This is a genomic window from Pseudonocardia sp. CA-142604 (genome assembly GCF_050948475.1).
GTDB lineage: Bacteria > Actinomycetota > Actinomycetes > Mycobacteriales > Pseudonocardiaceae > Pseudonocardia > Pseudonocardia alaniniphila.
In genome coordinates this window covers 4,427,298-4,484,569 of the sequence record NZ_CP192045.1, presented here as the reverse complement: position 1 = coordinate 4,484,569, position 57,272 = coordinate 4,427,298, and the positions used below count along the sequence as shown (strand labels likewise).

The 57,272-nt window shown below is 70.0% G+C and carries 49 protein-coding genes (2 of these 49 cut by a window edge); 29 read left to right on the top strand and 20 right to left on the bottom strand.

Features of this window, described 5'->3' with window-relative positions; all coding sequences use genetic code 11:
- Positions 1-247: the 5' end (the start) of a winged helix-turn-helix transcriptional regulator gene (locus ACQPZQ_RS20265; protein ID WP_433298146.1), read on the bottom strand. The gene continues 284 nt to the left of window position 1, outside the view; only the first 247 of its 531 coding nucleotides appear in the window; it begins with the start codon at positions 245-247; the stop codon falls past the left edge of the window.
- 202 nt (positions 248-449) lie between these two features.
- On the opposite strand from ACQPZQ_RS20265, the gene ACQPZQ_RS20260 reads away from it, so the two are divergent.
- A complete protein-coding gene (locus tag ACQPZQ_RS20260; protein ID WP_433298144.1) occupies positions 450-1,097 on the top strand; it encodes a Crp/Fnr family transcriptional regulator in 648 nt (215 codons plus the stop codon).
- A 53-nt stretch (positions 1,098-1,150) separates the two neighbouring features.
- On the opposite strand, the gene ACQPZQ_RS20255 is transcribed toward ACQPZQ_RS20260, so the two are convergent.
- Complete coding sequence (locus tag ACQPZQ_RS20255) at positions 1,151-2,176, bottom strand: zinc-binding dehydrogenase (RefSeq protein ID WP_433298142.1); 1,026 nt, start codon at positions 2,174-2,176, stop codon at positions 1,151-1,153.
- 291 nt (positions 2,177-2,467) lie between these two features.
- On the opposite strand from ACQPZQ_RS20255, the gene ACQPZQ_RS20250 reads away from it, so the two are divergent.
- The 8 genes from ACQPZQ_RS20250 (at position 2,468) to ACQPZQ_RS20215 (ending at position 10,517) form a co-directional block, all read left to right on the top strand.
- Complete coding sequence (locus ACQPZQ_RS20250) at positions 2,468-2,608, top strand: hypothetical protein (RefSeq protein ID WP_433298140.1); 141 nt, start codon at positions 2,468-2,470, stop codon at positions 2,606-2,608.
- Positions 2,605-3,369: a hypothetical protein gene (locus ACQPZQ_RS20245; protein ID WP_433298138.1), complete on the top strand. Its 765-nt coding sequence runs from the start codon at positions 2,605-2,607 to the stop codon at positions 3,367-3,369. Before ACQPZQ_RS20250 ends, ACQPZQ_RS20245 begins: the two co-directional genes overlap by 4 nt.
- Positions 3,366-4,265: a haloalkane dehalogenase gene (locus ACQPZQ_RS20240; protein ID WP_433298136.1), complete on the top strand. Its 900-nt coding sequence runs from the start codon at positions 3,366-3,368 to the stop codon at positions 4,263-4,265. Before ACQPZQ_RS20245 ends, ACQPZQ_RS20240 begins: the two co-directional genes overlap by 4 nt.
- Positions 4,266-4,381: 116 nt before the next feature.
- Positions 4,382-5,290 (top strand): NmrA family NAD(P)-binding protein, encoded by a 909-nt coding sequence (locus ACQPZQ_RS20235; RefSeq protein WP_433298134.1) that lies wholly within the window; start codon positions 4,382-4,384, stop codon positions 5,288-5,290.
- A gap of 140 nt (positions 5,291-5,430) precedes the next feature.
- Positions 5,431-7,218 carry an asparagine synthase (glutamine-hydrolyzing) gene (gene asnB / locus ACQPZQ_RS20230; protein WP_433298132.1) on the top strand — a complete coding sequence of 596 codons (1,788 nt, stop codon included), beginning with the start codon at positions 5,431-5,433 and terminating at the stop codon, positions 7,216-7,218.
- 403 nt (positions 7,219-7,621) lie between these two features.
- Positions 7,622-8,608, top strand: a complete 987-nt coding sequence (gene sbnA / locus ACQPZQ_RS20225; RefSeq protein ID WP_433298130.1) for a 2,3-diaminopropionate biosynthesis protein SbnA — start codon at positions 7,622-7,624, stop codon at positions 8,606-8,608.
- Positions 8,609-9,075: 467 nt separating this feature from the next.
- Positions 9,076-9,564, top strand: coding sequence for a universal stress protein (locus tag ACQPZQ_RS20220; RefSeq protein WP_433298128.1), 489 nt, complete (start codon positions 9,076-9,078; stop codon positions 9,562-9,564).
- 110 nt (positions 9,565-9,674) lie between these two features.
- A complete protein-coding gene (locus ACQPZQ_RS20215) occupies positions 9,675-10,517 on the top strand; it encodes an SDR family NAD(P)-dependent oxidoreductase (protein WP_433298126.1) in 843 nt (280 codons plus the stop codon).
- Between the two features lie 20 nt (positions 10,518-10,537).
- Here the strand turns inward: ACQPZQ_RS20215 and ACQPZQ_RS20210 are convergent, their stop codons facing one another.
- Positions 10,538-10,969 carry an Ohr family peroxiredoxin gene (locus ACQPZQ_RS20210; protein WP_433298124.1) on the bottom strand — a complete coding sequence of 144 codons (432 nt, stop codon included), beginning with the start codon at positions 10,967-10,969 and terminating at the stop codon, positions 10,538-10,540.
- A gap of 243 nt (positions 10,970-11,212) precedes the next feature.
- On the opposite strand from ACQPZQ_RS20210, the gene ACQPZQ_RS20205 reads away from it, so the two are divergent.
- Positions 11,213-12,697, top strand: a complete 1,485-nt coding sequence (locus tag ACQPZQ_RS20205; protein WP_433298122.1) for a GMC family oxidoreductase — start codon at positions 11,213-11,215, stop codon at positions 12,695-12,697.
- 14 nt (positions 12,698-12,711) lie between these two features.
- On the opposite strand, the gene ACQPZQ_RS20200 is transcribed toward ACQPZQ_RS20205, so the two are convergent.
- The 3 genes from ACQPZQ_RS20200 to ACQPZQ_RS20190 form a co-directional block, all read right to left on the bottom strand.
- On the bottom strand, positions 12,712-13,665 hold the full coding sequence (locus ACQPZQ_RS20200; RefSeq protein WP_433299297.1) for an alpha/beta fold hydrolase: 954 nt from the start codon (positions 13,663-13,665) through the stop codon (positions 12,712-12,714).
- A gap of 199 nt (positions 13,666-13,864) precedes the next feature.
- On the bottom strand, positions 13,865-16,621 hold the full coding sequence (locus ACQPZQ_RS20195) for an ATP-binding protein (RefSeq protein ID WP_433298120.1): 2,757 nt from the start codon (positions 16,619-16,621) through the stop codon (positions 13,865-13,867).
- A gap of 172 nt (positions 16,622-16,793) precedes the next feature.
- Complete coding sequence (locus tag ACQPZQ_RS20190; protein WP_433298118.1) at positions 16,794-19,757, bottom strand: ATP-binding protein; 2,964 nt, start codon at positions 19,755-19,757, stop codon at positions 16,794-16,796.
- Between the two features lie 297 nt (positions 19,758-20,054).
- Here ACQPZQ_RS20190 and ACQPZQ_RS20185 point away from each other — a divergent pair, with 297 nt between their 5' ends.
- Positions 20,055-22,769, top strand: a complete 2,715-nt coding sequence (locus ACQPZQ_RS20185) for an AAA family ATPase (protein ID WP_433298116.1) — start codon at positions 20,055-20,057, stop codon at positions 22,767-22,769.
- Between the two features lie 59 nt (positions 22,770-22,828).
- On the opposite strand, the gene ACQPZQ_RS20180 is transcribed toward ACQPZQ_RS20185, so the two are convergent.
- The gene (locus ACQPZQ_RS20180; RefSeq protein ID WP_433298114.1) at positions 22,829-23,428 is read right to left on the bottom strand and encodes a TetR/AcrR family transcriptional regulator; all 600 of its coding nucleotides are present in this window, start codon (positions 23,426-23,428) and stop codon (positions 22,829-22,831) included.
- Positions 23,429-23,452: 24 nt separating this feature from the next.
- Between ACQPZQ_RS20180 and ACQPZQ_RS20175 the strand changes: the two genes are divergently transcribed.
- Both ACQPZQ_RS20175 and ACQPZQ_RS20170 read left to right on the top strand, forming a co-directional pair.
- A complete protein-coding gene (locus tag ACQPZQ_RS20175) occupies positions 23,453-24,427 on the top strand; it encodes a nuclear transport factor 2 family protein (protein ID WP_433298112.1) in 975 nt (324 codons plus the stop codon).
- On the top strand, positions 24,424-25,029 hold the full coding sequence (locus tag ACQPZQ_RS20170; RefSeq protein ID WP_433298110.1) for an N-acetyltransferase family protein: 606 nt from the start codon (positions 24,424-24,426) through the stop codon (positions 25,027-25,029). The genes ACQPZQ_RS20175 and ACQPZQ_RS20170 overlap by 4 nt, the downstream gene beginning before the upstream one ends.
- On the opposite strand, the gene ACQPZQ_RS20165 is transcribed toward ACQPZQ_RS20170, so the two are convergent.
- The gene (locus tag ACQPZQ_RS20165) at positions 25,004-25,882 is read right to left on the bottom strand and encodes an alpha/beta fold hydrolase (protein ID WP_433298108.1); all 879 of its coding nucleotides are present in this window, start codon (positions 25,880-25,882) and stop codon (positions 25,004-25,006) included. The two genes, ACQPZQ_RS20170 and ACQPZQ_RS20165, sit on opposite strands and share 26 nt — an antisense overlap.
- On the bottom strand, positions 25,879-26,319 hold the full coding sequence (locus ACQPZQ_RS20160; protein WP_433298106.1) for a helix-turn-helix domain-containing protein: 441 nt from the start codon (positions 26,317-26,319) through the stop codon (positions 25,879-25,881). Before ACQPZQ_RS20160 ends, ACQPZQ_RS20165 begins: the two co-directional genes overlap by 4 nt.
- Before the next feature lie 100 nt (positions 26,320-26,419).
- Between ACQPZQ_RS20160 and ACQPZQ_RS20155 the strand changes: the two genes are divergently transcribed.
- Complete coding sequence (locus ACQPZQ_RS20155) at positions 26,420-27,076, top strand: alpha/beta fold hydrolase (protein WP_433298104.1); 657 nt, start codon at positions 26,420-26,422, stop codon at positions 27,074-27,076.
- A gap of 93 nt (positions 27,077-27,169) precedes the next feature.
- On the opposite strand, the gene fmdA is transcribed toward ACQPZQ_RS20155, so the two are convergent.
- Positions 27,170-28,423, bottom strand: a complete 1,254-nt coding sequence (gene fmdA / locus ACQPZQ_RS20150) for a formamidase (RefSeq protein ID WP_433298102.1) — start codon at positions 28,421-28,423, stop codon at positions 27,170-27,172.
- 481 nt (positions 28,424-28,904) lie between these two features.
- On the opposite strand from fmdA, the gene ACQPZQ_RS20145 reads away from it, so the two are divergent.
- From ACQPZQ_RS20145 to ACQPZQ_RS20135, 3 genes are read left to right on the top strand one after another with little or no spacing between them, the layout of a single operon-like run.
- Complete coding sequence (locus tag ACQPZQ_RS20145; protein WP_433298100.1) at positions 28,905-30,332, top strand: GntP family permease; 1,428 nt, start codon at positions 28,905-28,907, stop codon at positions 30,330-30,332.
- 8 nt (positions 30,333-30,340) lie between these two features.
- Complete coding sequence (locus ACQPZQ_RS20140; RefSeq protein WP_433298098.1) at positions 30,341-31,588, top strand: CaiB/BaiF CoA transferase family protein; 1,248 nt, start codon at positions 30,341-30,343, stop codon at positions 31,586-31,588.
- Positions 31,585-32,523, top strand: coding sequence for a hydroxymethylglutaryl-CoA lyase (locus ACQPZQ_RS20135; RefSeq protein WP_433298096.1), 939 nt, complete (start codon positions 31,585-31,587; stop codon positions 32,521-32,523). Before ACQPZQ_RS20140 ends, ACQPZQ_RS20135 begins: the two co-directional genes overlap by 4 nt.
- Here the strand turns inward: ACQPZQ_RS20135 and ACQPZQ_RS20130 are convergent.
- On the bottom strand, positions 32,520-33,305 hold the full coding sequence (locus ACQPZQ_RS20130; protein ID WP_433298094.1) for an IclR family transcriptional regulator: 786 nt from the start codon (positions 33,303-33,305) through the stop codon (positions 32,520-32,522). The two genes, ACQPZQ_RS20135 and ACQPZQ_RS20130, sit on opposite strands and share 4 nt — an antisense overlap.
- 251 nt (positions 33,306-33,556) lie before the next feature.
- Here ACQPZQ_RS20130 and ACQPZQ_RS20125 point away from each other — a divergent pair, with 251 nt between their 5' ends.
- Positions 33,557-34,165 carry a hypothetical protein gene (locus ACQPZQ_RS20125; RefSeq protein ID WP_433298092.1) on the top strand — a complete coding sequence of 203 codons (609 nt, stop codon included), beginning with the start codon at positions 33,557-33,559 and terminating at the stop codon, positions 34,163-34,165.
- Between the two features lie 27 nt (positions 34,166-34,192).
- Here ACQPZQ_RS20125 and ACQPZQ_RS20120 read toward each other — a convergent pair whose 3' ends face one another.
- Positions 34,193-35,440, bottom strand: coding sequence for an MFS transporter (locus ACQPZQ_RS20120; RefSeq protein ID WP_433298090.1), 1,248 nt, complete (start codon positions 35,438-35,440; stop codon positions 34,193-34,195).
- A 46-nt stretch (positions 35,441-35,486) separates the two neighbouring features.
- Positions 35,487-36,032 (bottom strand): Chromate resistance protein ChrB, encoded by a 546-nt coding sequence (locus ACQPZQ_RS20115; RefSeq protein WP_433298088.1) that lies wholly within the window; start codon positions 36,030-36,032, stop codon positions 35,487-35,489.
- Positions 36,033-36,226: 194 nt separating this feature from the next.
- Between ACQPZQ_RS20115 and ACQPZQ_RS20110 the strand changes: the two genes are divergently transcribed.
- Both ACQPZQ_RS20110 and ACQPZQ_RS20105 read left to right on the top strand, forming a co-directional pair.
- Positions 36,227-37,915, top strand: a complete 1,689-nt coding sequence (locus tag ACQPZQ_RS20110; protein WP_433298086.1) for a carboxylesterase/lipase family protein — start codon at positions 36,227-36,229, stop codon at positions 37,913-37,915.
- Between the two features lie 306 nt (positions 37,916-38,221).
- On the top strand, positions 38,222-39,592 hold the full coding sequence (locus tag ACQPZQ_RS20105; protein WP_433298084.1) for an MFS transporter: 1,371 nt from the start codon (positions 38,222-38,224) through the stop codon (positions 39,590-39,592).
- 8 nt (positions 39,593-39,600) lie between these two features.
- Here ACQPZQ_RS20105 and ACQPZQ_RS20100 read toward each other — a convergent pair whose 3' ends face one another.
- Entirely contained in the window at positions 39,601-40,530 is a 930-nt protein-coding gene (locus ACQPZQ_RS20100; RefSeq protein ID WP_433298082.1) for a helix-turn-helix domain-containing protein, read from the bottom strand.
- 281 nt (positions 40,531-40,811) lie between these two features.
- On the opposite strand from ACQPZQ_RS20100, the gene ACQPZQ_RS20095 reads away from it, so the two are divergent.
- Positions 40,812-41,975, top strand: a complete 1,164-nt coding sequence (locus tag ACQPZQ_RS20095; protein ID WP_433298080.1) for an FAD-dependent oxidoreductase — start codon at positions 40,812-40,814, stop codon at positions 41,973-41,975.
- A gap of 100 nt (positions 41,976-42,075) precedes the next feature.
- On the opposite strand, the gene ACQPZQ_RS20090 is transcribed toward ACQPZQ_RS20095, so the two are convergent.
- The 6 genes from ACQPZQ_RS20090 to ACQPZQ_RS20065 form a co-directional block, all read right to left on the bottom strand.
- Positions 42,076-43,632, bottom strand: a complete 1,557-nt coding sequence (locus ACQPZQ_RS20090) for an AMP-binding protein (RefSeq protein ID WP_433298078.1) — start codon at positions 43,630-43,632, stop codon at positions 42,076-42,078.
- Complete coding sequence (locus tag ACQPZQ_RS20085) at positions 43,632-44,288, bottom strand: nitroreductase family protein (protein ID WP_433298076.1); 657 nt, start codon at positions 44,286-44,288, stop codon at positions 43,632-43,634. Before ACQPZQ_RS20085 ends, ACQPZQ_RS20090 begins: the two co-directional genes overlap by 1 nt.
- 73 nt (positions 44,289-44,361) lie before the next feature.
- The gene (locus tag ACQPZQ_RS20080; RefSeq protein ID WP_433298074.1) at positions 44,362-45,480 is read right to left on the bottom strand and encodes a 3,4-dihydroxy-2-butanone-4-phosphate synthase; all 1,119 of its coding nucleotides are present in this window, start codon (positions 45,478-45,480) and stop codon (positions 44,362-44,364) included.
- Positions 45,477-46,088 carry an NADPH-dependent FMN reductase gene (locus ACQPZQ_RS20075; protein WP_433298072.1) on the bottom strand — a complete coding sequence of 204 codons (612 nt, stop codon included), beginning with the start codon at positions 46,086-46,088 and terminating at the stop codon, positions 45,477-45,479. The genes ACQPZQ_RS20080 and ACQPZQ_RS20075 overlap by 4 nt, the downstream gene beginning before the upstream one ends.
- The gene (locus tag ACQPZQ_RS20070) at positions 46,085-46,888 is read right to left on the bottom strand and encodes an alpha/beta fold hydrolase (RefSeq protein ID WP_433298069.1); all 804 of its coding nucleotides are present in this window, start codon (positions 46,886-46,888) and stop codon (positions 46,085-46,087) included. The genes ACQPZQ_RS20075 and ACQPZQ_RS20070 overlap by 4 nt, the downstream gene beginning before the upstream one ends.
- Before the next feature lie 5 nt (positions 46,889-46,893).
- The gene (locus ACQPZQ_RS20065; protein ID WP_433298067.1) at positions 46,894-48,147 is read right to left on the bottom strand and encodes an LLM class flavin-dependent oxidoreductase; all 1,254 of its coding nucleotides are present in this window, start codon (positions 48,145-48,147) and stop codon (positions 46,894-46,896) included.
- A 342-nt stretch (positions 48,148-48,489) separates the two neighbouring features.
- Between ACQPZQ_RS20065 and ACQPZQ_RS20060 the strand changes: the two genes are divergently transcribed.
- The 8 genes from ACQPZQ_RS20060 to ACQPZQ_RS20025 all read left to right on the top strand — a co-directional run.
- A complete protein-coding gene (locus tag ACQPZQ_RS20060) occupies positions 48,490-49,434 on the top strand; it encodes an ABC transporter permease (protein WP_433298064.1) in 945 nt (314 codons plus the stop codon).
- A complete protein-coding gene (locus ACQPZQ_RS20055; protein WP_433298062.1) occupies positions 49,431-50,396 on the top strand; it encodes an ABC transporter permease in 966 nt (321 codons plus the stop codon). The genes ACQPZQ_RS20060 and ACQPZQ_RS20055 overlap by 4 nt, the downstream gene beginning before the upstream one ends.
- Positions 50,393-51,436, top strand: coding sequence for an ABC transporter ATP-binding protein (locus ACQPZQ_RS20050; RefSeq protein ID WP_433298060.1), 1,044 nt, complete (start codon positions 50,393-50,395; stop codon positions 51,434-51,436). The genes ACQPZQ_RS20055 and ACQPZQ_RS20050 overlap by 4 nt, the downstream gene beginning before the upstream one ends.
- Positions 51,433-52,482: an ABC transporter ATP-binding protein gene (locus ACQPZQ_RS20045; RefSeq protein ID WP_433298058.1), complete on the top strand. Its 1,050-nt coding sequence runs from the start codon at positions 51,433-51,435 to the stop codon at positions 52,480-52,482. The genes ACQPZQ_RS20050 and ACQPZQ_RS20045 overlap by 4 nt, the downstream gene beginning before the upstream one ends.
- Entirely contained in the window at positions 52,479-53,522 is a 1,044-nt protein-coding gene (locus tag ACQPZQ_RS20040; RefSeq protein ID WP_433298055.1) for a zinc-dependent alcohol dehydrogenase, read from the top strand. The genes ACQPZQ_RS20045 and ACQPZQ_RS20040 overlap by 4 nt, the downstream gene beginning before the upstream one ends.
- Positions 53,523-53,565: 43 nt before the next feature.
- On the top strand, positions 53,566-54,363 hold the full coding sequence (locus ACQPZQ_RS20035) for an SDR family NAD(P)-dependent oxidoreductase (RefSeq protein WP_433298052.1): 798 nt from the start codon (positions 53,566-53,568) through the stop codon (positions 54,361-54,363).
- Between the two features lie 256 nt (positions 54,364-54,619).
- Positions 54,620-55,972, top strand: a complete 1,353-nt coding sequence (locus tag ACQPZQ_RS20030; protein ID WP_433298050.1) for an MFS transporter — start codon at positions 54,620-54,622, stop codon at positions 55,970-55,972.
- Between the two features lie 60 nt (positions 55,973-56,032).
- Positions 56,033-57,272, top strand: partial view of an ABC transporter substrate-binding protein gene (locus ACQPZQ_RS20025; protein ID WP_433298048.1) — the 5' portion only. The gene runs 332 nt beyond the window's last position; only the first 1,240 of its 1,572 coding nucleotides appear in the window; it begins with the start codon at positions 56,033-56,035; its stop codon lies off the right edge, out of view.

Sequence of the window (57,272 nt, the reverse complement as noted above, 5' to 3'; positions counted from 1 at the left end):
CGGTCAGCCGGTACTCGACACCACCGGCCCCGGCGTCATCGCGACTGAACACGCCCTCCTGCACCAAGGCCTTGAGTCGGCTGGTCAGGACTGCGCGGGGGATCCCGAGCTGGGTGGCGAAGTCGCCGAACCGGCGCACCCCGTAGAACGCGTCACGAACGATGAGGAGCGTCCACCGCTCTCCCACGATCTCCAACGCTCGTGCCAGCGAACAGTTGCGGTCCGCATAGGTGCTGGGTAGTGCCATGTCCCAATCCTACCTCGCCAGTTCACTCACTGAACTATCACGTGCTACCGTCGGGTCCGGGGACCGATCGAGCCTGCTGGCGGCGCTCCGTGAGCGGCCGGGCTCGGTCATCGGCACCACGTTCCACGGGGGGTGCCGTGTACCAGTCCGCGTTCCTGACACGACGCGTTCGACGGCGAGGGGCCAGCCAGGAGGTACCGGGATGGTTGCGGTGCACAACCGCCGAATCCAGAGCGGGTCGCTGGAGGCATGGCGGCACAGCCATCTTGCCGAGCTGCCGGACGACGTCCGGTCGGCGATGCTCACGGAAGCCTCCGTTGTCACGATCCCGGCGGGGAGCCTCATCGGCGAGACCGAGCGCCCGACTCTCGGCTTGATCCACTCCCGTCTCACCCGCGTGGTGCTCAGTGGGCCGGACGGGCGGACGGCCACGGTGCGGTACGCGGGCGCCGGCCAGGTGCTCGGGCTGCCATCGGTGATCGCCAACGGATGCCCGTGGCTGGGCTATGCCATCACCGACTGTGAGATCACGTTCCTCAACCCGGAGACTCTCCGTCGCTTCGGACGGACCGACGCGAGAGTCGCATGGTCGCTGGCCAGACAGATGGCCAGGGTGTGTTACGAGGCCATCGACACGTTGGGCGCCAACGTGTTCGGCACGATCGACCAACGCGTGAGCCGACACCTGCCGGAGTTGGCCGTCCGGCAGCCGGAGGGGCTGGTCGTGCTGGCCGACCAGCATGAGCTCGCGCAGTCCGTCGGATCGGTGCGAGAGGTGGTCGCACGGTCTCTCCGCATGCTGCGCGAGCGCGGCGCGCTCTGCGCCGGTTGCCGAAGGGCGGCCTGCTGATCGTCAGGCCCGATGTGCTCGAAGCCATCGCCGGCGGCCCGGATCAGCGGTGATCAGTCACTGCCCAGCTTGATCAGCACCTTTCCGTTGTTGCTGCCGTTCAGCAGCACCTGGATCCCCTCCGGCGCGGCCTTCAGCCCGTCGAGGATGTGTTCCTGGCAGCGCAGTTCACCCCGCCGAACCTTGGACAGGAGGTCGGCCTCGATCTCGTCGAACCGGTCCTTGTGGTCCAGGTAGATGAAGCCCTCCATCCGCACCCTGTTGGGCAGCAGGTGGAACCAGTTGTGCAGCGGGACCGGGCCGCGGCCCTTGTCGTACCGGGACACCGCACCGCACAGGACGACCCGGGCGTTCACCGCCAGCATGGGGAGCAACGCATCCAGGATCGACCCGCCGACGTTGTCGAACACGACGTCGACGCCATCAGAAGCCAGCTCCGCGATGGCCGCAGCGACGTCCTGCTCCCTGTAGTTCACACACTCGACCGCACCCAGCTCACGCACGAACGCACACTTCTGCGGCGTGCCGGCGACGCCGACCACGCGGGCACCGGCGGCCGCCGCGAGCTGTACCGCGACGGAGCCGACCGCGCCGGCCGCAGCGGTGACGACCACCGTCTCGTCCGGCGTGGGCTGTCCGATGTCGTGCAGGCCGAGCCATGCGGTCTGACCGGAGATGCCCAGGACGTGCAGTGCGGCTTGCAGCGGCACGCCGTCCGGCACCTTGCTCAGGGTGGAGCCGTGGACCACCGCGTCCTCCTGCCAGCCCACCAGCCCGGACACCCGGTCGCCATCGGCGAAGTCCTCGTGCCGCGACTCGGTGACGATGCCGGAGCCGAGTGCGCGCATCGCCTCACCCAGCGGCGACGGCGGCAGATAGTTGCGCACGTCGTTCATCCAGCCGCGGGTCGCGACGTCCAGCGACAGCCACTCGACCTTCACCTGCACCTGGCCGTCCTCGATCGGAGGCACCGGCGCGTCGTCCTCGTAGCGCAACACCCCGTCGTCGGCCGGCCCGGTCGTCGTGGCGGGCCGGGCGGCGAGGACGTAGCGCCGGGTGCGCGTCAGGTTCGTCGACATATGACTTTCCTCAGAGCTCCCCACATTCTTCGCGTGGCGCGGTTGTCCACGCCGGGCGCAGTGTCCACCCCTACGGGAGAGACGGCAGTGACTTTGGTAGCGCGGGTCCGCGTAGTTGCCTGGACGGGACATTCGCCCCATTCGGCTCGCCGGTTCGCTCACCGAACTAGGGCGTGCTAGGCTCGGTCTAGTTCACTGATTGAACCGACCTGGTGCGGCCCAGCGTCGCCGCAACCAGATCTTGTCTGCGAGGTACCACCGGCATCACATCAAACCTGAGGAGACTGTCCGATGTACCAGCTTCTCGTTGCCTTCATCATCAGACGCGTGGCCGAGAAGACCGCATTCTTCACTGAAGCAATCGCCTGTGCCGGACGCCCGACGTGGCTCATTCGGGGAAACGTCATCGGCGCGGAGGAGCCGGCTTCGTGAGCAACGCCCAGGGAACCGGACTGCTGGATCTGGTGCTTGAAGCGCACGGCGGACGCGAGCACTGGAGCAGGGCAACGACGGTCCGTGCACGGCTCCACATGGTAGGCCCGACCTGGAAGGCGCTCGGCCAGGAGAAGACATTCGCCGGAGTGGACGTCGCGGTCGAGATGCATGAGCAACGCACGGTGTTCACCGGTTTCACCGGCCCCGGAATGCGCGGGGTCTACACGCCCGACCGTGTGGCCATCGAGGACGAGGGCGGCGCCGTTCTGCAGGAGCGCCACGCGCCGCGGGAGTCCTTCCCCATCCGGGGTGACGACACCCGTTGGGATTCGCTGCACGCCTTGTACTTCGGCGGTTACGGCATGTGGAACTACCTCACCACGCCGTACCTCCTGACGGTGCCCGGTGTCCGGACCGAGGAACTGGAGCCGTGGCAGGCGGACGGTGAGCGGTGGCGGCGGCTCCGGGTGACCTTTCCCCCGCACATCCCCACCCACAGCACCGAGCAGGTCTTCTATTACGACGAATCGGGACTGCTGCGCAGGCTCGACTACGCGCCCTACGTGATGGGCAGCCGACAGGCCGTCCACCGCACCGAAGCGCACCGGACCGTGTCCGGCCTGGTGTTCCCGACACACCGTTACGTACTGCCCGTCCAGGACGGCCGCACCGGACCCGAGCCGGTCATCATCCTCGACTTCACCGACATCACCGTCGACTTCTCCCCCGGACCGCAGCCGCCTCGAGGAGAGCAATGATGAACACCCGTCCCTACGCCGAGAAGAAGTTCGCCGAGATCAACGGCGTGCGAATGGCCTACCTCGACGAGGGCGAGGGCGATCCGATCGTCTTTCAGCACGGCAATCCGACCTCGGCCTACCTGTGGCGGAACGTGATGCCGCACCTCAAGGGGCTGGGGCGGCTGATCGCCTGCGATCTCGTCGGGATGGGCGACTCAGGCAAGCTGGAGCCCTCCGGTTCGGATCGCTACTCCTATCAGGAGCAGCGGGAATACCTGTTCGCGCTGTGGGACCGTATCGGCGTCGGCGAGAATTCCGTGTTCGTCCTGCACGACTGGGGTTCGGCGCTCGGCTTCGACTGGGCGTTTCAGCATCAGGACCGGGTGGCCGGGATCGCCTATATGGAAGCCATCGTGGCCCCCATGAAATGGGATGAATGGCGGGACGGCCCGCGGCAGACTTTCCAGGGTTTCCGCTCCCCGGCCGGCGAATCGATGGTGCTCGCCGACAACCTGTTCGTCGAGGAAGTGTTGCCGACGGCGGTTCTCCGGGACCTGAGCGAGGAGGAGATGGCGGTCTACCGCGCGCCCTACCTCACCCCGGGCGAGAGCCGCCGGCCCACGCTGAGTTGGCCGCGCCAACTCCCGATCGAGGGCGAACCCGCAGAGGTCGTGCGCATCGTCGAGGACTACGGCCGGTGGCTGGCCACATCCACGATGCCCAAACTGTTCATCAACGCAGAACCTGGCGCGATCCTGATCCGCAGCCAGCGCGAATTCTGCCGAACCTGGGCCAACCAGACCGAAGTGACGGTTCCCGGCGTGCACTTCGTCCAGGAGGACAGTCCGGATCTGATCGGTACCGCGGTCGCGGACTTCGTCCGCGGCATCCGCGGCACCGGACCGGCCGACTGACCGGACGTTCAGGCGCGTCAGCCCGATGACGAGCACCGCGGGGGCCCGCCAGGCGACCCCGACGAGGCGCTGCTCGCCCGTCGATCTCTACCGGTAGCTCTATGAAAGGTGTTCAGATGACCGACGATGACAGGCTGTTCCTGGTCACCGGTGCGACCGGCAGGACCGGAGGCGGCGCGATCAAACTGCTGCTCCAGCGAGGTCACCGCGCCCGGGCGATGGTGCATCGGGAGGACGAACGCTCCCGCGCGCTGGCCGAGGCCGGCGCCGAGATCGTCGAGGCCGACCTGCACGACCTCGACGGCATGACCACTGCGCTGCAGGGGGTCACCGGCGCTTACTTCTGCCACCCGATCCTGCCGGGCCTGGTGGAGTCGACCGTCATCTTCGCCCAGGCGGCGACCGAGGCCGGGGTTCGGTCGGTGGTCAACATGTCGCAGATCTCCGCCCGCCGCGAGGCGGGCAGCAACGCCGCCCGGCAACACTGGCTGTGCGAGCGTCTGCTCGACCGGACCAACCTGCTCACCACACACATCCGGCCGACCTTCTTCGCCGAATGGTTGAAGTTGTGGTGGGAGAGGCGGGATGGCGAGGGTTATCTGCGGCTCCCGTTCGGCGAGGGCCGCCACGCCCCGATCGCCGCGGCCGACCAATCCCGCGTGATCGCCGCGCTGCTGCTCGACCCCGAACCGCACAACCACGCGGTCTACACCCTGCACGGCCCGGTCGAGCAGAACCACCACGACATCGCCAAGACCATGTCCGGTGTGCTCGGCTACCCGGTGCACTACGAGCCGATCAGCGTCGAGGAATTCGCCAGGGCGATGCTCGAACGGGGGCTGGACGAGCACCTCGTCCAGCACCTGAGCAACGTCGCCGTCGACTACCAGAACGGCGTGTTCGCAGGCACGAACGACGTCGTCGAGAAGATCGGCGGGTGTCCCCCGCTGTCGGTCGAGCAATTCGTCGCCGAGAATCGCTCCTTCTTCGAGACCAGCGGGCCCAACTTCGTTCCCGGCTCCTGACTCCGAACATCACTGGCCTCTACTGATCGGCGTCTGCTTATCACTACTATGTTTGGAGCGACTGCGTATGTGCGGCATATGTGGATGGGTCCTACGACCGTGATCTGGGCGAGCCGGACGCTCGTCGAGAGCTGGCCGGAATGACCGCGACCATGGCCTGCCGAGGCCCGGACGACGAGGGCATGTGGGTCGACGGGCCGGTCGGGTTGGGGCATCGCCGGCTGGCGGTCATCGACATCGAGGGCGGCCGACAGCCGATGACCCTGACCCAGGACAGCCACACCGCGCTGGCACTGGTCTACAGCGGAGAGACCTACAACTACCGCGAACTGCGCGAACGCCTCGCCGCCACCGGCCGGCACTTCGAAACCAGCAGCGACACCGAAGTACTGCTGCAAGCCCACCACACGTGGGGCCGACGCGACCCGCGCCATGCGGTACGGGAACTGAACGGGATGTTCGCCTACGCACTCTGGGACACCACGACGCGCGAGCTGACCCTGGTACGCGACCGGCTGGGCATCAAACCGCTCTACTACTACCCCACCGAACACGGCGTGCTGTTCGGCTCCGAACCCAAAGCGATCCTGACCAACACCACCACCGAACGCGTGATAGACCTCGACGGGCTCCGACGCACACTCGGGTTCGTCGCCGACCCACACAACGCCGTGTTCCGCGGAATGCGCGAAGTACCACCCGGCTATGTCGTACGCGTGAACCGCAACGGCATCCAGCAACTGCGCTACTGGCAACTCGCCGACACCGGACACACCGACGACGTGCCCACCACCGTGCAACACGTACGCGAACTGCTCGACGACACCATCCAGCGGCAACTGATCTCCGACGTGCCGCTGTGCACGTTGCTGTCGGGCGGGCTGGACTCTTCGGCCCTGACGGCGCTGGCCGCGCGCTTCAGTCCGGAGCGCATCCGCTCGTTCGCGGTGGATTTCGTGGGCTACACCGACAATTTCACGCCCGGCGCGACGCGTGGCACTCCGGATGCCCCGTACGTGCAGGAGGTGGCGAAGTTCGTCGGTACCGACCACACCGACATCACGCTGTCCACCAGCGAGCTCGCCGACCCGGACGTGCGGGCGGCGGTGCGCCACGCGCGTGATGTTCCGATCACCATGGGCGACATCGACAGCTCGCTGTATCTGCTGTCCCGGGCGATCCGAGAGCGTTCGACGGTGGCGCTGTCGGGGGAATCTGCCGATGAGGTCTTCGGCGGCTACCCGATGTTCCACGACCCCGCCTACGTCAAGGCCGACACCTTCCCCTGGCTCGGCGGCGTCGCAGTGCGCACGGAGACGACCCAGCGGCTGCTCGACCCGGGACTGGTCGGCAAGCTCGACCTCGCCGGCTATCTCGACGACCTGTACCGCACCGCACTGGCCGAGGTGCCCGAGCTGACCGGCCCGGCCGCGGACGACCCGCATGAGCGGCGCATGCGCGAGATCTGCCACCTGTTCCTGACCCGCTTCCTGCCCAACCTGCTCGACCGCAAGGACCGGATGAGCATGGCCGTCGGGCTCGAAGTACGGGTGCCCTTCTGCGACCACCGCCTCGTCGAGTACGTCTTCGGCACACCCTGGGCACACAAGACCTTCGACGGTCGCGAGAAGAGCCTGCTGCGGGCCGCCACCGCGGACGTGCTGCCCCCGTCGGTCGTACAACGGGTCAAGAGCCCCTACCCATCCACGCAGGACCCCGACTACGACCAGATGCTGCACGACGGGTTCGCCGCGCTGGTGAAGAACCGCGACTCGGCAGTGGCGCCGCTGCTGGACGCCCATGCAGCCGAGTCGGCGCTCGACGCGCCTCCGGCCGACGCGGTGTTCGGCGGCGTCAGGTTCGCGTTGGAGCAGATCTTGACGCTCGAGTCCTTCCTGACCGACTACGGCGTGACCGTCTCCATCTGAGGAGGCAACCGAAGGCCCATGGGAAGCCCGGTGTGAGGCTTCCCATGGGCCTGACTCGCAAAAGCCTGTCCCCGGTCGGGTAAACAGTTCGACGGGCGTTGTGGACCGAACCGATTCAACCATCGGGTCAGATCGGTACGTCGGCGATGATCGGCACCGGAAACCGACCCATTGATACAACCAGAACATCTGGCAAGTTCTCGTCTCACAGTCCCTCACCAGTCACAACGGGTGTGGTGGACACGGCGCAGTTCCCACTTTCACTGTCGTCTTCGCCACACATCCCGCGGCTTCGGCCACGAAAACCCGGAGGGAATCCCCGGCGGGTTGAACCGGTTGCGCGGGATAGTCGTTGAAACCTGCAGGCGCCGAGTGGCCGCCAGCATTGACGAGGGGGACCCAGATGCCAGTCATTTCCGCTCCTCACCAGTTCAACGAAGACGAGCTCTATGTCGACGTGAAGTCCATCTTCGGTCAGCAGCTCTTCCTGAAGTGTGAGGGATTTAACTTCGCCGGTTCGGTGAAGGTGAAGGCGGCCACCGAGATGGTCGAGGCGGCGGAGCGGGACGGGGTACTGCGCCCTGGGTCGATTCTGATCGAGTCCTCGTCGGGCAACCTCGGTGTGGCGTTGAGCATGCTCGCGGCCAGCAAGGGCTACCGGTTCATCTGCGTGACCGACTCCCGTTGCAACCTCGCCACCCGCCGTTTGATGGAGGCGCTGGGCAGCCAGGTGCACATCATCACCGAGCCCCACCCGACCACCGGCTACCTCGGGGCCCGGATCGACTACGTCCGTGCGCTGTGCGCCTCCGACGAGCGCTACGTGTGGTTCAACCAGTACACCAACCCGGCCAACTGGGGCGCGCACTACCGCCGGACGGCTCCGGCGATCGCCCGCCAGTTCCCGGAGCTGGACGTGTTGTTCGTCGGTGCGGGCACCACCGGCACCCTCATGGGCTGCGCTCGTTTCTTCAAGGAGTGGCACCGCCCGGTGCGGATCGTCGCGGTCGACAGTGTCGGGTCGGTGTCCTTCGGCGGCCCGAGCGGGCGCCGGATGATCCCGGGCCTGGGCATGGGCGTGCGGCCGCCGCTGCTGGACGAGTCCTACGTCGACGAGGTGGTCATGGTCGACGAAGCCGACACCGTCCGCACCTGCCACCGACTGGCCAAGCGCGGGTTCCTGTTCGGCGGCTCCACCGGCACCCAGGTCACCGGAGCGGTCCGCTGGCTCGAGCAGCACGGCACGCCCGACATGACCGCCGTGACACTCGCCCCCGACATGGGTGAGCGCTACCTCGACACCGTCTACCAAACCAACTGGGTCCACGAGCTCTACGGCAGCGACGCACTCGAGTCCGACGACCACGCCACGCTCTACTCGGCCGCCTGACCTGTCGCCGGCCGCCGGTGGCAGGTCACGCTCAGGCTCGGATCGCAGTGGATGAGGGACGCCTTCACCTCGAGAATCACGCAGGGGCGCCGGGGGTCGACAGCTCCCCGGCGCCCTCGCCATGTCCGGCACCGGCCGGCACGCCGTACCGTCATGATCGCCAAACCGGGACCCTCGACCACGTCATACACAGCTCCGGCGCCCGAACCGGTGATCAACGGGTCCGGCCGCCCACGCGCCGTGCTGCCTGCGCCGGTTCAGGCAGTTCGAACCCGGCTGATCCTTGCGTCCATGGGCTGGTACGTGGCGAGCCCGCGACCCCAGACCGTCAGGGTCCGGCAGCCGGCGAGCAACCCGTGCGCCGACCTGGTCGAGGTGGCCGATTCACCGTTGTCGATTCGGCGCCACGATCGTGGGCTGAACTGCCCGAACCCGGTTGCGGCGGCCACTGCGGGGAACTCCGCTCCATGCCTTCTCGTCCGGTCGTGATCGCCTTCGACGGCTCCCCTGCCGCCCTGCGTGCCCTGCAGGAGGCTGCGGAGCTCCTGGCACCGCGGCCCGGTCTCGTCGTGGTGGTGTGGGAGGCGGGTGTCGCCTACGACTACGCCACGATCCCGAGCACCGGGCTCGACCTTCCGCCCGCACAGTTCGACCTGCGGTCGGCCGCGAAACTGGACGAGGCCGTCTACAGCAACGCCCTCGAGCTTGCCCGGAAGGGCGCGGGGATCGCCACCTCGCTCGGGATGCCGGCCGAGGCCATGGCCGTCGCCGACGAACTGACCGTGGGCGAGACGCTCGTCCAGGTGGCGCGGGATGTCGACGCCGCCACGCTCGTGGTCGGCCGCCACGGGCACAGCGCGCTACGAGAAGCCCTGCTGGGGAGCACGATGAAGCACCTGCTCCACAACACCCCGTGCCCACTGCTCGTCGGGCGGCACGCCGAGAACAACACCTGACCTGCGCCCGCCTCGTTCGCGTCAGCCGGAGCTGACCGGAAGGGGGTGACGGGGGCACCGCCGTCCTGATCCGATGTCGTCGCGAAGGACCGCGGTGAAGGAGATGCGTTGTGACAGAGCTGTCCGACTCGATCGTGCTCGTCACCGGGGCTGCCCGGGGCATCGGGCGAGCCCTGACGAACGGGTTCCTGCACGAGGGCGCCGCCGTCATCGCCGTGGATCGTGACCCGGGAGGCGTGGAGCCGTTCGACGAGCCCGACCCTCGCCGGCTCCTGACCGTCGCCGCCGACGTCACCGACAGCACCAGCATTGCGGCGGCCCGGGACGCCGCGCTCGACCGGTTCGGCCGCGTCGACGTGGTCGTCAGCAATGCCGCGCTGCGTCAGCGGAGCCTGTTCGAGCCCACCGGGCTGTCCACGGTGCTCGACGCGAGCGACGCCGACTGGCGGGCGATGTTCGAGGTCAACGTCCTCGGAACCCTCACCGTCATCCGCCGGTTCGTTCCGCTGCTGATCGGGGCGGGCGGCGGGAGCATCATCGCCATCGGCACGATCGGCGCGATGACACAGTCGGTGACGCCCGGTGTGTGGCAGGCCTCCCGTTCGGCGGGGCTGAACCAGCCCTACGAGGCGTCCAAGTCCGCGCTCGCCAGCATGATCCTCTCCCTCGCCGAGGAGTTGCGCGGCCATGACATTGCAGCGAACGTCCTGATCCCCGGTCCGACGATGACGACGGGTTCGGCCGAGATGGCCGCCGCGCGCGCCGCCACCGGGTTCGTGAACCCGCCCTACCTGCGCCCCGAGCACATCGTCCCGGCCGCGTTGCACCTCGCAGCACAGCGCGGCGGGACAGGGCAGACGGCCTCGGCGATCGACGCCGTCGCCTGGAACGACGAGCACGGACTCGGCGGCCCGGACCTCTGGCACGCGGACACGACACCGGATCACGGCTGAGGTCCGGCAGGGCAAGCGGCTCAGACGACGGTCGCGTCGATGGTGACCGGAACGTTGTCACGGGTGGCCTTCGAGTAGGGGCAGATCTGGTGGGCGCCCGCGCCGAGCTCATCCGCGGTCTGCTGGTCGACGCCGCTGAGCTCGATGTGCAGCGCCGCGCTGAGCAGGAACTCGTCCAGTTGCCTGTCGTGGTGCAGGGTGACATCCGCGATCACCGCCAGGTTCTTCACCGGCACCTTCTTCTGTGCGGCGACGCGTTTGACCGCCCCGAGGAAACACGACGCCCAACCCGCGGCGAGAAGCTGCTCCGGATTGGTGGCTCCGCCGACTCCGCCCATCGCCTTCGGAATGGCGAGAGTGACGTCGAGGAGACCGTCATCGGACAGCGCGCGGCCTCCGTTGCGGCCCTCTCCGGCGGCGGTGACGACAGCGGTGTACGTGGTCTCGGTCACGGCGAATTCCCTCTTTGTCGGGTTGGTCCGGGGAACAGACCTTTCCGACCGTAGGCAGCATTGCCCGGTGCTGCGCCCGTCGAATGACGCTGTCGGCGTAAGGGCACCCCACGAAGTGACGTACACCGACAGCGGAACCCGGCAGTTGCGGGCGCGAGCCCATCTGCATCTACGGTGCACCGGTGCCCGCGCAGCCGACGACGCGAGGCATCAGATGCGAGCTGTGGGGGCGGGTGCGCATTCATGTTTAGTTATGACTACGTCGTTGTGGGAGGCGGCACAGCTGGATGTGTGGTTGCCACGCGCCTCTCGTCGAACCCGGATTCGCGCGTGCTCCTCGTGGAAGCCGGCGCCCGTCACCCGTTGCCCGAGATGGCCACGCCGCCTGCGTGGATCACGCTGCTGGGGGGCTCGGCCGACTGGAAGAGCGTCACCGTCGAGCAACCGGGCACCGGCACGGTCGTTCAGGTCCCGCGTGGGCGGGCGGTGGGTGGTTCGTCGACCATCAACGGGATGGTTTTCGCACGGGGGCACCGTTCGAGCTATGACGCCTGGACGGCCGCTGGGGCGCCGGGGTGGGGATTCGACGACCTGCTGCCGTTCTTCCGTCGCAGCGAGAGCGCCACAGGTCGTGCGGCGGACGTTCGGGGGGTGGACGGACCGCTGGTCGTCGCGCCGGCGGCACAGCCCCACCCGCTCGCCGCTGCCGGGCTGGAGGCCGCCCTGGAGGCCGGACACCTGAAGGCCACCGACATCAGTGGCGGACTGGAACAAGGATTCGGCTGGACCGACCTGAACATCGTCGGGGGTGCCCGGCAGAGCGTGGCGGATGCCTATCTCCGGCCGGTCGCCGAGCGGCCCAATCTCGACGTCGTCACCGACGCACTGGTGCATCGGATCCGCGTCGAGAACGGGACGTGCGTGGGAGTCGACTACACCGCAGGCGGCGGGCTGATCTCGGCCGACTGCTCGGGCGAGGTGGTGCTCACCGCAGGAACCATCGGGACGGCCCATCTGCTGCTCCTGTCCGGCATCGGGCCGCAGGCACACCTGCAACAGGTCGGGGTCGACGTCGTCGTGGATCTCCCGGGCGTCGGCGAGAACCTGCACGACCACCCGGTTTCCGGGGTGATCTACAGCGCCGCCCGGTCAGTCCCGACGGGAGTCAACAACCACATCGAAGTGCTCGGGCTGATGCGCAGCGCCGCCGACGTGGACGCTCCTGACCTGCAGGCCTTCTTCGTGACACCGCAGCCCGGTGTCGACGACCAGTACATGATCGCGTTCTCCGCGATGGCACCCCGCAGCCGCGGGTCGGTGCGGCTGGCACGTGCACGGCCCGACGCGGCGCCGCTGCTGGATCCGAACTACCTCGGCGACAGTCATGACCTCGAGATGATGGTCACCGGACTCCGGCTCGCCAGGGAGATCGGAAACCAGAGCTCGCTGTGCAGCTGGCGCGACGCCGAGGTGGCGCCGGGCCCGGGCGTCGATGGATCCACCTCGCGCGAGTACCTGCGGGCCGCTACACAGTCCTACTACCACCCCGTGGGCACCTGCCGTATCGGCAGCGACGAGATGTCCGTCGTCGACACCGACCTGCGCGTTCGGGGAATCAGCGGCCTGCGTGTCGCGGATGCCTCTGTGATGCCCTCGATCCCCTCCGCCAACACCCTCGCCACCGTCGTGGCCATAGCCGAGCGAGCGGCGAGCCTGATCCAGGAATGACCCTGCGCCCCCGATCAGGAACGATCGACGTCGATGACGGCCTGGGCGAACTCCTGCGGCGCCTCCTGAGGCACGTTGTGCCCGATGCCCTTCAGCACCCGGTGCGAGTACTTGCCGGAGAACTGTTTGCGGTACGCGGCCCCGTCGGCGGCGGCTCCGTCGAAATCACTCGCGATCGTGATCGTCGGCACCGCGATGACCGGAGCTCCGGCGAGTTTCTGCTCGAGCGCGTCGAATTGCGGGTCGCCCTTGGCCAGGCTCAGCCGCCAGCGGTAGTTGTGGATGACGATGCCGACGTGATCCGGATTGCTGAAGGATGCCGCGGTGCGCTCGAACGTGGCGTCATCGAAGTTCCACGTGGGCGAAGCGGTCTTCCAGATCAGCTTGTTGAAGTCGTGCCTGTTCCTGCTGTAGCCACGCACGCCGCGATCCGTGGCGAAGTAGTACTGGTACCACCATCCCAGCTCCGCTGCCGGCGGCAGCGGCTCCAGGTTCGCCTTGAGACTGGTGATCAGATAGCCGCTCACGGACACGAGTGCCCTGCAGCGCTCGGGCCACAGCGCCGCCATCACACAGGCTGTCCGGGATCCCCAGTCGAAACCGCCGAGGATCGCCTTGTCGATATCGAGGGCGTCCATGAGCGCGATGATGTCGGTGGCCACGGCCGTCTGCTGCCCGTTGCGGAACGTCACCGGCGACAGGAAGGACGTCGATCCGTAGCCGCGCAGGTAGGGGACGATCACACGGTAGCCTGCCGACGCCAGTACCGGGGCGACGTCCACGTAGCTGTAGATGTCGTAGGGCCAGCCGTGCAGGAGAATGACCGCAGGACCGTCGGCAGGCCCGGCTTCTGCGTATCCGATGTTCAGGACTCCGGCTTCCACCTGCTTCACCGAACTGAACGACGTATGCGTCGGCGGATTCGGCGGCGTCGGTTGAGCCTCCGCACAACCGGTGACCGACGCAATCGACGCGGACGTCACAGCTGCGGCCACAGCCCGCGAAAACGCTCTCCTGCTCAGCACCCCGAACCCCGATCCGCAACTACCGCTCCCGCCCCGGACGTCATCGCCACGGAAACAGTCTGAATTCGGTGTGTGACACACAAGTGACCATAGGTACAGGTCAGCCGAATTCGCTACCGTCGGATGACGCTGTCGGTGTACGTCAACTCGCCGCCGTCGACGTGCCGGGCGCTTCGGCGGACGGCCGGAGCGCAGCCCCGAGCTCGGCACGAGAACTGACACCGAGCTTGGGGAAGATTCGGTGCAAATGCGTGCTCACCGTCCGGTGAGACAGATAGAGCCGCTGGCCGATCTCCCGGTTGGTCAGCCCGTCGGCGGCCAGCTGGGCGATGCTCAGCTCGTGCGCGGTGAGCTGGTCGTGGGCGTTCGGACTGCGGTTCGGGCTCGCCTCGCCCGAAGCGCGGAGCTCCGCGCGTGCCCGCTCGCTCCACGGGATCACCCCGACGGCGTCGAACGTCTCGCGGGCTGCCCGCAGGTGCACACGGGACTCGGCCGCGCGCCGCTGACGCCGCAGCCACTCTCCGAAGGCGAGCAGGACGCGCCCGCGCTCGAGCGGCCATCCGGTGAGGTCGGCTCCGAGCGCAGCCTTGAACAGATCCTCGGCCTCGTCACCCTGCGCAAGAACGGCCCGCACGTAGCGCAGGCCGATGTGCAGCGCCGGTGACGACGTCGTCGGCGCGAACGTCTCCAGCTCACGCAGGATCTCGCGCATCGCGTCGGCCTCGCCCGTGCGGATGGCCGCCTCCGCCAGTTCCGCGATGGCGTAGCAGTGCAGGGCGAGCTGGTAGGCCGGGTCGGCGGGGTCGTGCATCCGCCGCAGGTCCGCGAAGGCGTCGGCGTAGCGGCCTTCGCCGAATGCGGTCAGGCCGCGCGCCACCTGCACCGTGGCCAGCACCGGACGGGCCCCTGCGGCCAGGCCCACCCGCTCGGCCTCCGCGGCCAGCACCGTGGCCGAATCGTAGGTGCCACGCAGCGCCGCGATCTCGGCTTCGACGGCCCTGGCCAGCCCGTACATGAACGGCTGATCGGTCTCCTGGGCGAGCCTGCCGGCCTCCTCCGCCGCCGGCAACGCCACCGCGAGGTCGCCCAGGCGCACCGAACTCCACGCCTGAACGGCCAGCGCCCTGGTCAGCAACCCGAGCCTGCCCTGCGCACGCAAGCCGGACAGCGCGCCGGCGGAGAACCGTGCCGACAGGTCGAACGCCCCGACCTGCAACGCGGCGCTGCCGAGAAAGCGCTGCACCTGAGGATCCCCGCCGGAGCGGCCCGCCAGTTCGCGCAGGGCTGTCACGACCGTTCCGCCACGCTCGATCGGGGCGACGTAGGCCGAGATCGCCACCATGCGGGGATCGGCGTCGTCGATGGGCAGCCGGTCCGCCACCGCCACGATGTGCTCACGCGCCGCCGATCCCGGCTCCGTCCAGAAACACTGCATCCCTGCGCCCCAGAGAATGCGGGTGGCCAGATCGACATCCCCGTCGGTGGCGACCGCCTCGGCGAGGCTCGCGAGTTCCAGCGGCCTGGCGAAGCCATCGCGCATCCCGTCGTCGAAACCGCTGCGCAGCCAGGTGGCCCGGGCGCGTTGCTGCGCTGTGAGTTCCAACGTGGAGACCTGAGCCAACAGGTGCTCGACGACGTCCTTGCGGCCGGACTCGACCGCGAGGTCGGCTGCTCGCAGGAGCCGTTCGGCACGGCGGGTGGGTGCGTCACTCAGCCCCGCCGAGCGCTCCAGGGCCGCGATGGCGGCGGCCACCCCACCCCGGCGTTGTGCCCGGTCAGCGGCCTGCTCCAGCTCGAAGGCGACACCCTCGTCCGTACCCGCGGTGGCGGCCGCCCGGTGCCAGGCCCGCCGGTCCGGTTGCCCGCACAAGGTCTCGGCCAACGCCCGATGGGCCGCATGCCGCTCGCCCGCGTCGGCGGCCTGCGGGATCGCGGAGCGCATCAGCGGGTGCCGGAAGGTCAGCGTGCTCGGACCGAGCTCGATCAACCGGGCTTCGACAGCGGGGGTCAGCACCGCAACGCCGACGGCGGTTCCGAGTGTCGACGCCGTGGCATCCAGCGTCTCGGCGAGGGATCCGCTGTCGTTGAGCGCGGCGATCAGCAAGCTCGCGCGGGTGTCGCCGGGTAGTCCCGCCACCCGGGCGGTGAATGCCCGTTCGAGGCGTGCGGTCAGCGGCAGGACGGCCGGCAGCATCGCATCGGCACCACCCAGGCACTGCACGGTGGCGGGCAGCTCGGTCAGCGCCAGCGGATTGCCGGCCGCCTCCTTCAGCAACCGCGACCGTACCGCCGGCGCAAGGCCGGGCGCGGCCGCGTCGAGAAGCGCGGCCGCGGTGTCCTCCGGTAGCCGCTCGACCCGCATCGACGGCAGGCCTGCGTCATCCAGGCGCGACGCGGCGCCGTCACGCATGGTCGCGATCAATACGATGGGCTCGGCTTCGAGACGGCGCGCCACGAAGGCGAGTACGTCGGCGCTGGAGCGGTCCAGCCAGTGGGCGTCCTCGGCGATGAGCACGAGCGGGGTGTCGGCAGCCGCGTCGGCCAGCAGGTTCAGTACGGCGAGCCCGACGAGGTAGACGTCCGGCACTGCCTCATCCGCGAGCCCCAGCGCGGCACGGAGTGCATCGCTCTGCGGGCCGGGGAGGGTGTTGATACCGGCTCGGATCGGGCGCAGGAGTTGGTGCAACCCGCCGTAGGGCAGATGCTGTTCGCACTCCACCCCTGTGGTGGAGAGCATGCGTATGCCCGAACCGGCGACGCGCCGGGCCGCCTCGCTGAGCAGAGCCGACTTCCCGATGCCGGCTTCCCCCCGCACGATCAGAGCGCCGCCTCGCGTCCCCACTCCGTCGATCAGCTCGGCCAGGCAGCTCGTCTCCACGTCCCGCCCGAAAAGCGGCATTCGCCCGCACTCCTACCTGTCCGTTCATCCACTGACCGCCGCACGATGCGGTACGCGTTTTCGTCAACCGTACCGCCGCCTTGGAACAAGGCGACGACCGACGATGAACGTCGACAGGAACCTGAATCAATCCGTTCGTTCTCACGCGAGTTTCATTTCGACGAATCCGTTGCTATGCGGACTCCTCCGCGCCCGCACATCCGGCGCGGTCGAGGGCATTGCGCAGTTGCGCTCGGTTCGCGATGCCGAGACGTGGATAAATGCGATACAGGTGGGACCCCACCGTTCGGTGCGACAGATAGAGGCGCTCGGCGATCTGCCGGTTCGTGAGGCCGTCCGCGGCGAGCGTGGCGATCTGAAGTTCCTGGGCGGAGAGCTGCCCACCGATCTCCACTGTTCGCCGGGAGGTGGCCTCCCCCGTCGCTCGCAGCTCCGCGCGAGCCTCGTCGGCCCACGGCCTGAGCCCGAGCTCGTCGAAGACGTTGCGTGCCCGCCGCAACGGCTCCTTGGCGTCCAACGGTCGCCGACGGCGCCGCAGGCGCTTGCCGTGGTGCAGGTGCAGGCGGGCGCGGTACAGGGACCAGCCACCGACTTCCCCGTCGAGAGCCTCCTGGTACCGGTCGTCCTCCTCCGATTCCGCGGCCAGGACGGCCGCGGTGTAGCTCGTCGCGAGGAGCAGCATCGGCGTGGGCAGCCGGTGGGCCAGCGCCGGCAGGTCCGCGAGTAGCTCCCGGGCGCGCGCTGTGTTGCCGGAGGCGACGGCGGCATCGGCCAGATCCGGCGCGAGCCACCAGCGGATGACCGGGTGGTAGCAATTCTGGTCGACGTCGAACGTGGCTGCCAGGTGTTCGAACGCCTCGGTGGGACGCCCGTCGAGCAGTGCGAGCAGGCCACGGGCGTGCCGGGCTCCGGCGAGGATGTAGCGCATCCCCGGCACCAGCCGGCTGGATGCGATGTTGTCGAGCTGTCGCTGTGCGGTGTGCTGGTCTCCTCGCAGCGCACTGACCAGCGCGATGTTGGTACGGGTGGCGGCTGCGGTGAAGTGCTCGCCGTTCTTCCGGGCGATGCCGTGGGCCTCCTCGGACTCGGCGTGGGCGCGGTCCAGGTCTCCGAGCCATATCCGCACGTATGCGTTCGCACCGAGCATCCTGGCGAGCATTCCGGTCCGCTCCTGGATCCGGCACACGTCGGCTGCCCGCGTGAGCTGGTCGACGCATCGGGGGAAGTCACCGAGGACGAGGTGCGCGCTGCCCAGGAACCGCAGGTCGTCGACGTCGAGTTCCCGGCCGTTCAGCCTCTGGAGACGATCGAGGACGTCCCGTCCACAGCGCTCGGGCGAGGCGTAGGCGAGAACGGCGAACGCCAGGGGGTTCTGCTCGACGGAGTCGAGCGCCTCGGCCTGCGCGACGATCTCGGATCGCGCCGACGGCGACGCGCCCTGGAAGAAGCATCGCGTGGCAGCGCGCCACAACAGGCTGCCCGCCAGTTCGTGCTCACCCGCCCCGCTCGCCGTGCCCGCGGCCCGTGTCAGCTGTGCGATCCACCGGTCACCGTCGTGCGGATCGAACGCCACGACCTCGGCGACGTTCAGTAGTCGCGCGCGCCCGACCGTGCTCAGCTCACCCGGGTCTGCCTCGTCGAGCAGCGCCCGGGCCTCGCTGTGGGCACCGACCTCGGCGGCCAGTTCGGCGGCGCGCACGAGCAGGGCGCTTCGGCGTTCCGTATCCGACGCGAGTGCGGCCGCACGCTGCAGGGCGGTCAGCGCGACCGTCGCCGCCTGCCGCCCACTCGCCGCGCAGGCCAACTGCTCCAGCTCCTCCGCGAGCTGATCGTCCGGGCCGAGCGCGGCGGCGGCACGGTGCCAGATCGCCTGTCGGGGACGCCGGCGCATCGCCGTGGCGAGTGCCCGATGGGTGGCGAGCCGGTCGTGGAGGCCTGCGGTCGAGTAGATCGCCGACCGCATCAGCGGATGCGAGAAGCGAAGACCGGCATCGGCGTACTCGACGATGCCGGCGTCGACGGCCTGTTGGACGGCGTCGGCGGTCACCGGCTCCGGTGAGATCATCGACGCCGCGTCCATGACGACCCGGAGGCCGCACGCGGTGTCGGCTGCGAAGGCGAGCAGGAAGGCGCGCGCGTCCGCGGGAAGTTCTCGGAGGCGCCCCGCGAAGGTCCGTTCGAGGCTTTCGGTGAGCGGGACAACGCTCCAGTTGCCGGGCAGCAGCGTTCGTGCGCTCGGGTTCGTCCTGGGAAGCTCGACGAGCGCCAACGGGTGTCCTGCGGCTTGGGTGAGGATGTCCGTCCGCGCGCCGGCGTCGAGGTCGGGCGCCTGCGCGGTCAGGAGCCGCTCTGCCTCGTCCGGCGAGAGCCGGGACAGCGCGCGCTCGGGTAGGCCGCTACGCCCCAGCGGTTTCCCGTGGCCGGACCGGGCCGCGACCGCCGCGAAGATCCGGTGGCCGCCGAGCCTGCGCGCGACGAAGCCGAGGACCTCCGCACTCAACTCGTCCAGCCACTGAGCATCGTCGACGAGAAGCAGAACGGGTCGTGCGGCGGCCGCCTCCGCAAGCAGTTCGAACGTGGCGAGCGCAACCGTGAACTTGTCCTCCTGCATCTCCTCGGCCCGGAAGGCACCGAGCAGCGCGCGACGCTGGGCCGGGCTCAGCCGCTTCAGCAGCCCCGCGAGGGGATACAGAAGCTGGTGCAGCGCGGCGTACGGGAACCGGTCCTCCGCCTCCACGCCACTCGAGACCAGCGCCGACACGCCGCGGAGCTCCGCCTCGACCCGCAACGTCCGCAGGAGCTCGGACTTGCCGATTCCCGGCTCACCGCGGATGACCAGCGCCGAGCCCTCACCGGCCAGCGCAGAGTCGAGCATGCAGCGCAATGCGGCGAGCTCCGCGGCACGTCCGACGAACGCGGTGCTGTGCTCGCGCACCGTCGACGAGCCGGCGGCGCGCCCGTTCTCCGGCGCGACCGTCGGCCGGAGCGACCGGCCCTCGTCGACCGCCTCGGCAGCGGTGCGGGACCACCTGGCGTATGCCACCCGCCCGTCGGGTGCCGGCGCCGCACCGCCACTGGCATCGACGGCGGTGAGAAGCGCACGATGCCGGCCCGGCTCGCTGGACTTCGACGACATGGTGAGCTCCCGACTGTGGACGGCGACGATGCGTCCGGCGCCTGGGCCGCGGTCCCTCTGGCGGATTCGGCCCTTTGACGCACTGTCGCGCGTTCCGGCTCACCTCGACCCCGGGCGACTCCCGGGCAGACACCCGTGAATGGCGGCGCCCGGGATGCGCGAACTCACGCTCCGTCGGCGCGCTCTGCTGTGCGTGCCGGCACGCCGCCGAACTCGGGGGATGGCGTCCGGATCGTCGCTCACGGATACTCCCCCGATGGTGCGGCGAAGGCAGGCCCCGGTGACGGTGTAGCCCCGGTGTTGCGAGACCGGCGCAGCGAACGTGAGGCGCTCGATCAGCTCGTCGATGCTGTTCGGGCCGGCGAGGGCCGGGCACTCGTGCTGCGGGGTGAACCGGGTGTGGGCAAAACGGCGCTCCTGGAGTATCTGACCAGGCGGACATCTGACTGCCGAATGGCCCACGCCACGGGGATCCAGTCGGAGATGGAGCTGGCGTTCGCCGGCCTTCACCAGCTGTGCATCCCGATGCTCGACCGGCTCGACCGGCTCCCGTTGCCACAGCGTGATGCGCTGTCCACGGTTTTCGGGCTCAGCGGCGGAGATCCGCCGGATCGATTCCTGGTGGGTCTGGCCGTGCTGGGCCTGCTGGCCGAGGCTGCCGATGGACAGCCGCTGATCTGTGTGGTGGATGACGCCCAGTGGCTCGACCACGCCTCGGCGCAGGCGCTGGCGTTCGCCGCCCGCCGCCTGATGGCGGAGTCCGTGGGGGTTGTCTTCGCGGCGCGTGACGGCGAGGCGGCGGAGCTGGCAGGCCTGGCGCAGCTGGTGGTCGCGGGGTTGCCCGATGCCGATGCGCGGGAGCTGTTGTGCTCGACGTTGCGCGGGCCGCTGGACGAGCGTGTGCGTGACCGGATCGTGGCCGAGACCAGGGGTAATCCGCTGGCGTTGCTGGAGCTGCCGCGTGGGTTGACACCGGCAGAGCTGGCAGGCGGTGTCGTCGTGAGTGGCACCGGCACGCTCGCCGGGCAGATCGAGGAGAACTACCGGCGACGGCTCGCGGCTCTCCCGGCCGAGACGCAGCGGCTGGCGCTGGTCGCCGCGGCCGAACCGCTGGGCGACCCCGTGCTGCTGTGGCGCGCCGCAACACACCTGGGCATCGGCGCCGAGTCCGCAGCACCGGCGGCCTGGGCCGGGTTGCTCGAGATCGGACCCCGGGTGCGGTTTCGCCACCCCTTGGTCCGCTCGGCGATCTACCGAGCCGCGTCGCCCGAGGAACGGCGGATCGCACACCGTGCACTGGCAGACGTCACCGATCCGGAGGCCGATTTCGATCGTCGTGCCTGGCATGCCGCGCAGGCCACAGCGGGACCGGACGAGAAGGTAGCCGCCGACCTGGAGCACTCGGCCGGGCGCGCGCAGGCACGCGGTGGACTCGCCGCAGCCGCCGCGTACCTCGAACGGGCCGCCGAGCTGACCGCCGACCCGGACCGCCGGGTGCAACGTGCTCTCGCCGCAGCGCAGGCCACACACCTGGCAGGCGCCCCCGACGCGGCACTCAAACTGCTCTCCCTGGCCGAGGCATGCCCCCTGACCAAACTCCAGCGCGCCCGGGTGGACCTGCAACGCGCCCAGATCGCCTTCACCCTCAACCGCGGCAGAGAAGCCCCACCCCTGCTGCTGCAGGCCGCCAAGCAACTCGAGCAACTCGACGTCGAACTCGCCGGCGAGACGTACCTGGACGCCCTGCTCGCAGCAATGTTCGCCGGCGCGCTCGCCGGCGGCGTCAGCGTGCAGGAAGCCGCCCACGCCGCCCGTGCCGCCTCCACCACGTCACAAACCCCACGCCCACCCGACCTGCTCCTGCAAGGCCTCGCGCTGCGGTTCAACGACGGCTACGCCCCAGCCGCCCCGACGCTGAAGCGGGCGCTCCGCGCGTTCCGCGAGAACGATCTCTCCCCACAGGAGGGGCTGCGCTGGCTCTGGCACGCCTGCATCACCGCCGCCCACCTCTGGGACTACGACACCTGGGAACTGCTCGCCACCCGCTTCGTCCGCACCGCACGCCAAGCAGGCGCCCTGACCATGCTTCCCCTCGCCCTCAGCCAACGCATCGGCGTGCACGTCTTCCTCGGCCAGCTGAGCGAGGCCACCTCGTTGCGTGAGGAGCTGAGCTCGGTCACCGACGCGACCGGGCATCCCCCACCACCCATCGCCATCCTGCTGCTCGCCGCATGGCAGGGCCGCGAACCCGAAGCACGTGGACTGATCGAGGCCACCACCGCGGAGGTACTTCGCCGCGGCGAGGGCGACGGGCTGGTCAAAGCCCAATGGGCGGCAGCACTCCTCGACAACAGCCTCTGCCGGTACGAGGACGCACTGGCCGCGGCCCAGCAGGCCGCCGATCAGCCGCCGGTGCTGGGCGTCGCCCCGTGGGCCGCGTTGGCCGAACTCGTCGAAGCCGCCACCCGCTGCGGGATGCCGGAACGCGCCACCCACGCTTTCCGTCAGCTCGCCGACGTCACGCGCGCGAGCGGCACCGGCTGGGCGCTGGGCATCCAGGCCCGCTCCCGCGCGCTGCTGAGCCGCGGTGAGGACGCCGAGAGCGCCTACTGCGAGGCGATCGACCGGCTGGACCGCACCCGCGTCCGCGGCGAACTCGCCCGCGCCCACCTCCTCTACGGCGAATGGCTACGCCGGGAAGGCCGACGGCGGGGCGCACGCGAGCACCTACGCGCCGCCCACGAAACGTTCACCACGATCGGCGCCGCGGCCTTCGCCCAGCGCACCGCCGCCGAACTGCGGGCCACCGGTGAGTCACCGCGCAAGCGGACGGTCGAGACGAGCACAGCGCTCACGCCGCAGGAGGCCCAGATCGCGGGGCTGGTGCGTGAGGGACTCTCCAACCCCGAGATCGGTGCCCGGCTGTTCATCAGCCCGCGCACCGTCGAGTGGCACCTCGGGCGGATCTTCTCCAAGCTCGACATCACCTCACGTAAGCAGCTCGCCCGCTGAGCACGCGGCTGCACCCGGTCCCACCGCGGAGACAGCGCACCAAGGTCCAGGCCGACGGCTCAGTCGCCACGCAAGCCGGCGAGCATGGCGCCGATGGTTGCGAGTGCGTCGGCGCGGGCCTGGTCGGGGTCGTCGGCCTCGGCGACCTGGATTGCGGCCTCACCGGCCAGCGCGCAACAGAGCCGCGCGAGCAGGCTCACCGACGTAGGCGCGATCTCGCCCGCGTCGACGAGGCCGTCGAGCAGGCGTTCGAGCAACCGCGCGGTGTACTGGTGGTCGAGCTCGCGCCAGCGGCGCCACCCCAGCGCGACCGGCCCCTCCTCGAGGACGATCCGGCGGAACCGCGTCTCGGTGGCGAGTTCGAGGAACCGTTCCAGGGCGGCGCGGGCCGCGTCGCTCGGTGACGCGCAGGCCTCGGCCCTGGCCATCACCTGTTGGACGGCGTCGGTCTCGACGCGCTCGAAGACCGCACGGAACAGCGCCTCCTTGTCGGCGAAGTGCCGATAGACCGCGCCCTTGGTGAACCGTGCCGCTGCGCCCACGGCATCGATCGACGTCGCGCGGAACCCTTCGCTCACGAAGAGCGCTTCGGCCGCGGCCAGGATCGACTCCTTGGTCTGCTGGACGTACTCCAGGCGCTGGGACTTGACATCCGGCATGAAACCGACAGTACCTTAGATACTGTGAGTATCGCGGATACCAGTGCCACCGTCCCGTCAGCGGTTCATCAGCAGGTGGTCGGCCGATTCGCCGCAGGTTGGCGGCAACCGGACCCCCACGCGTGGGACGACCTCCTGGCCGACGACGTGGACCTGCACCAGCCGCTCATGGACGACGGCGTCGGCCGCACACACTGGCACCAGGAGTTCGCCCGGCTCCAGGCGTTCCTGCCCGACCTGCGCGGCGAGATCGTCGGGTGGGCCGCCGACGACGAGACGATCTACGTCGATATCCACTGCGTGGCGACCGCCGGTGGCCGACCCCTGGAGTTCCGAGCGATTGACCGACTCACCGTCACCCCCGACGGCACCGTCACCCGACGGGACTCCTTCTTCGACCCCACCCCACTCGTCACGGCACTGCTCACACGGCCGGCGGCCTGGGCCGCATGGTGGCGCTCGGGTGTGGCCCCGTTCGCCGCCCGCCGGGCGCTACTCGGCCGGCGGCACGCGATCAACGGCGTCGACGAGCCGGCCCGCTCGATCACGCCCTTCGGCTGGACAGAACTCCGGCGACCGCTGCCCGTGTGGCTCGGCGTCATTCGCGGTTGCGTCGGCGTGACCACCCTGGCTCGCCCTCGGCTTGTCTACCGCTGCCTCGGATCGCACGGCGAGCCGCCGGTCGCGGGGTTCCTCGCGCGCGCGTTCGGGGCCCGTGAGCTCGCCATCGCGCTGGCCACCCTGAGCTCGGACCCACGTACCGCCCGGGCCGGCCTCCGGCTCGGGATGATCGCCGACGCGGCCGACGTCGCCTCGATCCTGCTCGGACGACGGCGGCGCGGCATCGCGGCCGGGGCCGCGCTCATGATCGGTGGCGCCGCCGCACTCTTCGCCACAGCCGGCGCAGCCGTCCTCGCCGACGGTGACACCATCGAGCACCGCGGGCGGCGGCGCGAAGATCGACTCCAGCGACCTCGACAGGAGACCGAGCGGTCATGACCTTCTCCGAGCAAGCATCCAGCCCGAGGTTGCAGACGCCGACCGGCGAGGTGATCGACACCGCCCTGCGTCAGGTGCGTACCCACGACCATGCGGCCTTGGTTCGCGCGATCCAGACCTGGTGGGGCGACTCGCGCACTCCGCAGGAGGCAGAGCAGCTGTCCTTGCTGCTGCCCCGGCTGTTCGTGGAGTTCTTCCGCGACACCAGCTTCGTCGTGGAGCGAGGAGAGGCGCTCGCAGGCTTCCTCATCGGGCTGCACCCGGCCAGTGACCCGGAGGAGGCCTACATCCACTTCGTCGGCGTGAACCCGAACCTACGGCGCGCCGGTGTCGCCCACCGCCTTTACACCACGTTCTTCGAACGAGCACTCGCCGCGGGACGCCACCACATCCGGGCCGTCACCTCACCGGCCAACTCCGGCTCGATCTCGTTCCACCGCGCGATGGGGTTCGTACTCGAACCGAGCGGCTATGAGATCGACGGCGTGCCGGTGCACCGCGACTATGACGGTCCGGGTCAGGATCGGGTTTCCATGCGGCTCACGCTGAGGGCGCCTTCCTCCGGCCCGTCAGGACTCACGCGTGTTGCTCCCCCTGAATGACGCTCGCCAGGAACCCCAGTTCCACAGCCGGCTGCGCGGGAATGAAATGGCCGACGCCGGGGAGCAGCCGCACCGTCGCGTGCGGTACCGCCCCGTCAAGCCGCCGCTTGGTCTCCGCGGAATCCACCATGACGTCCAGTTCCCCGACCAGTACGTGCACGGGCATGGTCAGCCGTCGTAACGCGTCGTCGTCGAACACGGGAAGCTCGTCCATGCGGTAGCGGTAGTTCTCCGCAACGAGCATCACCTCCTCGACGATCATCGCGGCGACCTCGGGCTCCATGGTCGACAACCCTGCGCCGAGCATCCCTGTCACCGTCTTGCGCCGGCCCCACCGGCCGAGAGAGTTCAGCAGAAGGGCCTTGACCAAGAATCCCTTCTTCTGCCTGCCGATACCCGTCGGGCACGACAACGCCAGGCGTTCCACCCTGCCGGGCCGGCGCGTGGCGTAGTCCAGCGCGAGCCAGCCGCCGAGCGAGATCCCCATGATCCGGACCTGCTCCAGCCCGAGGAAGTCCAGTACCGCATCCAGCCACACCGCATACCTGTCGGACGCCATGGGCGGCCGGGACGCCGCGCTGAGGCCGTGCTCGCCGATCATGTCGACGGCGTACACCCGGAAATGCGTTGCGAGTTCCGGGATGCTGCCGATCCATTGCGCCGAGTTGCCTCCGGAGCCGTGCAGCAACACCAGCGCAGGTGCGGTGGCCGGGCCGGATGCGATGACGAAGGTCTCGCCCTCGCGCGTGGGCACGTGGAACCGTTCGTTCTCGACCGGCCAGCGCTCCAGCGCCTTCAGATAGCGCTCGCGCAGCAGGCGGGCCCCGGCTTCCGACCGGTAGATCTCGCTCATGTTTCCGGCTCCTCGATCACGGCGCTGATCAGCCCGAAGATGTCCGTGCTCGTGGACAAGCTGCCGAGCACGACGATCTTCAGGTGGGCGCGCTCTTCGTCGTAGACGATGTTCAGGCGCAACTGCCCGTCGCCCTCGCGGCGATGGGCTGTCGCAGTGGTCAGCACGGTGCTCAGGCGGCTGACCGTCTCGGGGCTGATCGCATCGATCTCCACGATGCTCGACACCCCGACATGGCGACGACGGACGACCGTGTCGCGGACGGCGGGCTCGGCAGGCCGCCCGGTGAACGCCTCGAGGTCTGCCCGCGCGATGCGGTACTGCTTGCCGATCCGCACGGCCGTGAGCCGCCCTTCGCGGATGTAGTTGCGCACCGTACGCACGTGCAGACCCAGCCGGTCGGCGACTTCGTCTGCCGTGAACAACTCCTCCGTCACGAAAACTACTGTATCATGCCTTAATCTTCCTGATTACATCGATCGATAGGGAAGGTTACGGTATTCCAGGGTCACACGCCGATCAGGTTGATCAGCCTCCGTGACAGCAGCAGTGGAACTCGTCGACCGGCGCGGCAGAGGACTCAGCGGCGATGCGCAGGACCACGACCTCTCGACCGAGGTGGCCGACCTCGACGCCGTGCCGTCCGTCGCCGGACCAGGGGCGAGGCTGTTCGGTCATTCCTACGGCGCGATCGTCGCCGCGGCGAGCGCGGCGGCCGGAGCGGACAGATCCGCGCTGACTCCGTACGAGCCTCCACTGCCGGTGAGCGGCGCAGACCCCGGTCAGATCGCCGCCACGTCGTCCGTCACCGCAGCGGTCGCGGCCGGCGACCACGACGGGGCCCTGTCGATGATGCTGACGCGCCGGGGGGCACGGCGGAGGCCGACGTCGCAGACCTGCGCCGGACGCCGAAGTGAGCCGGGATGGTCGAGACCGTCCCGCCGTTGCCACGCGAGCCGCACGTCAGCGACGGCGCGGTCGACGACCTCGATCGGTTCACCACGATCACGCAGCCCACCCCTGCTGCTGATCGGCACGGCAACCGCGTCCGAGATCGTGGACGCGACGCGCTTCCTGACCGAGAAACTGCCCACAACCACCGTGGTCGAGATCCCCGGTCAGGGGCATTTCGCACACGTCGCCGTTCCGGACACCGTCGCCGACGCCGTGCGCTCCTTCCTCGGCGAGGCCTGAGCGACCGGCGACGTGCAGCCCGGGCGGCATGACGAGCCTGTCCCGGCCCCGGCCGAAGCCGGAGCCGGGACAGAAGGTTGTCCGTGTGTCAGATCAGAAGCTGGCCTTGGGCACGCCCTGGCCGGGGTCGACCTGGTGCGGCCCGCCCTTGCCCGGGCTGACGTCGAAGTCGAAGATCGCGGTCGGGATGTAGACCGTCGAGCACGAGTTCGGGATGTCGACGACTCCGGAGAGCCGGCCCTCGATCGGCGACGCGCCCAGAATCATGTAAGCCTGCTCCGGCGTGTAGCCGAACTTGACCAGATAGTCGATCGCATGCAGACAGGCCCGCTGGTAGGACAGTTGCGCGTCCAGGTAGTGCTGCTTGCCCTCCAGCGTCACCGAGGTACCCGAGAAGGCCAGCCATTCGCTGAACTGCGGATCCGTGGTGCCGGGCATGAAGATCGCGTTCTCGGAGACACCGTAGGTCTGCATCCCACCCTTGATCACGTCGACCCCGAGATCCATGAAGCCACCCATCTCGATAGCTCCACAGAAAGTGATCTCACCGTCACCCTGGGAGAAATGCAGATCGCCCATCGACAACTTTGCACCGTTGACGAAGACCGGGTAGAAGACCCGGGTTCCCTTGGTGAAGTTCTTGATGTCCTGGTTGCCACCGTTCTCCCGCGGTGGCGCAGTGCGGGCGGCCTCGCGGGCGACCCGGTTGAACTCGTCACCCTCCAGCGTCCCGAGGATGGCCGAGTCGGGCAGGGGCGGCAGCGCGAGCGGTGGCACCCTGGTCGGGTTGGTGTCGATGAGCTCCTGCTCACGTGCGTTCCACTTGGCGAGCAGGTTCGCCGAGGGTGCGGTACCCATCAGCCCGGGGTGGACGATGCCGACGAACGAGACACCAGGGATGTGCCGGGAGGTCGCCACGCCACCGCGGAAGTCCCAGATCACCTTGTAGGCGTCAGGGAACTGCTCGGTCAGGAACCCGCCCCCGTTCTGCGTGGCGAAGATTCCGGTGTAGCCCCAGCCCTGCCCGGCGAGCGGCCCGGAGTCCTCCTGCGGCACCGGCCCGACGTCGAGGATGTCCACCACCAGCAGGTCTCCGGGCTCCGCACCCTCGACCTCGATCGGTCCGGACAGCACGTGCACGCCCGGCAACGGCGCGTTCAACACGTCGTCGGCGGAGTCGTCGTTGTGGATCGCGCCGTCGAACCACTCCCGGCAATCCACCCTGAACGTGTCCCCGGGCTTGACCCGTACATGCGCGGGGATGTCGGGGTGCCATCGGTTGTGACCGACGATCTGTTGATCGGTGAAGCTCTTGCTGTTGTCCAGCGGGAACACGACCTTGGGCATTGGATCTCTCCGTAATCTCCGATTCGCTGAAGAGAAATGAACGTGTCCGTTGACCCGTGGACGCCGAGATGGCAGGGACCGCGGAGTGGATCACGTCGGCCATCGCAACGCTCCGATGGTCACACGGCCGTTGCCCGTGACCGGCTCCGCACGGCTGGCCGCACACGGGCAGCGGCGGCCTTTCGTCCACACAGGCTTCTCCGCACGACACCGCCGGGCCTCACCCGATCCAGGTGAAATCAGCCGATCATCAGAGCAGCCCATCCAGCGGTGCCCGATTTACTCACTCACGAACGACCCGATCCCGACCGGATCGTCCGATACGCCGAGTCTGGCCGGCGCGGCACTCGCCACAGCGGTGCGTCGTTGATACGTACCCCGCGTGTTGCCCACATCGTGGATGTGTGTTCATATGGCGAACCTGACGACCGACTCCCCGCACTCGCTCGATGGCGAGCGACACCCGGATGGGATACCACCCTTGTCCGACACCGCGATCATCATCAACACGGCCGTCGCCGTACTAGCAGCTGTCCTGCTCATCGTCCGGTTCCGGCTCAACCCGGTGATCTCGTTGATCATCGGGGCCGCCTACCTCGGGCTGAGCACGGGAATGGGCGCCGAAGGCACCGTCAAGGCGATCACCACCGGGTTCGGCGAGATCATGGCCGAGGTCGGACTCCTGATCGCCTTCGGTGTGCTGACAGGCTCCATGCTGCAGGAGGCCGGAGCGATCCAGCGGCTGGTCAGCACGCTGCTGAAGACGTTCGGCCCCAAACGCATGCCGTATGCGCTGTCCCTCACCCTCGCCACGGCCCTGCAGTCGATCTTCCTCGACGTCCTGCTCGTGATCTCGGCGCCGCTGGCGCGCAACCTCGCGCCGCGGATCGGCAGCATGGGCACGGCACGGATGGCGACGGCACTCGCGATCGGCCTCGAGTGCGGGATCGTGCTGATGGTCCCCGGTGTCGGGACCGTCGCGCTGGCCGGGCTGCTCGGCGTGCCGCTGGGCAAGATGCTGATCTTCGGGCTGATCCTGATCATCCCCACCGTCGCTCTGTCCGTGGCCATCATGTCCTTCGTGTTCCGGCACGGCTGGTGGGACGCGGCGAAGGACGAGCAGCCGGGCATGTTCGTAGACGAGGCCACCGGCGCTCAGGCCGGGGAGCGGACCCAGGAGCCGGCGCAGCCGGCGGAAGCCGTGCAGCCGGCCGTCGGCGCCACGCAGACCGCGCTGGAACTGCCCGAGGTGCAGCAACGACGTCACATCTCGCTGATCGTGCTGTTCATGCCACTGATCGGGGCGCTCGTGCTGATCGGAGGCGGTGCCGTGCTCGACGTCGCAGGCATCGAGAACCCGGTCGTCACGTTCGTCGCCGACCCGGTCATCGCGCTCCTCGCCGGGCTGATCGGCACGAGCCTCGTCACCCGCTACACGGTGGGTCGTAACCGGGTGGAGCGGTCGATCGCCACGGGATTCCGCGAGAGCGGACAGATCCTGATCCTCACCGGCGTGGGCGGCTCCCTGGCCGCCACCATCTCGGCTGCCGGGCTGGGCGACATCCTCGGGAAGTACTTCACGGCGAGCACGGCGGCTCCGCTGCTAGTGGTGTGGGTGATCGCGGCCGCCCTCCACATCGCCGTCGGGTCGGTGAGCATCTCGGCCATCACGGCGGCCGGCATCCTCGCGCCGGTGGCGCCCGCCATCGGGCTCGACCCGGTGCTGATCGCACTCGCCGCCGGCGCGGGCTCGCTGTTCGCCGTGCATGTCACGAGCAACACGTTCTGGCTACTGCAGTCCCTCATGGGGCAATCGACGCGAGGAACATTGAAGACGTGCTCAGTCGGGGTGTCGGTCGCCTCCGTCGTCGCCATCCTGCTGATCCAACCGCTGGCACTCATCGTCTAGGAGTACTCGTGAACGACGGCCCGATCCGGCCCCTGGGCGGGGTCCGCGTGCTCGAACTGGGCAACTACATCGCGGCGCCGACCGCCGGCAGGCTGCTGGCCGACTTCGGTGCCGAGGTGATCAAGATCGAGCGGCCGGGCACAGGCGACGAAGTGCGCAATTGGCGCTTGTACGCGGGGTCGACGTCGATGCTGTACCGGACGCTCAACCGCAACAAGAAGTCGGTCGTGCTCGATCTGAGGACGACGACCGGCCGGGACACCGTTCTCGACCTGGTGCGCCACTGCGACGTCCTGCTGGAGAACTTCCGTCCGGGCACGCTGGAGAAATGGGGGCTCGGGCCCGACGAGCTGAACGCCGCGAACCCCGACCTCGTCATCTCGCGTATCTCGGCGTTCGGCCAGACCGGCCCGCTCGCCGAGCGCCCCGGCTTCGCCGCCGTCGCCGAGGCCATGGGCGGATTGCGCGAGCTCGTGGGGGAACCGGATCGCCCGCCGGTGCGGGTCGGGGTCTCGATCGGCGACTCGATCGCCGGTCTCTACGCGGCGTTCGGCGCGATGATGGCGCTGTACCGGCGCGAGGCAGGCCGGTCAGGGCGCGCGCCCGGCCGGGCGCCCCTGACCGAACGCGTGATCGACGTGGCGCTCAACGAGGCGGTGCTGTCGATGATGGAGTCGCTGGTGCCCGACCACCTGGCCTACGGCGTGAACCGGAACCGGGTCGGTGGCCGGATGGAGGGCATCGCCCCGTCCAACGCCTACCTGTGCGGCGACGGCTCCAGCGCCATCATCGCCGGCAACGGCGACGCCATCTTCCAGCGCCTGATGGCGACGATCGGTCGGCCGGACCTGGCCGACGACCCGTCGTTGAGCAGCAACGCCGGCCGCTGGGCCCGCCGCGACGAGCTGGATGCCGCAATCGGCGACTGGACGGCAACGCGGCCGCGAGCCGAGGTGCTCGAGCAGCTCGACAGGGCCGGGGTGCCCGCCGGGCCGAGCTACACCGCGGCCGACATCTGCGACGACGAGCAGTACCGCGCCCGCAACATGATCCAGTACCTCCCGGTGGACACCGGCGGGGACGAACCGCGCGAGGTCGGCTTCCCGGGGGTCGTCCCCGTGATCGGCGACGTCTCGCTACCGGTCCGGACGCTCGGACCGGAGCTCGGCGAGCACACATCCGAGGTGCTCGCCGGTGTACTCGGAATGACCGACGAGGAGATCGCGGCGATCACCGCGGGAGAGGAGCAGTCATGACCGACACGACGTCGGAGGAGGTCATCCTGCGGGACGTCACCCTGCGCGACGGGCTGCAGCTCACCGGAAAGCTGCTGTCCACCGAGCGCAAGGTGGAGATCGTCCGGGAGCTGCTGCGGCTCGGCGTCCCCAGCCTCGAGATCGGCTCGATGGCCCGGCCGGATCTGGTCCCGCCGATGGCCAACACCCTCGAGGTGGTCGAAGCCCTGAGCGCCGACGAGCTCGCCAAGTGCTGGATCTGGGTCGCCACGCCCCGGCACGTGGAACGGGCCGTTGCCGCGGGCGCGCTCAACGTCCAGTACTGCTTCTCGGCCTCCGACGCGCACAACCAGGCCAACATCGGCCGCAGCACCGAGGCGAGCCTGGAAGCCATGCCCGCAGCCGTCGAGACGGCTCGGGCGGCAGGCGGCCGGATCCAGCTCTGCATCGCGACGTCCTTCACCTGCCCGTTCGACGGGCCGGTGCCGGAGGAGCGGGTGCTCGGCATCGCGCAGGACGCCCGAGCGGAGGGCGCCGAGGACATCGTGCTCTGCGACACGCTCGGCCAGGCGGTTCCCGCCCAGGTCACGAGCCTCGTCTCGCGGGTGCGGGAGGAGACGCCTGCCCGCCGGATCGTCTACCACGGGCACGACACCTGGGGACTGGGCGTGGCCAACACCCTGGCCGCGATCGCCGCGGGCGCTTCGGTGGTCGACGGGTCGCTCGGCGGGCTCGGTGGCTGCCCGTTCGCACCGGGCGCCAGCGGGAACACCTCGTCGGAGGACATCGTCTTCGCGACCCGGCCCTCCTGGCTCACGCCGAGCGGCCTGGCCCGGATGGTCGAGCTCTCCGAGGACCTGCTCGCCGATCTCGGCGAGCCGAACCGGTCGAAGACCGCGCAGGGCGTGCGGTCGACGGCGTCGGCGTTCGAGTGGGTGGCCGGGCCGCGGCATTAGTTCGGGTAGCGCCCGCCGAGGGTCCTGGTGAGCTTCTCGGCGCTCCCGACCAGCAGGTCCACCCACTCCTCGCACTTCGCCAGCGGCATCCGGATCGTGGGTCCGCTGATCGACACGGCTCCGACGAGCTCCGCGGCGGAGTTGAACACCGGGGCCGACAACCCGGACGAGCCGTCCTCCCGCTCGGCCGTGGTGATGGCGAACCCGTCGCTGCGCGTCTGCCGGATCAGCTCCCGCAAGAGTTCCGGGCTCGTGACCGTCGTGTCGGTGATCGGCTCCAGGGGCCGCGCCAGCACGTCCTCGGCGAGCTCGGGGTTCCACGCAAGCAACACCCGGCCCGCCGACCCGGCGTGCAGCGGGAGGATCTTGCCGACGTACATGTCGCGCCGCAGGACGTGCCGGGTGTCGGCGACCGCCACGCAGACCCGGAACCCCTGCTCCTCACGGAAGAAGCAGCTCGTCTCCCCCGTGGCGTCGCGCATCTCGCGCACCACCGGGTTGACGATCGTCAGCACGTCGACGCCCTTGACCGCGGGAGCCGCCCAGTACGCCATGCGCACGCCGATCCGGATCTGGTCGCCGACGCGGTCCAGCAGCCCCTGCGCCACCATGTTCGTCACCAGCCGCTGGACGGTCGAGGTCGGCAGGCCGGTGGCCTGCTGGATCTCACTGAACGTCAGTGCCGGGCGGGCGAGGGAGAACGCGTCGAGGATCTCGGTGATCTTGCCGAGCACCAGCAGCGGCGTGTGCCTCGACGAGCCTGAACCCTCGTCCACGGACATGGTCGAGAATCTAGACCGTGCAGTGCCCGGGCTCACGTCACCCGGCTCGGTTGCGCGTGACGAGGGCGACGTGGCCGCGAGGCGTGGCGAGGACGCTTGCCGGACCGCCAGAACGGGAATGGCATGGCCATACAGCCCGCGCCTGCTCACCGTCTCATCCACTGCCTCGGTGCCCGGGCACGGGTTCGTACGACCGATGCACGCGCAAGTACCTGCCCCTCGCGGGCAGACCGAGAAGGGACGTGACCAGGATGACCGATACCGTGACGCGCACGGCGACACGCGCCACCGGCGGTGCGCGAAAGGCCGCCGGAGGGGCCGGAAGTCGTGTCGCGGGTGAGGTTGCGCGCAAGGCGATGAGCGACGCCGGCACCAGGGTGCTCGGCACCGTGGTCGACATGGCCATCGCGCGGGTCGACAGGGTCGCGACCCGGCTCGACGACTTCGCAGAGAGCGGCGGCACTGGGCTGCGCGAGGCGCTGACAGGCAAGCCCAGGCAGCAGAAGAAGCCCCGCGCGACCGGCACGGCGGTGCGAGCGCGGATGGGCGCCGCGTTCAGTCTCGTGGTCGCTCGCGCCATGGCTCTGCTGCAGCTCCTGCAGCGCCTGGCGTTGCAACTGCTCGAGGCGCTGCAGCGGCTCGCCGGCCGACGCCGCACGGCGCCGGCGAAGAAGCAGACGGCCGACGCGGAGGACGCTCGGCCCGAGGCCGCGGACGAGAACGGCGGACCGCGCAAGCGCCCGGAGAGCCGCGGGGAACGCCGTCCGCGCACACAGCGCCGTCCCAGGCCGGATGCCCAGGCGGAGCGGGACCGCCCCCGACCCCGCCGACGTCCGGCGGCTCCCGGAGGCGACGCGTAGGCGCACCGTGGCTGCCATGAACGCCGGCTACGAGCGGATCCGCCGGCGTCCACCGCGGCCGGTTGCGGCCACCCCGATCGCGGCGAGGACGACGGCGAACCCGCCCAGCCCTCCGGCGACCGTGGCGACAGACGCGAGAGCCCCGACGAGCAGCGGGCCGCCTCCGTCTCCCAGCTCGCGTCCGACCTCGGCCGACCCCATCGTCTGGCCCAGCCGCTCGGGACGTGACCCGGCGGCGAGGTCGGCGAAGGCGACCGGTGTGATCGTCCCGACGCCCAGCCCGACCGCGACCGCAGCCAGGATCAGACCGCCGAGGCCGGGCACCGTCGCGGCGATGACGAACCCGGCCACGGTCAGCGCGAACCCCGCAGCCATCGCCTGCCGCGAGCTCAGCCGGCCGCGGTCGTGCGCCCGGCCTGCCCGCGGCTGAACCAGCGTGGAGGCCAGCGCCAGGCAGGCCACGACCGCACCGGTGGCGACCGGGGACAGCCCGCTGCGCACCCCGATCACCGGGAAGAAGCCCACGCCGACGGACAAGGCGGCTGTCGTCGCCGCGAGTGCCGACGTCGGCCGCAGGAAACCTGGCTCGAGCAGTCTGCGTCCGAGGTCGGCCAGTGTCTGCCGGCGCCGCGGCAACGGGTCGACCACCGGAACCGTGACGGCGATCCAGATCGCCACGGCGGCCGCCACCGCGCCGAGAGTGGCGAACAGCGCCGCCAGCCCGCCGAAGGTGATGATCACGCCGCCCAGCAACGGCCCGGCGGTGTACCCGAGGCCTTTCCATGCGCCGTAGGACCCGAAGACCCGGCCCCGTCTCGTCGGGCCGACCAGCCTTCCGACCATCGCTCCGGCCGCCGGGGAGAAGGCCGACGCGGCCGCCCCCTGGCCGAGACGCACCAGGGCCAGCGCCACGATCGAACCGGAAGCCGGGCTCACCAGGTCGACCACGGTGAACGCGCCGGAGACCAGCGCGAACACCGCGAGGCCGCCGAGCAGAACCGGGCGTGGTCCCCACCGGTCCGCCAGCGACCCGAACACGGGCTTCAGCAACACCTCTGCGATGTCGTAGACGGCGAGGGCGACGCCGAGCGCGAACAACGACACCTGCGCCGTCCCGAACTGCGTGCCGAGGCTCGCGGCGACCGCATGCGCCCCGAACGCGGTGACGAAACCCGCGCTGTACAGCGGTGCCAGCACGCGGAACGCGGTCACTTCGGCGGTCGGCGCGACGCCCGGTGCCGCCCGTTGCGGGTCGGATGCAGGTACGTCGTTCATCGGGTTCCTGGTCTCCTCGTCCGGCCGAATGCGGCGATCTCGCGGATCAGATCTGGTGGAGGGCGGCGAAGACCTGCTCGGTGTACTCCTCCAGCCGCTCCGCGCAGTGCTTGAGCTGCTGGTCGGCCTCGGAGCTGTTCGGCGCGCCGAAGACGTCCCGCGTGCGGATGTCGCGGTGCCAACGGCGGAGCCGCTCGAGGCTTTGTTCCTCTTCCTCCAGCTCGGCCAAGGTGAACTTGCGGGTGCGGATCTCCTTGTCGATCTCGGCGTCGAACTTCGTGCAGTCGGCCAGGAACTCCACCCACTCGGCTGTCCGATCAGCGGTGAACAACGCCACCAGACGGGCCCGGTCCTGCTCCGTGCGACCCGCCCCCAGGACGGCGACCGCCTCCCCGTCGCCTCGCTCCGCCATGTCCCGCACCCGATCGACAGCCGCGTTCATCGTCTGGACGTCCGGCAGGGCCCAGCACCCCTGGCCGATCGACAGAGCACCCACCCGCCGCAGCTCGCGCCAGATGGCGACGCGGTGCCGTGACGGCTGCGCAGGCACGCGAACCGACAACACCAGCCACTGGCACTCCGCCGTCGTCACGTCCAGGAATGTAGCAGCTGTTACACCGAAGGAAGTGCTGCCGGCGGCTGTCCCTGCAGCCTGCAGCAGGTGCGCCGGGTCGAGGTGGGGCGCACCCGACCTCGTTTCCGGAGGGGCTCTGCATGCCGTTCGCCGCCGCAGGACGCGATCGTTCGAATGCGCCGGATTCGGTCGGTACGAAGGAGAGCAGGGACATGAGCAGCAGGACTCGGTCGACGCGGTCTCGGACAGCCAGGTCGCTGGTGGCGGTGGCAGCCGGGGCGGCGGTCGCGGCGAGCGTCGCATTCGTGGCCACGACGCCGGCGGCCGCCGCCTCCGGTGAGCCAGAGCCGGTCGTAGCGACAGTGGAGATCGAGCCCGAGGACTCCTCGCTGGTGCGGACGGAGGACGGCGTCGTGCGTGGCACGGTGACCGACTCCTACCGCTCGTTCCAGGGCATCCCGTATGCGGCAGCGCCGGTGGGCGAGCGCCGCTGGGGATCTCCGCAGCGGCCGGAGCCGTGGCCGGGGGTCCGGGAGGCGACCGCCCCGGCGAGCCCGTGCGCGCAGGCGGGCGACTTCATCGGTGACGTGCCGAGCACCCAGGAGGACTGCCTCTACCTCAACGTGACGACGCCCCGCGACGCCACCGCCGACGTGAAGCCGAAACCGGTGATGGTCTGGATCCACGGTGGCGGGTTCACGTGGGGCTCCGGTGGGATCTACGGGGCGGAGCGGCTGGCCGCGCAGGGTGACGTCGTGGTGGTGACGTTCAACTACCGCCTCGGCGTGTTCGGCTTCATGGCCCACCCGGCGCTGGACTCCGGGCCTGCGGAGCACCTGTCGGGCAACCTCGGGATCGAGGACCAGCAGGCGGTGCTGCAATGGGTGCGCGACAACGCGGCCGCGTTCGGCGGCGACCCGAACAACGTCACGATCTTCGGCGAGTCCGCGGGCGGCATGAGTGGCTGTGCGCACCTGAGCGCTCCGGGGTCGGCCGGGCTGTTCGAGCGGGTGATCATCCAGAGTGGACCGTGCACGCTGCGCTGGCAGTTCCCGGACACGTGGCGGGCGAAGCCGCGGGCTCAGGCCGAGGCACAGGGCACCGAGCTGGCCACCGCGGCGGGGTGCGCGGATCCGGCGACCGCCGCCGAGTGCCTGCGGTCGAAGACGACCGAGGAACTGCTGGCGGCCGACGGTGGTCAGCACGGTTTCGGGCCCAGCTACGGCGGCGGTGTGATCCCCGAGGACCCCGCCCGGCAGCTGGCAGCGGGAGAGACGGCAGAGGTTCCGGTGATGCACGGCATCACGCGCGACGAGCACGTGACGTTCCAGGCGGGCATCGACACGATGATGGGGCCGGTGGCTCCGGCGGACTATCCGGCGGTGCTCGGGCAGTACCTCGGCGTCGACGCTGCCACTGCCGACCGCGTGGCGCGCGAGTACCCGCTCTCCGACTTCGCGGGCTCGACGAGCTGGGCGACGGCGAGCGTGCTGACCGACTGGGGATGGGGATGCCCGGCCACCGACGTCAACCGGCAGCTGTCCCGGGAGAACCCGACCTTCGCGTACGAGTTCAGCGACCGGACGGCCCCGTGGTTCGCCGGGCCGGACCTTCCGGCCTACCCCACCGGCGCCTTCCATGCCGGCGAGCTGCAGTACCTGTTCTCCGGCGCCTACGCGCGCGCCGAGCTCTCACCGGAGCAGCAACTGCTGTCCGACCGGATGATCGGCTACTGGACGCAGTTCGCCCGCACCGGTGACCCGAACGGCAACGGTCTTCCGGAGTGGCCGCACTACGACGAGGGCGGTCACGTGCAGTCACTCGCGGCCGGACCCGAGGGTGTGGGCGGCGTGGACATGGACCGCGAGCACCGCTGCGGCTTCTGGCGTTCCGTCTCCTGACCGTTCGAATCCCCGCCACGCCCGCGACCTCGCCATCGTCGAGGCCGCGGGCGTTTCGGCGCGCGGCACATCGCGGCCGGCCCGCCCCGTCGTCGACTTTGGCCTCCGCTTGACCACCCCATGAAGGGATGGCTATAAAAAGAGCCCATCTGAATGCTGAATGTGGTGTGTTCATTCGACATCCGCGCAGCGTGCCGATCTGCCGCAGGCCGGCTTCTACCGGTCGTTCGTCCCACCGGGTCCATTGATCTTTCCCGTCCGGGAGCACTACTCGGTAGCCACGCTCTCAGGAACGGAAGCAACGGCATGGATCTTTCCGATCGGACACTGGCCGAGGTACCACGCCTCACGGTTCGCGACGTCAGGATCGCGACGTGGATCTGCTTCTTTGCGTGGACCTTCGCCGTCTACGATTTCGTGCTCTTCGGCAATCTGCTGCCCAAACTCGCCGCTGACCTGGGCTGGACCTCGGCGGAGTCGACCGGCATCAACACCTGGGTGACGGCCGGAACCGCACTCGTCGCCTTCGCCGCCGGCCCACTCGTGGACCGGGTCGGACGCCGCCGCGGCATCGTCATCGCTGTCGTCGGCGCCGCCGTCGCGTCGGCCCTGACCGCACTGGCCGGATGGGTCATCGGCGTCGTCGGCGGGGTCGGGGTGGTGCTCCTGATCGTCGTCCGGTCCCTCGCCGGTCTCGGCTACGCGGAACAGGCCATCAACGCGACCTACCTCAACGAACTGTTCGCGAACGTGTACCGCGACGACCCCGCCATGGTCCGGCGGCGTGGGCTCATCTACTCGCTCGTGCAGTCCGGGTGGCCGGTGGGTTCGGTCCTGGCGGCGGTGTCGATCTACCTGCTGTTCCCGCTCGGTGGCTGGTCGCTCTGCTTCATCGTCGCCGTGTTCCCTGCGGTGTTCATGCTGTGGGCCGCCCGCTACCTCAAGGAGAGCCCGCAGTTCGCCGCCCGCCACCGCGCGGAGACGCTGCTCAAGCAGGGGCGTACCGACGACGCGCACCAAGTCGCCGGGCGCGCGGGCGTCGACCTGACCGACCGCTCGGCGCCACTGGCCTCCGCGTTCAAGGGCGAGTCGCTGCGGTCGACCGTCGTGATCGGCACGGCGTTCCTGCTGAACTGGCTCGGTGTCCTCGTGTTCGCCATCCTGGGCACCTCGCTGCTGACGGCCCCGGACGGCAAGAACATCGCCTTCACCAACGCACTCGCGATCCTGATCGTCTCCAATGCCACCGCCTTCGCCGGCTATCTGTTCCACGGCTGGCTCGGCGACCGCATCGGACGGCGCAACGCGATCGCGATCGGCTGGGTCTTCTCGGCGCTGTCCTTCGGGGCCATGCTCCTGGGGCCGTCCGGGAACTTCGGCCTGATCATCGGCCTCTACAGCGCCGGCCTGTTCTTCCTGATCGGGCCGTACTCGGCATTGCTCTTCTTCAACGGCGAGAGTTTCCCGGTCCACACCCGGGCGACCGGCGGCTCGATCATCAACGCCGCAGGTCAGATCGGCGCCATCATCGGCGGGCTGCTCGTCACCTACTCGTTGAGCAGGGGCGCAGGCTGGACGACAGCCGCGTTGCTCTGGGGATGCCTGCCGATCCTCGTCTCGGGTCTGCTGATCCTCGGAGCGCGCAACGTGGACCCCCGCAGAGCGAGGCTCGACTGACCAACGTCCTAGCCGCGCTGCCGGCGTAGCCGCCCCGGCGGTATGCCGTACCGGTCCCGAAAGACCCGGCTGAAATACGCCGGGCTCGCAAAACCCCAGCGTCGCGCCACCACGGCCACCGGCTCGGACCCGAAGAGCAGGTCGTCGTGGCTGCGGGCAAGCCGTCGGTGCCGGATGTAGCTGCCGAGGCTCATGCCCAGCCCGTCGACCGACGAGTAGAGAGTGCGTACCGACACCCCGTGTGCGGTGGCGATCATGTTCGGGCACAACTTCGTGTCGTCGAGGTTGGCGTCGATGTAGTCGAGAACTCGCTCCCGTAGTTGCAGGGCGGGCCAGCGGGCGCGTTCCGGGCCGTCGCCGCCCTGTAGCCGGTTGAGCGGTCGGAGAAGCTCGGTGACGAGCAACGCCGACGCCTCGCGGGCCCCGTCGGCCATCGTGGGCAACTGATCGTTCAGTACCGACAGCACCTGTATGAGCGACCGGGTAGGCGCATGGTCGCGAGGCAGCGTCTGAACGAACGACCGGCGGTAGCTCGGCAGTGCGGTAGCGGCGAGCGAGCGCGGCACGATCAGGGTGGTCTTGGTCAGCGGCTCCAGGATCTCGTAGTCGCCGGTGGCTGCGCCGTCCCAGATCATCGCGTCACCCGGCGCGAGTATCACCCGTTCATCGTCCAACTCGACGGCCTGGCGCCCGGATTCGATGAAGTGCAGCCCGATCACATCACGCGTGTTGGCCGTCACCTGCCGGCGGGTGCGCCGCCCGCGGTGCGGGAACACCGACGTGCGCAGCAGCGACATAGCGCCCAGCCGGTTCTCCTGCACATCCGCGGCAAATTCCTGATTCGGGCCGCTGACCATGTCGACGGCGAAAGCCAGATGTGTAGCGGACAGAAGCTCGCACCATGCCCCGAAACGGTCTCGCAGTGGAATCTCGGACATGCTCCACCGCCGCTCTTGGTCCACGACCTCAACGCTACTGACCGACCGGCGCCCGCACGGTGGGCCGTCGAGTACGCCGGACTGCACGGGGAGACAAGAAGCATGCAGTCACGGACAACTCCGGACGCTTCTATGGCCATAGCGTCGACTCCCGGTGCAGCTCCTGCAGAAGAATTCACAGGGAGGCCGACAGAAGGTCCATTCGACCCGACGAAGGAACGAGTGGCGAGACTGCGAGAGGTGATCACCGGTAACGTCGTTCGACGAACAGAGGGCTGCCGATGCACATCGCGGTTGTCGGGGCAGGACTGGGTGGACTGGCCGCGGCGGTGGCCGTACACCGGGCAGGACACGAGGTCACGGTCCTCGAACGGGCACCCGAACTGCGCGAGGCGGGCGCCGGGGTCGCGATCCTGCCCAACGGGTTGCTGGCCCTGGACTCGCTCGGCGTCGGCGCGCGTCCGCGGGCAAATCCCGACTTGCACGAGGGTGGCGGCTTCGCCCTGCGCGACCGTCATGGACACACCCTGCTCGCTCCCGAGCCGGCGGCCGTGGTCCGCCCGACCGGCTCACCGTTCGTGGCCGTGCGCCGACCATGGCTGCACGGTCTGCTGGCCGGCGCACTCCCTGCGGGCTCCATCCGGACCGGTTCGGAAGTCACCGGAGTGCGGGAAACGGACGTTCACGTCGAATTGGACGGGGTCCCGGACGTGCAGGCGGACGCCGTCGTGATCGCCGACGGTGCCGGCAGCCGGCTCCGCCGGGCACTGTTTCCCACCCATCCCGGCCTCGCCGGCTCCGGGGAGAAGGCGGCGCGGGCGATCGCCCCTGTCGCTCCCGTGGCCGCGGCGCTGGTCGTCGGCGAGCTGCTGGACGATCGCACCGGCGACCGCTTCGGCTGCCTGCCCATGGTCGAGGGCGTCTACTGGTACTCGCTGTGGCGGGCGAGCGCGGACAGCGCGGCGGCCGGTCCCGAGCAGCGCCATCGCTGGCTGCTCGATCGGCGCGCCGACTGGCACCCGTCGGTCGCCGCTCTGATCGAAGCCACCCCTCCCACCGGCGTCCACGTGGTCGAGACGGCCCAGCTCGTCCGGCCGCTGCCCACGCTCGTGGTCGGGCGGGTGGCGCTGCTGGGCGACGCGGCGCACGCGATGACTCCCGACCTCGGGCAGGGCGCCTGCCTGGCGTTCGAGGACGCCGTGGCGCTCGGAAAGGTCCTCGTCGACGCGGATCCGGCCTATGTGCCCGCCGCGCTGCAGATCTACTCCGCCCGCCGGCTGCCCCGCACCTCCCAGCAGCAGTGGGCGGCACGCCGGATGAACCGGATGCTGCGGCTCACCGGTGGCCAGGCACGGGTGCGCAACACCGCGCTCCGGTGCGTCCCGCGGTCACTCGCCACGGACGATCTGGCCGCCCAGTTCCCGTTCGACGAGGACGTGCCCTGACCTCGTCACGTAGCGGGGCCGACCCGCGACATGGACACATCTCGCGGAACGCGGAGCGTGTCGAACAGCGACACGTGTCCATGTCGCGGCTGCCGGGGGTCTAGGCAGGCGTCGCGCGGGCCGTCTCCCGCAGCACGTACTTCTGGATCTTGCCGGTGGAGGTCTTCGGCAGTTCGCCGAAGACCACGCGCTTCGGCGCCTTGAACCGGGCCAGACGACCCTTCACGTGATCGATGATCTCCGCCTCGGTCACCGACGCGCCCTCGTGCACGGTGACGTAGGCGACCGGGACCTCGCCCCACTTCTCGTCCGGCGCGGCGACCACCGCCACCTCCAGCACCGCGGGATGCTCGAAGATGGCCTGCTCCACCTCCACCGAGGCGATGTTCTCCCCGCCCGAGATGATCACGTCCTTGCTCCGGTCCCGCAGCTCCACGTACCCGTCCGCATGCAGCACACCGAGGTCACCGGTGCGGAACCACCCGTCCGGCACGGCCGCGGCCGTCGCCTCCGGGTCGTTCAGATAACCGAGCATCACGTTGTTGCCGCGCAACGCGATCTCCCCGATCGTCGTCCCGTCCGCCGGGACGTCCGTGCCGTCCGCGGCCACCACCCGAGCGCGGCACGAGATCATGTTCCCCACACCCTGGCGTGCCTTCAGCCGGGCCTGCTCGTGGGCGTCGAGGGCGTTCCACTCCGGTCGCCAGTCGCAGATCATCACCGGCCCGAACGTCTCCGTCAGTCCATAGAGGTGCGTCACGTCGAACCCCAGGTCCCCCATCCGCCGCAGGATCGCCGGGCTCGGCGGCGCCCCGCCGGTCGCCACCCGCACGGGTGGCCCGGACAGCGGGGCGGCCTCCGGTGCGTAGGCGATCATCGAGAGCACCGTGGGGGCGCCGTTGAGGTGCGTCACCCCCTCCTCCCGGATCAGCCGCCACACCTGCGCCGGCTCCACCTTGGGCAGGCAGACGTGCGTGGCACCCGCCGCCGTGACCGCCCACGGGAAGCACCAGCCGTTGCAGTGGAACATCGGCAACGTCCACAGGTGCACCGCCGACGGCGAGAGGCCGGTGTGCGCCACCATCGCCAACGCCTGCAGGTACGCCCCGCGGTGGTGGTACATCACCCCCTTCGGCCGCCCCGTCGTGCCGGACGTGTAGTTGATCGACAGCAGCGCCCGCTCCTCGGACGGGGTCAGCGCCAGTGGAGCAGCGGCGGCCAGGAGCTCCTCGTACTGCTCACCGGCGCGCACCACCTGCGGCGGCACCGCCATCCGGCTCAGCACGTCGATGACCAGCGCGTCGAACGCCGGGTCGTGGACGAGCACCGCGGCCTGCGAGTGCTCCAGGATGTAGGCCACCTCGCCCGCGGACAGCCGGGTGTTCACGGCCACCAGTGGCACCCCCGCCCACGGCACGCCGAAGTTGGCCTCCAGCAACACGTGGGTGTTCGGCGCCAGCACGGCGACCGGCCGGCCACCGGCGAGCGGCGCCAGCGCACCTGCCAGGCGCCGGCACCGATCGTGCAGCTCCGCGTACGTCCAGCGCTGCCCGCCGTCGACCACGGCGATGCGGTCACCGTGCGCGGCGGCCGCACGGTCCAGGTAGGACACCGGCGTCAAGGGCTCGAAGGAGAGCGCCTCGAGATCGGTTCCCATCACCCGGCCTCCTCGCGCGGGCGCTTGGCGCCCCAGCGTTCCCAGTGCACGACGTCCTCGACGGGGAGCCGCTTCGGCTCCGCCCAGCGACCTTGTGTCGGGTACCCCATCGGCACCAGCGCCATCGTCAGGGCGTCCTCGGGCAGGCCGAGCATCTCCCGCAGCTCCTCCTCGTGGCCGCCGTAGAGCGTGGTCAGCGACGTGCCGAGGCCGTGGGCCCTGGCGGCGAGGCACAGCTGCTGCACCGCCCCGTAGATCGACGACCCGATGCGCGGGTTCGTGACGTCCGCCGCCCCGCGCAGCACCGGGAACACCCAGACCGGGGCCTCCGCGATGTGGTGGGCGAGGTGCTCGGCGCCGAGGAACCCGCGCTTGGAGAGCCCCCGCGATCCGGGCGGGGCGTTGAGGATGTCCTCGCGCCTGCTGCCGTACGCGGCGTCCCAGTTCTCCCGGTACCAGGCCGCGACCCGCTCCTTCACCTCCGGGTCCGTCACGACGACCCATCCCCAGCCCTGCTGGTTGCCACCCGACGGGCCGCGGATGGCGGCATTGAGCACCGACCACAGGACGTCGTCCGGGATCGGGTCCGGAGCGAGATACCGGCGTGACGGCGTCGAGTGCAGCGCCTCCATGAGCGGAAGGGACTCCGGCGTCATGCATGACCTCCAGTCGTGCAGCAGTGACAAGACGAGTGGACCACGACGGGAGAGTCCCCGCGCCGAGTGCTCCTCACCCGACCTCGGCCGGGGTCGCGAGCGGGGACCGCACCGGCCGGTGACCGGCGACGATCACCCCGTGGGCAACGAGGTCCGCCGACTCCGCGGGGTCGTCGGCGAGCACGAGCGCGCTCTGCACCCCGATGTCGAGAAGGATCTTCGCCGCGAGAGCGGCCGCGTACCGATCGCCCGTCCCGCATCCGCGCACCGCCTGCACGCGCCCGACTCCGGACAGCGCTCGCCTGCGCAGGTAGACGAGCACGCCCCGCTCCGCGCGGTCGATCGCCGCGAGCGCTGCTGCGAGATCGGATGCGCAGCCGCACCGCAGCGAACCCATCACGTCCCCGGTGAGGCATTCGCGGTGCACCCGCACGAGCACCGGGCCGGGGCCGGCCGGCTCGCCACGGACGAGTGCCAGGTGCTCACCGCCGTCGGCATCGCCGTATCCGACTGCCGTGAACAGCCCGTGCACGGTCGGGAGCGTCGTCGACGGCCCGCGGTGGACCGGCCGCCGCTCCGCACGCCAGGCGACGACGTCGGACACGCGCACGACGGCCAGCCCGTGCTGCTCCGCGAGCGCGCCGAGGTTCCCGCATCCGGCGACACCACCGTCCGCGTCGACGGCGGTCGCGAGCGCCGCGGCGGGGGCGAGCCCGGCCGCCAGGCACAGGTCGACCGCGGCCTCGGCCGGGCGCGGCCGCTCGAGGACACCGCCGTCGCGTGCCCGGAGCGGAAGGACGTGGCCCGGCCGCGCGAGGTCACCGGCAGCCGTCGCCGGGTCGGCGAGCGCACGCACCGTCGCGGCCCGGTCGCGCGCGGAGATCCCCGTGCTGACCCCGCAGCGGAGATCGACCGACACGGCGAACGCCGCGCCGTCGGGCCGCGAGCTTCCGGCCGTTGCGATCGGCGGGATCCGGAGCTCGTCCAGGCGCGCTCCTGTCATGGCGACGCAGACGATGCCCGTGCTCTCCCGCACGAGCAGCGACATGAGCGTGGTGTCGGTGTGCTCCGCCGCGACGACGAGTGCCCCCGACCCACCGGCCGCGGAACCCGCCACGTCGTCGATCAGCAGCACCGGGCGCCCGGCGGCGAGGCTGCGGGTTGCGGCCTCGACGCCGGTCGGGGGTGTCACGCGCCCTCCGCAGGCTGTGGCCCGGAGAGCACGCCGTGACGGCGGGCGGAGACGAGCTCGGCGAACCGCACCACCTCGTCGGCGACGGTGTGCAGCTGCTCCACCACCCGAGGCTCGGCGCACACACCATCGGCGAACCTGGTCTGCAGGGAGTTGACCGCCGCACCGTAGGGAGTGACCCAGCCCCGCAGCGCATGCACGATGGCCCGCAGCGCGCTCAGCGTCGTCACCGACGCCTGCCAGCCGTACGCCGTGACGACGAGGCCCACCGAGCGGTCGGCCAGGTAGGGCAGGGCGTCGTCCCGCATCTCCTCGGTGTAGTCGAGGGCGTTCTTCACCAGTCCCGATATCGAGCCGTGGTAGCCCGGCGAGGCGACGATGACCCCGTCGGCCCGCCGCAGGTGCGCCACGAGGTCGCGGGCGACCGGCCCCCCGTCACCCGTCTCGGGGGCGTACATCGGGAGCGCGGCCAGCTCGCTCCCGCCGAACACGCGGGTGCTCGCGCCCTGCGCCGCGGCCCGCGCCACGGCGATCCGCAGCGCCTGCTCGCTCGACGATCCGGTCCGCACCGTGCCGCCGAGCCCGACGACGTGCAGAGGTCGGGTCATGGAGCACCGTTTCCGACATACGCCGTGATCGCGGCGAGCGTGTCGTCGAGGTACTCGAGCAGCATCCCGTGGCCGCCGCGGGGCAACACCTGCAGCGTGGCGTTCGGCATCAGCTCGGCGATCTCCACCGACTGTGACACCGGCGTCAGCACGTCCTCCGCGCCCGCCAGCACGAGGGTCGGGGTCTGCGCCGAGGGCAGGTCCGGCCGGGAGTCGTAGCGGCGCAGCCCGGCGGCCTGGGCCTCGAAGCCCGCGAGCGTCGTCGGATAGGGGTCCTTGCGCGCGAGCTCGGCCTGGGCGGCGGCCACGGTGTGGTCGGACAGCAGCCGCGGCGTGAACGCCCACGGCATCGAGTGCATCCCGATCGCCACGGGGTCGACGCCTGCCCGGCGCAGCGCGAGTCCGGCGTCGAGCCAGCCGTCCTGGATCGCGGTGTAGGACGGGAACGCGTTGAGCAGCACGGCCTTGGAAAGCACCCGCGCGTGCCGGATCAGCATCGACTGGAGCACGGACCCGCCGAGCGACCAGCCGACGGCCGCCACCGGCCCGCGACCGAGGTGGTCCACGAGCGCGGCGGTGTCGTCGGCCAGGTCGTCGACGGCGTACGGACCGGGCGGTACCTCGCTGCGGCCGGTCCCCCGGTTGTCCACCGTGATCACGGTGTAGCCCTCGCGGAGCCGCGGGACGGCAGCGGCCCACGCGAGGGAGCTCGATCCGAGGCCTGCGATGAGCAGCAACGGCGGCCCGTCGCCCTCGACCTCGTAGTACAGGGACACACCGTTGACGGTGGTGCTCGGCATGATGCTCAGCTCCCTCCCACGAGCGTCGACGCGCTCGCTCTCGCACCGACGCGCTGCCTGCTCACCTCGGGCGTCCAGTGGTCCGGCTCGTCGGCCCACAGATCACGCAGCTGCGGGATCACCTTGGTGCCGAACAGGTGTGTGTTCTCGGCCGCCGTCTCCTCGTCCAGGTCGCCCATGTGCAGCGAGGCGATCAGCTGCCCCACCCGCAGTTCGGTGGCGAGCTCCCGGACGCGCTGCGCGACCCGGTCCGGGGTGCCGGCGATGATGTAACCCTTCTCGTCGTACTCCCAGAAGCTCATCTCACCGCGGGTCGCCCGGCGCCGGTCCTCGACCGCCTCGGGCGTGGCCGTCCTGGCGAGGAGACCGGCCAGGGACGCCGCGGAGGTGTATCCGGGCGGAGTGGCGAACCGCGGTCCGGGATCGCGCACCCGCTGGAAGTACCTGACGGCCTCGTAGTAGCGGCGCTCGGCCTCCGCATCGGAATCGGCCACGCAGATCAGTTGCGTGAACGCCATGCGGTGCGGATTCAGGTCGCCGTCGTGCGCCGCCACATAATCCCAGTAACCGTCGACAAGTGGTTTTGCGGCACGCAGCCCGGAGAAAGAGAGGTGACCGTAACAGTAGTTTTCCCGGGTCACCAGCTCCCAGGTTTCGACGCTGTTCGATCCCGGCACCCACACCGCGGGTCGCTCCTGCACCGGGCGCGGCCACAGGTTGACGTAGCGCAGCTGCGTGAACTTCCCGTTGAACGCGAACGGCTCGCGCTCCCGCCATGCCCGCAGCACCAACTCGCGTGCCTCGTGGAAGCGCTCGCGCAGCTCCACGGGGGCCCGGGCGTATGCGAAGGCCGAGTCCATCGGGGTGCCGAAGACGAAGCCCGCGATCACCCGGCCGTCGGAGAGGCAGTCCAGGTAGGCGAGCTCCTCCGCCACTCGGATCGGGGGGTTGTACAGCGCCAGCGAGTCGCCGATCACGAGGATCGCCGCGTTCTCCGTGGAGCTCGCCACGCTCGCTGCCAGCAGGTTCGGTGACGGAGTCATGGCGAAGGGCGTCTGGTGGTGCTCGTTGACGGCCAGCCCGTCGAACCCGTCACGGTCGGCCTGCTGCATCAGCCGGATGAACATCCGGTAGTTCTCCCCCACCCGCCGGGGGTCGGCGAGATCGACGGGAGCGTCCACCCACGTTCCGGCGCCAGGTGCCGGGAAGGCAGCGGGAAGGCCGTCGTACGTGACCTCCGCAAACCAATGGAACTTCACTGACACACCATCCTCGGCCTCGCGCCGGCTCCGACCCGGGGCCATGATGAGCCTCGCCCCGAAATCCGGACAATGGAGATCGGCACACTTGTCCGCGATGCGCGATGGACAGCCTCACACATGCCCGTGAAAGCCGTTCGTTATCAGATCGTTATCTGAAGAGCCTGCGTGAGATCGTTGCTTTCCCGGCTTCCGAGCCTTTAGCGTCTGTGTCCGTCACCACAGCGTCCGTACCACCGGAACGTCCGGTGAACGATCTGGAGAACCGTTACCGGCCAACCGCCGGATGCGCAGTGTTCCCACCGAAAGAACGCACGACGACTTCATCGAGGAGGTACGCCCGTGCTCAAGTTCTTCCTCCTGCGCGTACTGACGACACTGCCGGTACTGGTCCTCGTGACATTCGTCGTCTTCGGGCTCGTCCTGCTGATCCCGGGCGACCCCGCAGTGACGATCGCCGGCCCCGACGCCACTGTCGCGCAGGTCGCCGCCGTGCGGACACGGCTCGGCCTCGACCGCCCGATGGTGGTGCAGTACTGGGACTGGGTCACCGGCGCGATGTCCGGCGACCTCGGCACATCGCTGTTCACCAGCCGTCCGGTCGCGACGTCGATCGGCGACGGGCTGCCGGTCACGATCGCGTTGGCGTCGACGGCGCTGCTGATCTCGCTCATCATCGCCGTGCCGACCGCGATCCTCTCGGCCCTGCACCGTGGGACCTGGCTCGACCGCGTCGCAACGGTCGGCTCGTCGCTGGGCATCGCCCTGCCGTCGTTCTGGCTCGGCCTGATGTTCGTGCTGGTCTTCAGCCTCACGCTCGGCTGGCTGCCGGCCACCGGGTACGTACCGATCTCCGAGGACCCCGCCGCGTGGCTGTCGCACATCCTGCTGCCCGCGCTGACCCTCGGGATCGCGGCCGCCGCCGAGAGCGCCCGTCAGCTGCGGGGCTCGATCATCGGCGTGCTGCAGCAGGACTACGTGCGCACCGCTCGTGCGAAGGGCCTGCGCGCCAGGATGGTGATCGGCAAACACGTCATGAAGAACGCCGGCGTCCCCCTCGTCACCGTGCTCGGCCTGCAGATCACCGCGATGCTCGGCGGCGCTGTGCTCGTCGAGCAGATCTTCGGGGTGCCCGGCCTCGGCCAGGTGGCGATCAACGCGGTCACGACGAGGGACATCCCGGTGATCCAGGGGATCGTGCTGGTCGCCGTGCTGGTCGCCATGGTCTCCAACCTCCTCGTCGACCTCACGTACGGCTACCTGAACCCGAAGGTGCGGCCCCGATGACCCAGCGCGAGCCATCCCCCGCAGTCCCCTCCGTCCCCGAGGTGACCGTCGCCCCCGCAGCACCCGCCGCGTCCGCGATGCCGGCGGGGACGCCGACCGCCGCTGTGCACGGAGGCGGCGCCTGGGCCGACTTCCGGCGCAGGGTCGGCAAGAACCGCGGCGCCGTCATCGCGCTGTGCGTCCTGGCGTTCCTCCTGCTCGTGGCCTTCATCGGCCCGTACATCACCCCGGCCGACCCCAACGCGCAGAACCTGCGTGCGGTGCTGCTCGACCCGTTCTCCCCCGGCCATCTCCTGGGCACCGACCAGCTCGGGCGCGACATCCTCAGCAGGCTCATCGTCGGCACGAGGGTGTCGCTGCTGGCGATCGGACTGGCGCTCGTCGTCGCGATGGTGGTGGGCGTTCCGCTCGGCTTCCTCGCCGGCTATCTGGGCGGCCGATTCGACGGTCTCGTGATGCGGCTGAACGACGCCGCGATGAGCTTCCCCCCACTGCTGCTGGCGATCGCGCTGGTCGCGGTGCTCGGTCCCAGCCTGCGCAACGCGATGTTCGCGGTCGGGATCCTCATGGCGCCGCGGTTCCTGCGCCTCGTGCGCGGCGTGGTGATCGGCCTCAAGGAGGAGACGTTCGTCGAGGCCTCCCGCAGCATCGGCACGCCCACCCACATGATCATCCTGCGGCACATCCTGCCCAACACGCTCTCCCCGCTCACGGTCGCGATCGCCGTGACCGCGGGCTACGCGATGCTCTCCGAGGCGGGCCTGTCCTTCCTCGGCCTCGGCGTCCAGCCGCCCGACGCCAGCTGGGGCTCGATGATCCGCGAAGGCTTCCTCTACTTCGGACGCTCGCCGTGGCTGGGGATCTTTCCCGGTGTGCTCATCGCGCTGACCGTCTTCACCTTCGTCACCCTCGGCGACGGCCTGCGCGACGCGCTGGGCCGGGAGGAGCGCACCGAGTCATGACCGGCGCTGCAGAACAAGTACCCGTGGGCCAGACCCTGCTGCGCGAGCAGGAGAACACCCTGGAGGTCGAGGACCTGGTCGTCGAGGTGCTCACGGAGCACGGCTGGGCCACGGTCGTCGACGGCGTGACGTTCGGCGTGGCCCGCGGGGAGACGCTCGGCATCGTCGGCGAGTCGGGCTCGGGCAAGAGCGTGACGTGCCTGGCCGTCGCCGGTCTGATGCCCCCGCGGCAGACCAGGGTGCGCGCCACGACGCTGCGCGTGCTCGACCACGACCTGACCGCGCTCACCTCGCGCGAGATGGACGACGTCCGGGGCCCGAACATCGCGATGATCTTCCAGGAGCCGATGACGAGCCTCAACCCGGCGTTCACCGTCGGCGACCAGATCGCCGAGGTCCTGCGCCGGCACGAGGGGCTGTCGCGCAAGGAGTCGAAGTCCCGCGCGATCGCTCTGCTCGAACGTGTCGGGGTGCCCAACCCGGCGCGCCGGTTCGGGCAGTACCCCTTCGAGTTCTCCGGCGGCATGCGCCAGCGCGTCATGATCGCCATCGCGCTGGCGTGCAGCCCGGACGTGATCATCGCCGACGAACCGACGACCGCGCTCGACGTCACCGTGCAGGCACAGATCCTCGAGCTGCTGAAGGAGCTGCAGCGCGAGCACGGGATGTCGGTCATCTTCATCACCCACGACCTGGGTGTCGTCGCCGACGTCTGCGACCGGGTGCTCGTGATGTACGCCGGGCAGATCGTGGAGTCCGCGCCGCTCGACGACATCTTCGAGCACCCCACACACCCGTACGCGGAGGGGCTGCTCGCCGCGATGCCGCGGATGGACGACCCGTTCGCGGCGCTGTCCAGCATCCCGGGCCAGCCTCCGCGCGTCGGCGCCATGCCCGAGGGCTGCCGCTTCCACCCGCGCTGCGCCTACGCGCAGGACCGCTGCCGGACGGGCGCTCCGCCGCCACTCGAGCTACCCGTCCCGACGCACGCCACCCGGTGCCTGCGGCACCCCGAGCTCACCCTGCGAGGCACGACGTGAGTGCGGATCCGGCTCCCCTCCTCGACGTCCAGGACCTCCAGGTCACGTTCTCCCCGCGCAAGAAGCTGTTCCGTGAGCGGGTCTCGGTCCGGGCGGTCGACGGGGTGAGCTTCCAGCTGCACGACGGCGAGACGCTCGGCCTGGTCGGTGAGTCCGGCTGCGGCAAGTCGACCACGGCACGCGGGCTGCTGCGCCTGGTCGAGCCGTCGGCAGGCTCGGTGCGGTTGGCGGGCCGCGAGCTCGTCGGGCTGCCGGCGAAAGAGCTGAGGACCGCGCGCCGCGACATCCAGATGGTGTTCCAGGACCCCTACTCCTCGCTCGACCCCTCGATGCTCGTGCGGGAGTCGATCGGCGAACCGATCGACGTGCACCTGCGGCTGGGCCGGGCCGAGCGGACCGAGCGGGTGGCCGAGCTGCTGCGCCGCGTCGGGCTCTCGCCCGACTACATGCTCCGCTACCCGCACGAGTTCTCCGGTGGCCAGCGCCAGCGGCTCACCATCGCCCGCGCCATCGCGGCCGACCCGCGAATCCTCGTGCTGGACGAGGCCGTCAGCGCGCTGGACGTGTCCACGCAGAACCAGGTGATCGGGCTGCTCGAGGAGCTGTCCGCCGAGATCGGGCTGACCTACCTGTTCATCGCACACGACCTGTCGGTGGTGCGCCACATCTCCGACCGCGTCGCCGTGATGTACCTCGGCCGGATCGTCGAGCACGGCGACGCGGCCCGGGTGTTCGACGCGCCCGCTCACCCCTACACGCAGGCGCTGCTCTCCGCGGTGCCGGTGCCGTCGCCGAAGGTCCAGCGCGCCCGCGAACGCATCGTGCTGGCCGGTGACCCACCCGACCCGTCGAACGTCCCACCGGGCTGCCGGTTCCACACCCGCTGCCCCTACGTCATGGAGGTCTGTCGCACCGTGGACCCACTGCTGTCCCCCGCCCTCGGCTCCGGCGAGGTCGCCTGCCACCTGCACACCGAAGGTCCCCGCCTGGGCGGTGCGTCGGTGCGCACGATGCGGTCGGCCCGTCAGGCTCAGGTGCCGGCATGAGGTCCGCGCGGTGGCAGGGCATCGGCTCGATCGGCCTGATCGAGGAGCAGGCGCCGGTACCAGGCCCACTCGACGTCGTGCTCGACATCGGCGCGTGCGGCATCTGCGGCTCCGACGTGCACGCCTTCGCCGAGGGCGCCTGGATCGCCGAGGGCTCCGCGATGGGACACGAGTTCGCCGGCACCGTCATCGCCGCCGGTGCCGGCATCCGTGACCTGGCCGTCGGGCACCGGGTCGCGGTCAACCCGATGGGCCCCTGCGGCACGTGCGCGCAGTGCGCCGCAGGCCGCACCAACCTCTGCGCCGACCCGCACCGCAGCGCCCGCGGCGGGCTCGGCGACCAGGTACTCGTCCCGCACGCCGAGATGGACGGCCGGCTGTTCCGCATGCCGGAGGGGATGTCCTTCGAGGAGGGAGCGTTCCTCGAACCGCTGTCAGTGGCCGTGCGCGCGGTCCGGTCGGCCGCGCCCGACCTCGACGCACCGATCGTCGTGGCCGGGCTCGGCTCGATCGGCCAGTGCGTGCTGCGCGTACTGCAGGCAGCGGGCGCCCGCGACGTGCTCGGGATCGACGTCTCCCCTGCCCGGCTGGAGGTCGCCGCCGCCACCGGCGCGGCCGTGTTCGACTCCCGCTCCGCGGACGCACACGAGCACATCCTCGACCGCTGGGGCACGTCGAACTCGCCGTACCAGCCCGGCAGCGGCAACGTGCAGACGTTCTTCGAGTGCTCCGGGGCCTTGCCGGTTCTCGCGCTCGCCACGGCCGTCACGCGCGCCGGCGGCACGGTCGCGGTGGCGGGGCTGACCAGCACCACACCGCCGGTCGACGTCAACACCGTCGTGCAGAAGGAACTGCGGCTGCTCGGCAGCTTCGCCTACACGCCGGTCGACTCCACCGAGGCGTTCCGGCTCCTCTCCGAGGGCCACGTCCAGGTCGCACCACTGGTGTCACACCGCGTGCCGCTCTCCCGTGTCGCCGAGGCGTTCGCCACCCAGCACGCCGTGGACGGCTCGGTGAAGGTCGTCGTCGTCCCCGACTGAGCCGCCCCCACGTTCATCCGCACATACCGAAAGGGAGACACCCATGGGCAACGCGCTCGAGGGCAAGGTCGCCGTCATCACCGGCGGGGCGAGCGGCATCGGCCAGGCCACCGCCGTCCGCTTCGCCGAGGAGGGCGCCGACATCGTCATCGGCGACCTGGCATCGGCCGACGAGACGCTGCGGCTGGTGGAGAAAGCGGGCAGGCGCGGTATCCAGCTCCGGACCGACACCACGAGCTCGGATGACTGCGATGCGCTCGTCGCGGCGGCGGTCTCCGAGTTCGGCAAGGTCGACGTGGGCGTCGCATCCGCCGGGATCGCCACCGCCGCCGGCCCGAGCAACGTGCAGACCCGCGCGGCGGGCGAGCGGGCGACGCACGTGGTGAACATCGCGACCGAGACCTTCCAGCGCGTGCTCGACGTCAACGTCGTCGGGGTGATGCAGACGGATCGGGCCCTGGCACGGCAGATGCTCGAGCAGGGCACCGGGGGATCGATCGTCAACATCGCCTCCAGCGCCGCGCGTATCCCGCTCGCGGGCGCGGCGCCGTACTGCGTGTCCAAGGCGGGCGTCTGGATGCTCACCAAGGTCATGGGCCTCGAACTGGCCGCCACCGGGGTGCGCGTCAACGCCGTCGGGCCCGGCTACACCGCCACGCCGATGATCGCCGGGATCGAGGACAACCGGCCCGCTTACGAGATGGCCATGAGCATCACGCCGATGAACCGGCTCGGCAGGCCAGAGGAGATCGCGGCCACCTGCCTGTTCCTCGCCTCGGCCGAGTCGTCGTTCATGACCGGGCAGCTCCTGCACCCGGCCGGCGGCCAGTTCACCGGCTGAGGCCGGCATCTTCGCCGCGCAGCCGCCGTTCCCCGAGGGCCACCACCCGGCCTACGCACCGGTGTTCCGGGGAGTGGGCGTCACCGCCGGCTGACCCGGTACCACCCCCCACGTTCCTGATCGCCCGGGCACGCCGGGCCTTCGACGACCTGACGCCGCGCCCTGCCGGCGGGTGGCCCACAAGCACCCGCCCCGCTCGAGCGCCTGACACTCGGCCGCGATCCGCGGCCGATCCCGCTCCGACCGGAGGACGGCCATGGGAATCACTGCTCCCGCTCCAGCACTACGCCTGCTCTCGGGCAGACGCGGGCTGATGCTCGTCACCATTCTCTTCGTCAACTTCGTCGTCTGGCTCGACAGCGCGAAGTTCAGCCTGCTGAACCCGTTCTGGTCGGCCGACCTGCACCTCACCCCCGTGCAGATCTCCAGCGTCACGGCGAGCTACCTGCTCGGCTACTTCCCCCTCCTGCTGCTCGCAGGTGTCCTGGCCGACCGCATCGGTGCCAAGCAGATGCTCATCATCTGCGTCATCGGTGTCACCGTGCTCTCGGCGACGATGGCGTTCGTCCACACCTACGGCGAGATGTGGTGGCGCAACTTCGTCTTCGGCATCTTCTTCGGCTTCCTGTGGGCGCCCTCGCAGCGTCTGCTGTCGGTGTGGTTCCCCGGTGCGCTCGGGGCCAGGGCGACGTCGACATGGATGAGCTCCACCCTGATCGCCGGTGTGATCGCGCCGGCGATCGCCCTTCCCCTGGCCAACCACCTCTCCTGGCGGGACGCGTTCCTCATCGTCGCCGCTCTCGGTGTGCCCGCGCTGGTCCTGCTGTTCGTCTTCACCGCCAACAAGCCGGAGAAGATGCGCGGCATCAGCCCGGACGAGGTGCTGCAGATCCGCGCCGAGCACCACGGAGCGGAGGTCCGCGAGAAGCTGACGTTCCGCGAGCTGGCGGCGGCGCTGAAGAACCGCAGCGTGCTCACGATGGTCATCGCGACCGGTCTGGCCACCACGCCGACGTGGCTGTCCGGTCCGTGGCTGCCCTACGGGTTGATCACCCTCGAGGGCGTCAACCCCGACACCATCGCGTGGGTCAGCCCGTTCATCGCGCTCATCCCGGTGCTGTTCGGACTGATCAACGGCACCCTCGTGGCCCGCTTCTTCGGCGGCAGGACCCGCCCGTGGCTCGCTCTCGGACCGGCCTGCGGCGCGATCGGGTTCATCCTCGGCGTCGTACTGCACGACTCGAGCTGGGTGGTCTGGGGCCTGTTCATCGGAGCGTTCGCGTTCCTGTGCGACCCGATGTTCTGGGGCACGGTGAACAGCTACTGGGCGGGCATCGCCCGGCCGGAGGTCACGGGCACCCTCAACGGCGCGGCGGCGGCGTTGCAGGTCGCGGTGGGCTGGTTCATCACCGACCTCAGCGGCAACTGGGTGGACACCTCCGCCACCGGCAGGGCCCAGCTCGACACCATCTGGATCGTCGGCGCCGTCCTGTTCGCCGTCGCGATCGTGCCCGTGCTGCTGTCGCGGGAGGTCCGCGTCCACCAAGCGGTGGCGGCAGCGCCGCCCAGCGGCCCGTCACACGTGCGGACGCCGGAGGTCGCCCCGTGAACCCGGCGTCTCACGGCGCCCACCCGGCCTGCGGCCCACCCACCCACTAGGAGGTTCGACGTGCGCGGTACACCACCGACGTTGCACACCGCACGCGCCCGCTGGCTCATCAGCCTGCTCGCGGTGGTCGCCCTGGCCCTCGCGGGCTGCGGCGGCGGCTCCGGCCAGAGATCCGCCGGCAGCGGCGAGATCGACCCGAACGGCACGTTCCGCTACGTGTTTGTGCAGAACCCCTCGACGTTCGACCCGCACAAGTCCGCGAACCCGTGGGACATGATCTTCTTCCGGCTGGTCTACGACCAGCTGATCATGGAGCAGGAGAACGGCGACCTGGGCCCCCAGCTCGCCACCTCCTGGGAGTTCGTCGACAACGAGACGGCGCTCGTGCTGCACCTGCGCGACGACGTCACCTTCATCGACGGCACGAAGTTCGACGCCGCGGCCGTCAAGGCCAACATCGAGCGGGCCATGACCCTCGACGGCAGCACCCAGAAGGGCGCGCTGGCCCGCGTGGCGGGCGTCGACGTCGTCGACCAGTTCACCGCGCGCGTCAACCTCAGCGGTCCGGGCGGGAACCTCCCGGCCCTGTTCAGCGGCACCACGGGCACGATGATCAGCCCGGCGGCCTTCACCAAACCCGACCTCGACCAGAACCCGGTCGGCTCGGGCATGGCGAAGCTCGTGGAGTACGTCCCCGGGCAGATCACGCGCTACGACCGCAACCCCGACTACTGGGACCCGGAGGCGGCGAAGGCCGCGCACTACGAGATCTACGTGCAGACGTCCGCCACGACACGGATGAACATGCTGCAGACCGGGCAGGCCGAGCTCACCTATCTCGACCCGTCGCAGGCCGAGCAGGCCGCCGCAGCCGGGCTCAACACCGCGCCGTCGAAGAGCCTCTCGATCATGTCGATGTACATGAACACCGGGAAGCCGCCCTTCGACGACCTCCGGGTCCGCCAGGCCATGCAGCACGCCATCGACCGCCGCGCGATCGTGGACGGCGTCTTCTTCGGGATCGGCGAACCCGTGGCGCAGTACATGCCGCCGAACTACTGGGCCTATGACCCTGCCGTGTCGCCCGACGGCCCGGACAACAACTACGACCCTGCCGCGGCGCGGCGGCTGCTGGCCGAGGCCGGATATCCGAACGGTGTCGACTTCGAGATGCTGGTGCCCAGCCTCGACGACCACCGCGCCGTGGCGGAGGCACTGGTCCCGATGCTGGCCGAGGTCGGCCTGCGCGCCTCCACACGGGTCGTCGAGTCGCCCACCACCGCCAACACCTTCTACGGCC

Excerpts from the sequence above, each read along its gene's own strand:
- ACQPZQ_RS20260 (WP_433298144.1), top strand. The coding sequence starts at position 450 with ATGGTTGCGGTGCACAACCGCCGAATCCAGAGCGGGTCGCTGGAGGCA.
- ACQPZQ_RS20255 (WP_433298142.1), bottom strand. The coding sequence starts at position 2,176 with ATGTCGACGAACCTGACGCGCACCCGGCGCTACGTCCTCGCCGCCCGG.
- ACQPZQ_RS20250 (WP_433298140.1), top strand. The coding sequence starts at position 2,468 with ATGTACCAGCTTCTCGTTGCCTTCATCATCAGACGCGTGGCCGAGAAG.
- ACQPZQ_RS20240 (WP_433298136.1), top strand. The coding sequence starts at position 3,366 with ATGATGAACACCCGTCCCTACGCCGAGAAGAAGTTCGCCGAGATCAAC.
- ACQPZQ_RS20235 (WP_433298134.1), top strand. The coding sequence starts at position 4,382 with ATGACCGACGATGACAGGCTGTTCCTGGTCACCGGTGCGACCGGCAGG.
- asnB (WP_433298132.1), top strand. The coding sequence starts at position 5,431 with ATGACCGCGACCATGGCCTGCCGAGGCCCGGACGACGAGGGCATGTGG.
- sbnA (WP_433298130.1), top strand. The coding sequence starts at position 7,622 with ATGCCAGTCATTTCCGCTCCTCACCAGTTCAACGAAGACGAGCTCTAT.
- ACQPZQ_RS20220 (WP_433298128.1), top strand. The coding sequence starts at position 9,076 with ATGCCTTCTCGTCCGGTCGTGATCGCCTTCGACGGCTCCCCTGCCGCC.
- ACQPZQ_RS20205 (WP_433298122.1), top strand. The coding sequence starts at position 11,213 with ATGTTTAGTTATGACTACGTCGTTGTGGGAGGCGGCACAGCTGGATGT.
- ACQPZQ_RS20195 (WP_433298120.1), bottom strand. The coding sequence starts at position 16,621 with ATGCCGCTTTTCGGGCGGGACGTGGAGACGAGCTGCCTGGCCGAGCTG.
- ACQPZQ_RS20190 (WP_433298118.1), bottom strand. The coding sequence starts at position 19,757 with ATGTCGTCGAAGTCCAGCGAGCCGGGCCGGCATCGTGCGCTTCTCACC.
- ACQPZQ_RS20180 (WP_433298114.1), bottom strand. The coding sequence starts at position 23,428 with ATGCCGGATGTCAAGTCCCAGCGCCTGGAGTACGTCCAGCAGACCAAG.
- ACQPZQ_RS20170 (WP_433298110.1), top strand. The coding sequence starts at position 24,424 with ATGACCTTCTCCGAGCAAGCATCCAGCCCGAGGTTGCAGACGCCGACC.
- ACQPZQ_RS20165 (WP_433298108.1), bottom strand. The coding sequence starts at position 25,882 with ATGAGCGAGATCTACCGGTCGGAAGCCGGGGCCCGCCTGCTGCGCGAG.
- fmdA (WP_433298102.1), bottom strand. The coding sequence starts at position 28,423 with ATGCCCAAGGTCGTGTTCCCGCTGGACAACAGCAAGAGCTTCACCGAT.
- ACQPZQ_RS20135 (WP_433298096.1), top strand. The coding sequence starts at position 31,585 with ATGACCGACACGACGTCGGAGGAGGTCATCCTGCGGGACGTCACCCTG.
- ACQPZQ_RS20130 (WP_433298094.1), bottom strand. The coding sequence starts at position 33,305 with ATGTCCGTGGACGAGGGTTCAGGCTCGTCGAGGCACACGCCGCTGCTG.
- ACQPZQ_RS20125 (WP_433298092.1), top strand. The coding sequence starts at position 33,557 with ATGACCGATACCGTGACGCGCACGGCGACACGCGCCACCGGCGGTGCG.
- ACQPZQ_RS20120 (WP_433298090.1), bottom strand. The coding sequence starts at position 35,440 with ATGAACGACGTACCTGCATCCGACCCGCAACGGGCGGCACCGGGCGTC.
- ACQPZQ_RS20110 (WP_433298086.1), top strand. The coding sequence starts at position 36,227 with ATGAGCAGCAGGACTCGGTCGACGCGGTCTCGGACAGCCAGGTCGCTG.
- ACQPZQ_RS20105 (WP_433298084.1), top strand. The coding sequence starts at position 38,222 with ATGGATCTTTCCGATCGGACACTGGCCGAGGTACCACGCCTCACGGTT.
- ACQPZQ_RS20100 (WP_433298082.1), bottom strand. The coding sequence starts at position 40,530 with ATGTCCGAGATTCCACTGCGAGACCGTTTCGGGGCATGGTGCGAGCTT.
- ACQPZQ_RS20095 (WP_433298080.1), top strand. The coding sequence starts at position 40,812 with ATGCACATCGCGGTTGTCGGGGCAGGACTGGGTGGACTGGCCGCGGCG.
- ACQPZQ_RS20090 (WP_433298078.1), bottom strand. The coding sequence starts at position 43,632 with ATGGGAACCGATCTCGAGGCGCTCTCCTTCGAGCCCTTGACGCCGGTG.
- ACQPZQ_RS20085 (WP_433298076.1), bottom strand. The coding sequence starts at position 44,288 with ATGACGCCGGAGTCCCTTCCGCTCATGGAGGCGCTGCACTCGACGCCG.
- ACQPZQ_RS20075 (WP_433298072.1), bottom strand. The coding sequence starts at position 46,088 with ATGACCCGACCTCTGCACGTCGTCGGGCTCGGCGGCACGGTGCGGACC.
- ACQPZQ_RS20070 (WP_433298069.1), bottom strand. The coding sequence starts at position 46,888 with ATGCCGAGCACCACCGTCAACGGTGTGTCCCTGTACTACGAGGTCGAG.
- ACQPZQ_RS20055 (WP_433298062.1), top strand. The coding sequence starts at position 49,431 with ATGACCCAGCGCGAGCCATCCCCCGCAGTCCCCTCCGTCCCCGAGGTG.
- ACQPZQ_RS20050 (WP_433298060.1), top strand. The coding sequence starts at position 50,393 with ATGACCGGCGCTGCAGAACAAGTACCCGTGGGCCAGACCCTGCTGCGC.
- ACQPZQ_RS20040 (WP_433298055.1), top strand. The coding sequence starts at position 52,479 with ATGAGGTCCGCGCGGTGGCAGGGCATCGGCTCGATCGGCCTGATCGAG.
- ACQPZQ_RS20035 (WP_433298052.1), top strand. The coding sequence starts at position 53,566 with ATGGGCAACGCGCTCGAGGGCAAGGTCGCCGTCATCACCGGCGGGGCG.
- ACQPZQ_RS20030 (WP_433298050.1), top strand. The coding sequence starts at position 54,620 with ATGGGAATCACTGCTCCCGCTCCAGCACTACGCCTGCTCTCGGGCAGA.